Origin of the sequence: Rathayibacter rubneri, assembly GCF_023743255.1 — a bacterium.
GTDB lineage: Bacteria > Actinomycetota > Actinomycetes > Actinomycetales > Microbacteriaceae > Rathayibacter > Rathayibacter rubneri.
In genome coordinates this window covers 55291-112961 of record NZ_JAMRYM010000002.1, presented here as the reverse complement: position 1 = coordinate 112961, position 57671 = coordinate 55291, and the positions used below count along the sequence as shown (strand labels likewise).

Sequence of the window (57671 nt, the reverse complement as noted above, 5' to 3'; positions counted from 1 at the left end):
CGGCCATGATGCCCGAGACGATGGCAGCGCCCGAGGAGCCCATCCCGCGACCGTGCGGGATGATGTTCCGCGCCGTCACATCGATGCCGGGCATCTCCTGCTGCTGGTCCTTGAACGTGTAGGCGATCGCCTGCACCACGAGGTTCGTCTCGTCGGTCGGCACCTCTCCCTCGCCGACGCCGTGCACGGTCACCCGCGCGCCGGTGGCGGAGACCGCCGTCACGTCGAGCTCGTCGTACGACGAGAGCGCCAGCCCGAGCGTGTCGAAGCCCGGCCCCAGGTTCGCGGAGGTCGCCGGGACCTTGACGTGGACGGTGCGGCCGACGGGAACCGCCGAGGTCATGCGCCGGCCAGCCCCAGCACGTCCGCGATCGCGGCGGTGTCCACCGGCACGACGGTCGGAGTGATGTCGGAGCCGTCGGCCGTGCGGAGGGCCCACTGCGGGTCCTTGAGTCCGTGGCCCGTGACGGTGAGGACGACGGTCGCGTCCTTGGGGATCGCTCCGGCCTCGGCGCGCTCGAGGAGGCCCGCCACGCTGATGGCGGAGGCCGGCTCGACGAAGATCCCGACCTCGCCCGCGAGCAGGCGGTAGGCCTCGAGGATCTTCTCGTCGCTGATGGCTCCGAAGTAGCCGTCGCTGACGGTGCGCGCGTTCAGCGCGAGCTCCCACGAGGCCGGGTTGCCGATGCGGATCGCGCTGGCAATGGTCTCGGGGTGGCGCACGGGTGCCCCGTGCACGATCGGCGCGGAGCCCTCGGCCTGGAAGCCGAACATGCGGGGCAGCTTCGTCGCCTCGCCGCGCTCGAGCTCCTCGGAGTAGCCGCGGAAGTACGCGGTGTAGTTGCCGGCGTTGCCGACGGGCACGATGTGGAAGTCGGGGGCGTCGCCCAGCACCTCGACGACCTCGTACGCGGCGGTCTTCTGGCCGGCGATGCGGTCGGGGTTCACCGAGTTGACCAGGTGCACGGGGTAGTTCTTCGCGAGGTCGCGCGCGATGTCGAGGCAGTCGTCGAAGTTGCCCTGCACCTGGAGCAGCTGAGCGTTGTGCGCGATCGCCTGGCTGAGCTTGCCGAGCGCGATCTTGCCCTCGGGGACGAGCACGGCGGCGGTGATGCCGGCGTGGGTCGCGTACGCGGCTGCGGAGGCGGAGGTGTTGCCGGTCGAGGCGCAGATCACGGCCTTCGCGCCGTGCTCGACGGCCTTCGAGATCGCCATGGTCATGCCGCGGTCCTTGAAGGAGCCGGTGGGGTTCATGCCCTCGTACTTGACCCAGACCTTCGCGCCGGTGCGCGCCGAGAGAGCCGCTGCCGGGATGAGGGGCGTGCCGCCCTCGCCGAGCGTGATGACGGGGGTCGCCTCGGTCACATCGAGGCGGTCCGCGTACTCGTGCAGGACTCCGCGCCACTGCTTCGCCATCTCAGGCTCCTTCAACTCGTAGAACTGACGTCACGGCGCCGACGAACCCGTGGGACTGCAGCGCGGTGACGGTGGCCGCGAGATCGGACTCTGCCGCCGCGTGCGTGCCGATGACCAGGGTAGCGGTCGGCTCGACGCGCTCCGCACCGGCTGGCGCATCCTCGAGCGGGTCGCTCGTGGGCGGCGTCTGCACGAGGGTCTCGACCGACACTTCGTGGTCGGCGAACACGCCGGCGATCTGGGCGAGCACTCCGGGACGGTCGAGGACCTCGAGCGTCACCTGGTAGCGCGTCGTGACGTGCCCGATGGGGAGGACGGGCAGCCCCGAGCTCGCGCTCGTGACCAGTCCCGGGCCGCCGACGACGTGGCGGCGGGCGGCCGAGACGACGTCGCCGAGGACGGCCGAGGCGGTCTCGATGCCGCCGGCGCCGGCTCCGTAGAACATCAGGCTGCCCGCGGCCTCCGCCTCGACGAAGACGGCGTTGTTCGCGCCGTGGACGGCGGCGAGGGGGTGCGAGCGGTGCACCAGCGCCGGGTAGACGCGGGCCGAGACGCCCTCCTCCCCCGTCTTGGCATCGATGAGGCGCTCGCAGATGGCGAGCAGCTTGACGACGTAGCCGGAGTCGCGGGCCTGATCGACCTGCTGCTTCGTGATGCCGGTGATGCCCTCGCGGTGCACCATCGTGACCGGCACATCGGTGTGGAAGGCGAGGCGCGCGAGGATCGCGGCCTTCTGCGCGGCGTCGTAGCCCTCGATGTCCGCGGTGGGGTCGGCCTCGGCGTAGCCGAGCTCGGTGGCTCGGGCCAGGGACTCCTCGAGCGTGGCGTGCTCGGTGTCCATGCGGTCGAGGATGTAGTTCGTCGTGCCGTTGACGATGCCGAGGATGCGGTGGACGCGGTCCCCGGCCAGGCTGTCGCGCAGCGGGCGGATGATCGGGATCGCTCCGCCGACGGCCGCCTCGTAGTTGAGCTGCGCCCCCACCTGGTCGGCTGCCTCGAAGAGCTCGTTGCCGTGCGCGGCGAGCAGCGCCTTGTTGGCGGTGATGACGTCGGCACCGGACGAGATCGCCTTGAGGATGTAGCTGCGCGCGGGCTCGAGGCCGCCCATCAGCTCGACGACGATGTCGGCGCCGAGGATGAGCGCCTCGGCGTCGGTCGTCAGGTACTCGCGCGGGATGTCGGCGGTACGGGGTGCGTCGAGGTCGCGCACGGCCACTCCGGCGAGCTCCAGCGGAGCTCCCACGCGCTGGGCGAGCTCGTCGCCGTGGTCGAGGAGGAGGCGCGCGACCTGGGCACCGACGGACCCGGCACCCAGGAGGGCGACCCGCAGGCTGCGGTACTCGATCATCGGGTGGTGGCCTTTCGTTCGATGCCGGCATCGCGGCGGAGGAGGTCCTCCTCGGTCTCGCCGCGCACGATGACGCGGGCCTCCCCGTCGCGCACGGCGACGACGGGAGGGCGGCCGAGGTAGTTGTAGTTGCTCGAGAGCGACCAGCAGTAGGCGCCGGTCGCGGCGACGGCGAGGAGGTCGCCGGGGTGCACGTCGGCCGGCAGGTACTCGTCGTGCACGACGATGTCGCCCGACTCGCAGTGCTTGCCGGCCACGCGCACGAGCGCGGGCTCGGCGTCGGAGGCGCGGTTCGCGACGCGGGCCGAGTAGTCGGCGCCGTACAGCGCGGGGCGGGCGTTGTCGCTCATCCCGCCGTCGATGCTGACGTAGCGGCGGACGCTCGTGGAGTGCTCGCCGCCGACGACGACGTCCTTGATGGTGCCGACCTCGTAGAGGGTGAGGCCGGCCGGGCCGATGAGCGAGCGACCGGGCTCGATGGCGATGTGCGGCACGGGGATCCCGCGGGTCGCGCACTGCTCGGCCACGGCATCGGCGATGGCGGCGGCGATCTCCTCGATGGGGGTGGGGTCGTCGGCGCTCGTGTAGGCGATGCCGAATCCGCCGCCGAGGTTGAGGTCGGGCACGGGGCCGTCGGCGAGCAGCGCCGCGTGCACCTCGAGGAGCCGCGAGGCCGACTCCGCGAAACCGGCGGAGCCGAAGATCTGCGAGCCGATGTGGCAGTGGAGCCCCAGGAAGCGCAGGCTCGCGTGTGCGCGGATGCGGGCGACGACGGCGGGGCAGTCGGCGAGCGAGATGCCGAACTTCTGATCCTCGTGCGCAGTGGCGAGGAACTCGTGGGTGTGCGCGTGCACGCCGCTGTTCACCCGGAGGCGCACGTTCTGCACGCGGCCGTGCCGCTCGGCGGCCGCGGCGATGCGCTCGATCTCGATGAGGCTGTCGATGACGATGGTGCCGATGCCCGCCGCGACGACGCGGTCGATGTCGGCGACTGACTTGTTGTTCCCGTGGAGGCCCATGCGCGCGGGGTCGACGCCCGCGGCCTGAGCCACGGCGAACTCGCCGACGCTGCACGCGTCGATGTTCAGGCCCTCCTCGCGCATCCAGCGCGCGACCTCGGTCGAGAGGAACGCCTTGCCCGCGTAGTAGACCGTGACGCCGGTGCCGATGCGGCCGAGCTCGCGCTCGAAGGCCTCGCGCGTCCGCACCGCTCGACCGCGGGCGTCGGCTTCGTCGACGACGTAGAGGGGCGTGCCGAACTCCTCGGCGAGCCGATCGGCCGTGACTCCCGCGACCTCGAGGACGCCGTCGGAGCGGCGGCGCGCGTTGTCGGACCAGACCGACGGCGCGAGCACGTTCGCGTCGTCCGGCTGCTCCAGCCACTCGGGCGCGAGCGGATGACGCGGGGCACGGACGTGCGCGTCGTCGTTTTCCACGGGTGAGACCTCACAGGAGAGAGTGGGAGCGTCACTGCGTGGCGAGCGAGTCCGGATTGACCCCTGAAGCCAGCAAGTTCGTTGAGTGCTGTCGGTGTTCGCCCGCAGGAGACGCGGGCACCGGGCTCCGATCCTACCGGGCGGGTGCGCCCGCCCGAGTGCGACCGGGCCGCCCGCTCAGGGGCAGACGCCGTTCTCCTGCTGCTCCGGGTCGCTGAGGAAGGTCGGAGCGAGCGCGAAGTCGGCGTTCAGCGACTCCGCAGCGACCTGGACGCCCGTAAGGGTGAGCCCCTGCGGGACGGAGTCGGCGATGCAGACGGAGCGGGGACCCAGGAGTCCGTCGGCCCCTCTCCCGAAGCGCTGCTCGACGTCGGCGGCGGTCAGCGTGGTCCCCGCGACGGTCACCTCGGACGGAGTGAGCTCGATCGCCCCGTCCGCGGCGCCGAGCTCGATGCCGACTCCGGCCGCCAGCGACAGTCCGAGCACCTCGACCGAGGTGTTCACCCGCACGAGCGGCGCGTCGAGAGTCACGGAGTCGATCGGCACCTCGCTGCGCGCGGAGACGAGGGAGGTGACGGAGGCGGGATCGAGGGCGACGGTGGCGGTACCCGAGTTGAGCGCACCGGTCCCGCTCGCGGGCACGCCCTCGAGGGTCACATCGATGTCCCCGTTGAGCTCGCCGAAGGCGACGTCGTCGCTGCGGACGTCGAGGCGGTCGAGCGTCCCCGAGACGAGCTGCGGCAGCACCGCCCAGCCGGCGACGTCGACCTCGACCGGGTGGTCGGCCGGCAGCGACAGCGCATCGCGGATGCTCGCCGCGGCCGTGTCGGCGACCACGCGGCGAGCGAGCGCGTCGCCCACGACCGCCGCGACGACGAGCAGCACGAGCACGACGGCCACGACCACGACGGCGATGAGCCCCCGACGTCGTCGGCGGGGGCTCTCCGAGGCGCTCACATGCGGTCCGGAGCGGTGACGCCCAGGAGCGAGAGCCCATTGCGCAGGACCTGCCCGGTGGCCTCGTTCAGGCGCAGACGCGTGGAGTGCACAGCCTCGATCGGGTCCTCGCCCTGCGGCACCACGCGGCAGTTGTCGTACCAGCGGTGGTAGAGCCCGGCGATCTCCTCGAGGTAGCGGGCGATGCGGTGGGGCTCGCGCAGCTCGGCGGCGTGCGCGACGATCCGCGGGAACTCCTGCAGCCCGCCGAGCAGGGCCGACTCGGTCGCGTGCACCAGCGTCTCGGGTGAGAACGGCTCGCGCGGCACTCCGGACGCCTCCGCCTTGGCGGCCACCTGGCGGGTGCGCGCGTGGGCGTACTGCACGTAGTAGACGGGGTTGTCGTTGCTCCGCTTGGTCAGCAGATCGAGATCGATGTCGAGCGTCGAGTCGGCGGAGGAGCGCACGAGCGAGTAGCGCGCGGCGTCGACGCCGACCGCCTCGACCAGGTCCTCCATCGTGACGACGGTGCCGGCGCGCTTGGACATCCGCATCGCCTGACCCTCGCGCAGCAGGTTGACGAGCTGGCCGATCAGGATCTCGAGGTTGACGCCCGGAGTGTCGCCGAAGGCCGCGCACATCGCCATCATGCGGCCGATGTAGCCGTGGTGGTCGGCGCCGAGCATGATGATCGCCCGGTCGAAGCCGCGCTCGCGCTTGTCGAGGTAGTACGCGAGGTCGCCGGCGATGTACGCCGCCTCGCCGTCGCTCTTGATGATGACCCGGTCGCGGTCGTCGCCGAAGTCCGTGGTGCGCAGCCACGTCGCTCCGTCGGCCTCGTAGATGTGGCCGAGGCCGCGCAGCCGCTCGATCGCGCGCTCGACGGCACGCGACTCGTGCAGGGAGTTCTCGTGGAAGTAGACGTCGAAGTCGACGCCGAACTCGTGCAGGCTCTGCTTGATCTCGCCGAACATCAGCTCGACGCCGATGGAGCGGAACGTCTCGTGCAGCTCCTCCTCGGGCAGGACCGAGAGGTCGCCCGGGTAGGCGGCGACCACGCGGTCGGCGATGTCGGCGATGTAGGCGCCGCCGTAGCCGTCCTCGGGGGTCGGCTCTCCGTTGTGCGCGGCGAGGAGGCTGCGGGTGAAGCGGTCGATCTGCGCGCCGTGGTCGTTGAAGTAGTACTCGCGGGTCACCTCGGCGCCCTGCGCGAGCAGGACGCGGGCGAGACTGTCGCCGACCGCGGCCCAGCGGGTGCCGCCGATGTGGATCGGGCCGGTGGGGTTGGCCGAGACGAACTCGAGGTTCATCTTCACGCCGGAGTAGAGGGAGCCGGTGCCGTAGGACTCCGCGGCGTCGACGATGACACCGGCGAGGGCGCCGGCGGCAGCGGCGTCGAGCCGCACGTTGAGGAAGCCCGGTCCGGCGACCTCGACGGTCGCGACGCCGTCGACGGCTCCGAGCCCCTCGGCGAGCTCGGCCGCCAGCTCGCGCGGGTTCGCTCCGACCTTCTTCGCGAGCTTCATCGCGATGTTCGACGCCCAGTCTCCGTGGTCGCGGTTCTTCGGGCGCTCGAGGACGACGTCCGAGAGGGCGACCTCGGCGTCGCTCCCTCGTCGCTGCACGGCGTCGAGGACGAGGGCGTGCAGGGAGGCGGCGAGCTGTTCGGGAGTCACGGGGGTCGATTCTACTGGCCGGGTCCCTGGCCCACGGGGCGCCCCCGGCCCGGCCCGGCGAGCGCTTGCTAGGGTGCGACGCATGCGCCGCCCCGCCGCCCTCCTCCTCGTCGCCGCCGTCGGCGTCCTGGCGGGCTGCTCGGCAGCGCCCGAGCCCGCGCCGAGTGCCTCGACCGCGATCAGCGGCACGCCGGTCCCCCTGACCTGCGAGGAGCTCGTGCCCTCCTCCGCTCTCAGCGGTCTCTGGTCCGGATTCGCACCCGACGACTCCGTCGAGCGGACGGACGTCTCGAACGAGATCGCGGGCTACGACGGTCTGGTCTGCGGATGGTCCGACGACGCGGGGGCCGACTTCCAGCTGGCGGTGGCGCACCTCGACGCCTCCCTCGTCGAAGCGCTCAAGAACGAGTTCTTCCGCACGAGCAATGCGGTCCCGACCTACGGCAAGCCGCCCGCGGTCGAGGGCTACTACGAGGTCGTGGCAGGCCGCGGAGTGGCGGACGTGCTGCTCGACGAGCACTGGATCGAGGCCTCGAGCGCCTCCTTCATCGAGCCGGGCGATCCGGAGCCGCTCGTCCGCGCGGCGGTCACGGCGATCGCCGGCTGAGCTCAGCCCAGCCGGACGGGCGAGACGTGGTCGTCCTCGACGACCTCGTCGCACTCGGCGTCGACACTCATGCCCGTGAGGGAGAGGTCGGTCAGGTAGCTGCTGAGGAACGCGGTGTCGGCCGTGTCGCGGCCCGACGAGATCCGGAGCATCGAGCCGCGCGGAGCGAGCCGCGTCGCGTCGATCACGTGCCAGGCCCCGCCGACCCAGGCCTCGGTGACGGCGTGGAAGTCCCTCGGCTCGAGGCCGGGAGCGTAGACGGCGGTGACGCGCGCCGGGATGTCGAGAGCGCGGAGGAGTCCCGCGCAGGTGTGCGCGAAGTCGCGGCACACGCCCTGCCCGCTCTCGATCACCTGGGCCGCTCCCCCGGTTGCCACCGTCGAGCCGTAGACGTAGGAGAGGTGCCCGTTGACCCAGGCCTCGACCGCGGTGAGGGCCTCGAAGCCCTTCGCCCGCCCGAACTCGCGCCGCGCGATGCCGCCGAGCGCGTCCGCCTCGGCGTAGCGGCTGGGCCGCAGGTACTCGACCAGCTCCAGCTCACTCGGCTCATCGGGAGCGCCCCGGCCGGTCACGCTGGCGCGGTACTCGACCCGCATCCCGCCCTTGTTCGCCTCGACCCGGTGAACGCGGGCGCCGTGCCGCGCCGGGAACTCGCGGACGGGGAGCTCCTCGCCGTCGAGACGGACCGAGAAGGAGTCGTCGAACGACTCGCCCGTCGCTGTCGCGGCGACGAGGAAGATCAGGTCGGTCGGCCCGTTCAGACGCAGGTCCATCGAGGCGGAGACGGTGCGCAGCATGGCTCCATCGTGGCACGTCGCGCGGCACGCTCCGGCGTCGGATCGGCCCTCGCCCGGGTGCTAATGTGGTCAGGCACTCCTGGCCCCCATAGCTCAGGGGATAGAGCACTGCCCTCCGGAGGCAGGGGCGTAGGTTCGAATCCTACTGGGGGCACCACCTCGCGCGGGCCGGCCCGCGACGCGTCTCTCTCCGCTTCCGTCTGACCGGAACACGTACGCCAGAGGCATCTCCGGATCGCGCGGATCGCCTCGCACGCGGACACTCGGCGTCTGATGCGGGGGCCGCGTCAGGGCTTCTCATCACCCGGCGCTCCTGCACGCGCTCAGGAGTAGAGGTGGTTGGTTCTCGCACAGGCGTCGTCGCAGAAGCCGTCGCGCCGCGCCGGCCTGACGCCGCAGGCGATGCAGAGGCGGCGCGGAAGAATCCTGCGCAGAAAAGAGAACATCGTCGGTACCCCAGGGTGGCGACACCGCGACCACGGGGGTGCGGGCTTCGGGGCCCGCTGGTCGCTTGGGAGGCGTCGTCCTCGAACCCTACGAGTCGAGATCATCGAAGTACACGGTTCTGGACATGACGTCTCGGCGGACGACTACTGCAGCAGTCGTACCCGCTCAGACGTCGTAGAGGTGGAACGTCCTGGCGCAGGCGTCGGAGCAGAAGCCGGTGGACGTCTTGGGACGGAGGCCGCACGCCTCGCACAGACGGCGTCGACGGAGGCGGGAGAGCAGTCTGCTGAGCACGGTGGACGTCCCGGTCGGTCGAGGGATGAGGCGTTGTCACCGTAGGAGCGGCGACGGCGTCGTCCGAGGTCGCGGCGCAGAGCGGGTGCTTGAGTGGCGCGCCTCGCGCTCGCGCCCCCACGCGTTGCCCTCTCCGTGCGCAGTCGCCGGGGAATCGGACACATCTTTACGGCGAATTGACACCCCAACTGGTGTCGGATTGGCGCAGAAGCACGTATTCTCGTCGCACGCGCCAAGCCCGAGTGCAGACCCGAAACCTCACTCGTCCCCCGATGGAACTCCGGCGTACGCACCCCTGGACCGAGCATGCTCATCGACTTCCACCCTCGACTCACGAACGCCCGGGTCGCTCCCTTCGGCCAGAAGAAGTGCGAGGCGTGCGGCCGGAAGGCCGCGCGGCGCCACTCCCCCTTCTGCTCGCAGGAGTGCGCCGAGACCTTCCTCTACTACGACTGAGACGTGCTCCTGACGCAGCTGCCCTGAACATCCCTCGAACCGCTCTCAGGAACCGGCGTTCCTGAGAGCCGAGCCGTAGGGTGATCGGCGTGAAGATCCTTGTCGTGGAAGACGATCCGGCCATGGGCGAAGCTCTCGTGGGAGGCCTCGGCGATGCCGGCTACGAAGCCGTGCTCACCACGAACGGGGTGGACGCGCTCGTCGCGTTCACGAACGCCGAGTTCTCGGCGGCCATCGTCGACGTGATGCTGCCCGCGATGTCGGGTTTCGAGATCTGCCGCCGCATCCGCGAGCTCGGCCGGTCCACTCCGATCATGCTGCTGACCGCCCGCGATGCGATCGAGGACCGGGTGTTCGGCCTCGACGCCGGCGCCGACGACTACCTCACCAAGCCGTTCGCGTTCACGGAGCTCAACGCCCGCCTGCGCGCGCTGCTGCGCCGCAGCCCCTCGCTGATGTCGACGTCCATCGAGGTCGGCCGGATCACGGTCGACGGCTCGAGCATCAGGCGCACCGCCGACGGCAGCCGCATCCACGTCAGCCCGAAGGAGCTCGAGCTCCTGAAGCTCCTCATCACCCCGGTCGGCTCGGTCGTCACGCGCCAGCGCATCCTGTCCGAGATCTGGGGCGGCGGGGAGATCGTCGACAACAACATCGTCGACCAGTACGTCAGCTACCTCCGCAAGAAGCTGCCGACCGAGGACACCGGAGTCGGCATCGTGACGGTGCGCGGCAAGGGCTACTTCCTCCGCCCGGTCGAGTAGCCGTGACCGCACCGGCGCAGCCCGCGGGCCCCCGCCAGACCGCCCTCTCGATCCGAGCGCGCATCACGATCGGCAGCGTGGCCGTCGCCACGGTGCTCTTCGCTCTCGCAGCGCTCCTCTTCTACCAGGTCGTCTCGGGGATCGTGGAGCGCAGCGAGCGGACGATCCTGACCTCGATCGAGGACGAGATCCGCCGCGACATCTCGGCAGGGAACGTGCCACGCGCGCAGGGGTCCTCCACCGGCCAGCTCTACTTCGCTCTCGACCCCGACGGGGCGGTGAGCGCGACGACGATGCCGACCGCCCTGAGCGACGCCGTCGTCGACGATCTGCGCGAGTCGGGCGCTGACGCGACCGCCCGATACACGAGCATCACGACGGGCAGCACGAGCTACCTCGTCCGCGTGGCCGCGGTCGACGACGACGGAGGGACGTGGTCGGTCGTCACCGCGCGCGACCAGGCCGCCTCGCAGCTGGTCCTCGACGACTTCGCGCACGTGCTCGTCTACGCGGCGATCTTCCTCGTGGTGACCTTCGGCCTCGCCTCGTGGATCCTGACCGGCACCGCGCTGGCGCCGGTGCGGCGGATGCGCGCTCGGGCCGACGAGATCGCGGCCGACCCGGGTCAGGGCGATCAGCTCCCCGTCGTCGGCACGCGGGACGAGATCGACGAGCTCGCCGAGACGCTCAACGCGTTCCTGCAGAAGCAGACCGCCTCCCTCGCCCGCGAGAAGCAGATGGTGTCGGATGCGAGCCACGAGTTGCGGACGCCCCTCGCGGCGCTCTCGGCGCAGCTCGAGATCGCGCACCACCGCGTCGAGGACCCCGCCGCGGTCGATCGGGTGATCCTGGATGCGCGCAAGAGCGTCGACCGCCTCGTCCGCCTCGCCTCGGCGCTGCTCGACATCTCGCGGATCGAGAGCAGGTCGGTGCGACCGACGTCCGCCTTCGCCGAGCTCGTCGACGAGCTGGTCGGCGCGGTCGACCGCACCCGGCTGCTCGCCTCGGAGTCGGACGTCGAGATCGACTACGAGATCGACGAGCGGGAGCCCGCCCGCCTCTACGGAGTCGCGGCTCAGGACTTCGGGCGCGTGATCGACAACCTGGTCCGGAACGCCATCCAGGCGCTGCCCCGCGGCGGCATGGTCGTCGCGGCGCTCTCGCAGCAGGACGGACGGCTGCTCCTCTCGGTGTCGGACGACGGGCCGGGCATGCCGGACGAGTTCATCCCGGTGGCGTTCGACCGGTTCTCGCGGCCCGACGACTCCCGCACCCTCGCGTCGGGCGGCAGCGGCCTAGGGCTCGCCCTCGTGCACACGACGGTGCTCTCGGCGGGCGGCACGGTCGGGCTGCGGAACCGTGAGCCGCACGGGCTGGTCGTGGAGATCGTGCTGCCGCCGGTGGGGTCAGCGGCGAAGTAGGGGTGGGCGCCACTTGCTGATCGAGTAGTCCGCGGTGCGGGCGGATCGAGATCGGAGACGCGGGGTCTCGATACGCCCCTGCGGGGCTACTCGACCAGCAAGGGGGGGGGACGAAGGGCAGCATGCCCGCCCCCGCTCCCTGCTGATCGAGTAGCCCGCGCAGCGGGCGTATCGAGATCCACCGCACCCGGAGACGCGGGTCTCGATACGCCCCTGCGGGGCTACTCGACCAGCAGGAGGGGGGAAGAAGGTCAGCACGCCCGACCCTCGCTGATCGAGCAGCCCGCAGCGCGGGCGTATCGAGATCCACCGCACCCGGAGACGCGGGTCTCGATACGCCCCTGCGGGGCTACTCGACCAGCGGGAGGGGACGGGACGACGAACGCCCCCGGCCGGAGCCGGGGGCGTTCGAGGTGGATCAGCGCTGGTCGTCCTCGGGGCGGACGGGCACCGGGTCGCCCGCGTTCGCGGGCGGCGGCGCCCAGCTCGCCTGAGGGGCCTCGGCGCCGGCGCTCTGCCCGTCGAGCAGGTTGCGGGCGCGGTTCACGACCTCGGGGTCGGCGAGCACGGAGTAGCTGGTCGCGATGACCTGCATCGTCGACGTGAAGTCGCGGCGCCTGCGGTTCACGGCGTACGACGCGAGACCGAACAGCATTCCGAAGCCGGCCCCGAGCAGCACGGCCGCGATCAGGAACGAGAACTGCGTGGTCGGGGAGAAGATGATGAGGAGCAGGCCCAGGAAGATTCCGAACCAGGCGCCGGAGGCGGCTCCCGCCAGCGCCACGCGCCCCCAGGTGAGCTTGCCGGTGACGCGCTCGACGCTCTTGAGCTCGTTGCCGATGATCGCGAGCTGCTTCACCGGGAAGTCGGCGCGGGCCAGCACGTCCACGGCGGCCTGCGCCTCCTGGTACGTGTCGAAGGTCGCGAGGATCTCGCCGCGCGGGATGGTCGGGAAGACCGCCTTGCGGCCGTTGAACGGCGTCTGCTGAGTCACGCGTTCAGACTGGCACAGGGGTCTTGGAGGACTCTGGGCGGCGATGGTGAGCACCCCGAAGGTCGGCCGGGAACGCTCGGCGGACACTCCGGTGGGCGGCACTAGGTTTGTAGCCGTGAGTTCCGCCAGAGTCTTCGTCGCGCGCTTGGTCGGATGCACCGTCTTCGACCCCGCCGGCGACCGCGTCGGCAAGGTCCGCGACGTGCTCCTGGTCTACCGCCAGAACGATCCGCCCCGCGTCGTCGGGCTCGTCGTCGAGATCCCCGGACGCCGCCGCGTGTTCGTGTCGATCGGACGCGTCACGAGCATCGGCAGCGGCCAGATCATCACCACCGGTCTGATCAACGTGCGCCGCTTCGAGCAGCGCGGCGGCGAGGTCCGCGTCATCGCCGAGCTGCTCGGCCGCCGCATGACGTTCGTCGACGGATCCGGCGACGCCGTCGTCGAGGACGTCGCGATCGAGGAGGTCGGACCCGGGGAGTGGCAGCTCGCGCAGCTGTTCGTGCGCCGCCCCAAGACGAGCCCCTCCCCCTTCGCCAAGGGCGCGACCGCGTTCGCCGGCTGGCGCGAGGTCCGCGAGACCGTCTCGGGAGAGGCGCAGTCGGCCGAGCAGTACGTCGCGAGCCTCGCCGAGCTCAAGCCCGCCGACCTGGCGAGCACCCTGCTCGACCTGCCGACCCAGCGCATGCTCGAGGTCGCGGGCGAGCTCTCGGACGACCGCCTGGCGGACGTTCTCGAGGAGATGCCCGAGAGCGAGCAGGTCGAGATCCTCGGTCAGCTCGACGACGACCGCGCCGCCGACGTGCTCGACCAGATGCAGCCCGACGACGCCGCCGACCTGATCGCCCAGCTCTCGGACGAGCGCGGCGAGGCCCTGCTGGGCCTGATGGAGCCGGAGGAGGCGGACGACGTCCGCATGCTCCTCAGCTACGCACCCGAGTCGGCCGGCGGCCTGATGACGACCGAGCCGATCATCGTCTCGTCCGAGGCGACCGTGGCCGAGGGCCTCGCCCTCATCCGCCGTCACGAGCTCGCTCCCGCCCTCGGAGCCGCGGTCTGCGTCACCCTGCCGCCGTACGAGCCGCCGACCGGCCGCTTCCTGGGCATGGTGCACTTCCAGCGGATGCTCCGCTATCCGCCGCACGAGCGCCTGGGCACCCTGCTCGATCAGAGCTTCGACCCGATCACGCCGGACACGTCCGCCGCCGAGGTCGCCCGCATCCTCGCGAGCTACAACCTCGTGTCGGTGCCCGTGGTCGACGAGACGCACCGGCTGGTCGGCGTCGTCACCATCGACGACGTGCTCGACTACCTGCTCCCCGAGGACTGGCGCAGCCACGACGGCGACGACGAACCCCGCTCACCGGTGAGCACGACCACGCGGGGCATCCCGCTGGTGCCGCCGCCCGCGAAGGCGGCGAACGGCGGACGACGACGAGGATGGAGGGGCGCGCGTGGCTAAGGACGCGAAGCAGGATCGGCGGCTCGACGCCCCGAAGGGACTGCGCACGCGCGTGCTGCCCCTGCGCAACCGCCAGAGCAGCGACCGCTTCGGGCGACTGACCGAGTCGTTCGCCCGCGGAATGGGAACTCCGTGGTTCCTGTTCGGCATGACGATCTTCTGCGTGTTCTGGCTGGTCTTCAACACCTACGGACCCGAGGACGCGCGCTTCGACTCGCAGGCCCTGGGCTTCACCGTGCTGACGCTGATCCTCTCGCTGCAGGCCTCCTACGCCGCTCCCCTGCTCCTGCTCGCGCAGAACCGGCAGGACGACCGCGACCGCGTGCAGATCGAGCAGGACCGCCAGCGCGCCGAGCGCAACCTGGCCGACACCGAGTACCTCGCCCGCGAGGTCGTGGCCCTGCGGCTCGCGATCCGCGACATGGCGAGCAAGGACTTCATCCGCTCGGAGCTGCGCAGCCTCGTCGAGGAGCTCGAGAAGGACCGGACGGAGACGAGCAGGTCCGAGCGCGGCGATGTCTGACCCGACTCCCCTCGAGAGCGCGGTCCTCGCGTCGCTCGCGCGGGTCGTCGATCCCGAGATCCGCAAGCCCATCACCGAGCTCGACATGGTCGAGTCGGTGACCTCGGCCCCGGACGGCTCGGTGGACGTCGGGATCCGGCTGACCATCGTGGGCTGCCCGGCGGCGTCCGCGATCGAGAGGGACGTGACGGAGGCGGTCGCCGGCACCCCCGGCGTGACCGGTGTCCGCGTCTCGGTCGGCGTGATGACCCCGGCTCAGCGCACCGCGCTCACGGAGCGGCTCCGCGGCGCCAAGCGCAGCATGCCCTTCGGGCCGGACTCGCTCACCCGCGTCTACGCCGTCACCAGCGGCAAGGGCGGAGTGGGCAAGTCGACGGTCACCGCGAACCTCGCCGTCGCCCTGGCGCAGCAGGGACTCTCGGTCGGCCTGATCGACGCCGACGTGCACGGGTTCTCGATCCCCGGACTCCTCGGCCTGATGCACGACGGGCACGTCGATGGCCCCACCCGGGTGGGCGAGCTGATGCTCCCGCCCGTGGCGCACGGGGTCAAGGTCATCTCGATCGGGATGTTCCTCGAGGGCGACACCCGCGGAGCGGCGGTCTCGTGGCGCGGTCCGATGCTGCACCGGACGATCTCGCAGTTCCTCACCGACGTCTACTTCGGCGATCTGGACGTGCTGCTGCTCGACCTGCCCCCGGGCACGGGCGATGTCGCGATCTCGATCGGCCAGCTCCTCCCGCACGCGGAGGTGCTGATCGTCACGACGCCGCAGCCCGCGGCCGCCGATGTGGCCGAGCGCAGCGGCGCTCTGGCGCGCCAGTCGGGTCAGACGATCATCGGCGTCGTCGAGAACATGGCGGGTCTGCCGCAGCCCGACGGGTCCGTGCTCGACCTGTTCGGCACCGGTGGCGGGGCCGAGGTGGCGCGCCGTCTGAGTGCCTCGGGGAACGAGGTGCCGGTGATCGCGTCCCTGCCGATCAGCGTCGCGCTGCGCTCCGGCGGAGACATCGGCGTCCCGGTCGTCGTCGGAGCACCGGAGGATCCGGCCGCGGTGGCGATCACCGCGCTGGCGAGGACGCTCGCGGCTCGGCCGCGGGGCCTGACGGGGCGACGACTGCCGATGAGCGTCGGCTGACCCTCTGGCGGGACCGGCCGCTCACCCGTCGCCGACGGGAGCCGTTCGGGTCAGGTCGCCTCGGAGTCGATGGGCGGCGGAGCGACGGTCGAGAGCTGCCCCTCGCCGTGCGAGCGCTTCATCGTCGTGTAATAGCTGTCCTGCGTCGAGGCCCGGCTGCCGGGCCCCGTCGTGATGGGCGCGCCGACCTTCGTCGGAGGCTTCACGGTGGGCACGGGGTCGTCCTCGAGGAGGGCGTCGCGGATGATCCGACGAGGGTCGTACTGGCGCGGATCGAGCTTCCGCCAATCGACCTCGTTGAACTCCTCGCCCATCTCGTCCTTGACCCGCTCGCGCGCCTGCGTGGCGAATCCGCGCACCTTGCGCACGAGCTGACCCAGCTGCGCGGCGTAGTGCGGGAGGCGATCAGGGCCCAGCACGAAGACAGCGATCACTCCGATGATGAGGAGCTTGTCGAACGTCAAACCGAACACGGGACAAGAGTAACCCGCCGCGCCTGCGTCACCGACCCCGCGCGCCACCGTAGCCTTGCCCTGCGCGGACGCGATCCGTCCACCGCACCGACAAGAGGAGCTCGACCGTGTCCGACAAGGATGCCAACTGGAAGTACGCCGAGGACGCGGTCGTCGAGCCCGAGGCCATCGCCTCCGCCCGCCGCCTCTCGGTCGAGCTGGGCATCGACGCCGTCTCGCCGTCCATCGGGGCGCAGTCCTCGCTCATCGCGGCGGCGGCGCGCGCCTCGCAGATCATCGAGATCGGCACCGGCACCGGAGTGAGCGGCCTGTGGCTGCTCGACGGCGCCCCCGAGGCGATGCTGACCTCGATCGACTCCGAGGCGGTGCACCAGCAGCACGCGCGAGCGCAGTTCCACGAGGCCGGCGTGTCCCCCAACCGCCTCCGCCTCATCCCGGGCCGAGCGCTCGAGGTGCTGCCCCGGATGAACGAGAACTCGTACGATATCGTCTTCGTCGACGGCGATCCGCTCCAGGTCATCGAGAACGTCGAGCACGCGCTGCGGCTCGTGCGCCCGGGCGGAACCGTGCTGATCCCCCACGCCCTCTGGCGGGGACGGGTCTCGAACCCGGCTCAGCGCGACGAGATCGCGTCGGCGTTCCGCACCCTGGTCGCCGAGATCAGCGCGTCGCCCGCCGTGGTGAGCATCCTCTCCCCCATCGGAGACGGACTTCTCCAGGCCAACAAGCGCCGCGCCTGACGCGCCCGAGCCCTCCCGGAACGAGGGAACGCCCGCCGCACGGAGTGCGACGGGCGTTCTCGACGGTGCCGGTGGTGCCGCCGTCAGGCGGGGGTCACCACCGATGCGAGAGCATCGTGCAGCTCTTTCGCCTCTGCATCGTTGACCGAGACGACGAGTCGTCCGCCTCCTTCGAGCGGAACGCGCACGACGATGAGTCGACCCTCCTTAACAGCCTCCATCGGTCCGTCTCCGGTCCTGGGCTTCATGGCCGCCATAGAGTTCCCCTTTCGTGACGTATCCCCCTATTATCGTGCATCCGCGGTGTTCGAGAAATCGCGCTCTCCGGCGAGCCCGCGGGACGTCGATCACGGGGGCGTCCAGTCGTAGCCGTCGACGGCCCAGCAGGCGGAGATCCAGAGGATCTGACCGCCGATCCCGGCCAGGACCAGTGCGACCCGGAAGAGCGGCGATCGGGGCACGGCGAGTGCTCCGACCAGCGGGAACATCGGCCCGAGCAGCCGGAACGTGCTCGACTGCGGGAAGAAGAACGCGAACAGGTACACCGCGTAGCCCGCGATCCACGCGCGGCTGACGAGGTCGAGCCGGCGCACCCACGGCGAGGCCATGACGCCGACGGAGGCTGCTGCGAGCAGCACCACCAGCACGATCCCGATGGCGGGCGACTGGAACCACCACTGGCCCCACCACGCCCCGCCCTGGAACCACGAGGTGAAGGGGAACAGCTCCTGGTAGCCGATGTAGGACGAGCGCCAGGCGAGCTCGGTGTCGGTGTACGCGGTGATCGAGCCGGTGACCGCCCACGCCGCGATCGGCCAGAGGAAGCCCACGACGAGGCCCCAGACCGTCAGCGCGACGGTCGGCAGCCAGTCGCGGCGCTCGAAGGGCTCGTGCGAGCGGCGGAGGAAGCGGACGAGCACGTAGAGCCCCATCGCCGCCGCGAAGGCCAGCCCGCTCGGCCGCGTGAGGCCGAGCAGCAGCACGACCGGGAAGACCAGCGCGTACCGACGACGCACGAGCAGCAGCAGGGTGATCGCGGTCAGCATCATCGCCGCGGACTCGGCGTAGGCCAGCTGCAGCAGGGGCGAGGTGGGAGCGACGCAAAAGAGCAGCACGGCGACGAGGGACTGCGTCTCGTCGAGCGAGTGCCGGAGGAGGCGGTAGAGCACGAGGGAGGTGACCGCCCCGCAGACGACCGAGACGGTGACGGCGGCGGGCGCCCATCCGAGGCCCGTGACCAGCATGAGCAGGCGGACCACCGCGGGGTAGAGCGGCATGAACGCCCAGGCGTTCTCGCCGATCTCGCCCGCCTCGGTGACCGGGAGGGTGGAGGGGTAGCCGGAGAGGGCGATGATCTCGTACCAGCGCCCGTCCCACATCGAGGCGAAGGCGGAGTAGGAGGGGGACGGGCCGGTCCAGGAGTTGGCGGCCTGGTTCGCGGCGAACTGCAGCAGGATCACCGTGGTGACCAGGCGCGTGAGCACGAAGACGGCGAGCACCCGCGCCCACCACGGGACGAGTCGGAGGCGGGCCCGCCGACGCGACGTCGACGTCGGAGCGACGGCGGTCACGCGGGGGTGCTCAACCAGCCGCGGAGACCGTCGGCGCAGGCCGTGATCTCGTGCACCGCGACGCGCTCGTCGTCGGCGTGGGCCTTGAGGGGGTCGCCGGGGCCGTAGTTCACGGCCGGCACACCCATCGCCGAGAAGCGTGCGACATCCGTCCATCCGTACTTCGGCTTCGCCTCGGCACCGACCGAGGAGAGGAAGGCCCGCGCGAGCGGCGCGTCGAGTCCGGGGCGGGCGCCCTCGGCGAGGTCGACGACCTCGACCTCGAAGCCGTGGAAGAGCTCGCGGAGGTGCTCGACGGCCTCGGCACCGGTGCGGTTCGGGGCGAAGCGGTAGTTGACGTGGACCGTGCAGAGGTCGGGGATGACGTTGCCGGCCACTCCCCCCGAGATCCGCACCGCGTTGACGCCCTCACGGTAGACCAGGCCCTCGACCTCGACCTCGCGCGGCTCGTAGGCGGCGAGCCGCTCGAGGATCGGCGCGGCCGCGTGGATCGCGTTCTCGCCGACCCAGCTCCGGGCGGAGTGGGCGCGGAGTCCGCGGGTCACGACGTCGACGCGCAGGGTGCCGTTGCAGCCGCCCTCGACCTCGCTGCTCGTCGGCTCGCCCAGGACGGCGAAGTCGGCGGCGAAGAGGTCGGGGCGGTGGCGGGCGAGTCGTCCGAGGCCGTTGAGGTCGGAGGCGACCTCCTCGTTGTCGTACCAGATCCAGGTGACGTCGACCGCGGGCTCAGCGAGCTCGGCGGCGAGCACGAGCTGCACGGCGACCCCCGCCTTCATGTCGACGGTGCCGCGCCCGACCAGGTACTCGACTCCGTCGATGCTCTCGTCGACGACGGGCAGGTTGCCGTTGATCGGGACGGTGTCGAGGTGACCGGCGATGACGACGCGCTGCGCCCGGCCCAGCGAGGTGCGCGCGACGACCGTGTCGCCGTCGCGGATCACCTCGAGGTGATCGCAGGCGGACAGCGCCGTTTCGACCGCGTCGGCCAGCGCCGACTCCTCCCCCGAGACGGACGGGATGTCGCACAGCACCCGCGTCAGCGCGATCGGATCGGACGCGAGATCCAGCCTCACGAGGGGCGGAGCGGCGGGGGGCGGAGCGGCCATGGCACCCAGGGTAGCGGCCGCGGACCGCGCGCTACCCTGGGTGCCATGACCCCCGAGCACTCCGCCGACTCCTCCGCGCCCGCCTCCGCCTGGGGCTACGGGCTCGCCACGATCGCCTCGGACGGCACCGTCCTCGACACCTGGTTCCCGGAGCCGCGCCTGGGCACGATCCCCGCCGGTCGCGACCCGTGGATCGTCCCGGCCGAGTTCGAGTCGCTCGCGGGAGAGGACCTGCGGCGCGAGGTGCGCATCGACGTGGTCACCCTGCAGATCGAGCTCGCCTCGCCTCCGGCCTCGACCTCGGACGCCTACCTGCGCCTGCACCTGCTCTCGCACCTGCTCGTGCAGCCGAACACGGTCAACCTCGACGGGATCTTCGCGCACCTGCCGAACGTGGTCTGGACCAACGCCGGACCGGTGTCCCCCGACTCGTTCACGCGGCTCCGCCCGTCGCTGCGCCGGCACGGCATCCAGGCCGCCGGGATCGACAAGTTCCCGCGGCTGACCGACTACGTGACTCCGGCGAAGGTGCGGATCGCGGACACCTCGCGCGTGCGCCTGGGCGCGCACCTCGCCCCGGGCACGACTGTGATGCACGAGGGGTTCGTGAACTTCAACGCCGGGACGCTCGGCAGCTCGATGGTCGAGGGCCGCATCTCGCAGGGCGTCGTCGTCGGCGACGGCTCCGACATCGGCGGCGGCGCGTCGATCATGGGCACGCTGTCGGGCGGAGGCACGCAGCGGATCTCGATCGGCGCGCGCGCCCTGCTCGGGGCGAACTCGGGCATCGGGATCTCGATCGGGGACGACTCCGTCGTCGAGGCGGGGCTGTACGTGACGGCGGGCACGAAGGTCGTGGTGGTCGGAGGAGCGCCCCGGGCCGACGGGCGCCCGCAGACGGTGAAGGCCGTCGAGCTGTCGGGCGTGCCGAACCTGCTGTTCCGCCGCAACTCGCTGACGGGCGCGGTGGAGGTGCTTCCCCGCACCGGTGCGGGCATCGAGCTGAACACGGCGCTTCACGCCTGAGGCCGGGCGCGGGGGGCTCGAGACGCCCGCGAGCGGGCTGCTCGACCAGCAGAGGAGCCACCGCTGGTCGAGTAGCCGTCGCAGACGCCGGATCGAGACCCCGCCTCTGCGCGTCGGACCACTGCGCACGCCCCCCTCGCTGGTCGAGCAGCCGTCGCAGACGGCGGATCGGGACCCCGTCTCTGCCCGCCGGATCGCTGCGCACGGCCCCTTTGCTGGTCGAGTAGCCGTCGCAGACGGCGTATCGAGACCCCGCCCCCAGGAGACGCGGGTCTCGATACGCCCGCAAAGCGGGCTACTCGACCAGCAAGGAGCGGGCGAACGGGCGATGCCGCCTCCGCGGGGCGGAGACGGCATCGGGGCGGCGGGTCAGCTGCCGGTGGGCCAGTGGCGCTCGGGGGCGCCCATGTAGAGCTGCTGGGGGCGGCCGATCTTGGTCTGCTTGTCGATGTTCATCTCGCGCCAGTGGGCGATCCATCCGGGCAGGCGGCCGATCGCGAACAGCACGGTGAACATGCGGGTCGGGAAGCCCATCGCCTTGTAGATCACTCCGGTGTAGAAGTCGACGTTCGGGTAGAGGCGGCGCTCCTTGAAGTAGTCGTCCTCGAGCGCGAGGGCCTCGAGCTCCATGGCGATGTCGAGCAGCGGGTCCTTCACTCCGAGGGCCTGCAGCACCTCGGAGGCGCTCTCCTTGACGAGCTTCGCGCGAGGGTCGTAGTTCTTGTACACCCGGTGGCCGAAGCCCATCAGGCGCACACCCTCCTCCTTGTTCTTCACCCGCTCGACGAAGGTCTGGACGCTCTCGCCCGACTCGCGGATGCGGCCGAGCATCGTCAGGACGGCCTCGTTCGCCCCGCCGTGCAGGGGACCGAAGAGGGCGTTGATGCCGGCCGAGACGGACGCGTAGAGGTTGGCCTCGGTCGAGCCGACCAGGCGCACGGTCGACGTCGACGCGTTCTGCTCGTGGTCCTCGTGGAGGATCAGCAGGCGGTCGAGGGCCTTCGAGAGGACCGGGTCGACGTCGTACCGCTCGGCCATGGTGCCGAAGTTCAGCCGGAGGAAGTTGTCGACGAAGCTCAGCGAGTTGTCGGGGTAGAGGAACGCCTGGCCGATGCTCTTCTTGTGCGCGTAGGCGGCCATGACGGGCAGCTTCGCGAGCAGGCGGATCGTCGTGAGCTCGACGGCCTCGGGATCCTTGGGGTTCGAGCTGTCCTCGTAGTAGGTGGACAGCGCCGAGACTCCGGCGGAGAGCACCGACATGGGGTGCGCGCTGTGCGGGAGCGCGTCGAAGAAGCGCTTGAGGTCCTCGTGGAGGAGCGTGTGGCGGCGGATGCGCTCGTCGAAGCCCGCGAGCTCGTCGGCGGTGGGCAGCTCGCCGTAGATGAGGAGCCAGGCCACCTCGAGGTACGTCGCGTTCGTCGCGACCTCCTCGATCGGGTACCCGCGGTACCGCAGGACGCCCTTGTCGCCGTCGATGTACGTGATCTGCGACTTGGTCGCCGCCGTGTTGACGAAGCCGTAGTCGAGCGACATGAAGCCGGTCTGCTTCGTCAGGGTCGAGAAGTCGATGCTCGAGGCGCCGTCGACGCTGCGGAGGATCGGGAAGTCGGCGGTGCGGTCGCCGAACGTGAGCGTCACCTTCTCGGGCTGGGCCTCGGCCGCAGCCGGCGCGCTCTCCGTGGCGGGCTCCGGTGCCTCCACCGTCGCGGTTCCGTCGCTCTGCGTGCCGGATTCGGTCACAACGCCTCCCAGGTCGTCACGGTCGCTCCCGGGCAGCGCGCTCGCACGGAGCAGGCGGCGCCGGGTGTGTGGGCGGTGCAGCCGGCGCCGTTGTGTGGCGACATCGACCGAACCTCCTACAGCCTAAGGGCACAGCAGGGGACCTGCTGCACCGGCCAGCGCTCCGGGCCCGGCGTTGTGGGATACCGCCAGGACCGTCCCGGAGAAGGCAGCGGGACGTCCGCGGCGTGCTCTACGAGAGACCGGCGGAGAGGCGCGACGCGGCCGCGTCGATCCGCTCGTCGGTCGCGGTCAGCGACAGTCGCACGTGCTCGGTGAAGTGGTCGCCGTAGAAGACGCCGGGTCCGGCGAGCACGCCGATCCGTGCGAGGCGCCCGATCGACTCCCAGGCGGGCCGCCCCTCGGTGGCCCAGAGGTAGAGGCCGGCCTCGCTGCGGTCGATGCGGAAGCCGGCGGCCTCGAGCGCGGGGCGCAGGCGGTCGCGGCGGGAGCGGTACCGCTCCTTCTGCTCGGTCACGTGCGCGTCGTCGCCCAGGGCGGTGATCATCGCCTCCTGCAGCGGGCCGGGCACGATCATGCCGGCGTGCTTGCGCACGGTGACGAGGCGGGCGATCAGAGCGGGGTCGCCCGCGACGAACGCGGCGCGGTACCCGGCGAGGTTCGACTGCTTGCTGAGCGAGTAGACGCCCAGCACGCCCTCGCGGCTGCCGCCGACGACCCGCGGGTCGAGGATGCTCGGGATCGGCTCGTCGGCCCAGCGGCCGTCCCAGCCGAGCTCGGCGTAGCACTCGTCGCCGGCGATGACGGCGCCGAGCTCGCGGGCGCGGGCGACGGCCCTCTGCAGCGTGGGGACGTCGAGCACCGCGCCGTCCGGGTTGCCGGGAGAGTTCAGCCAGACCAGGCGGGTCCGCTCGGGCCACTCGTCGGGGTCGTCGGAGGCCAGGACGGAGGCACCCGCGATCGCGGCGCCCATCGCGTAGGTGGGGTAGGCCGCGCGGGGATGGACGACGACGTCGCCCTCGCCGAGGCCCAGCAGGAACGGCAGCCAGGCGACGAGCTCCTTGGAGCCGATGGTCGGCAGCACCTCGTCCACTCCGAGCCCGGTCACCGCGCGGCGACGCGCGAACCACGCCGAGATCGCCTCGCGCAGGGCGGGCGTTCCGACCGTCGTCGGGTAGGAGTGCGCGTCGGTCGCCCGCGCGAGGGCGTCGCGGATGAGCGGGGGCGTCGGGTCGACGGGCGAGCCGATCGAGAGATCGACGAGTCCGTCGGGGTGCGAGGACGCGAGCGCCGTCGCGGGACCCATCAGGTCCCAGGGGTAGTCGGGCAGGGCTCCGAGCGCCACCGGAGGGCCGCTCAGTGACCTTGGGGCGGGAGGACCGCGATGACCGGGTGGTCCTTCGCGATCACGCCGACCTTCGCCGCTCCGCCCGGGGAGCCGATCTCGTCGAAGAACTCGACGTTGGCCTTGTAGTAGTCGGACCACTCCTCGGGGAGGTCGTCCTCGTAGTAGATCGCCTCGACGGGGCACACCGGCTCGCAGGCACCGCAGTCGACGCATTCGTCGGGGTGGATGTAGAGCGAGCGCTCGCCTTCGTAGATGCAGTCGACCGGGCATTCGTCGATGCAGGCGCGGTCTTTGACATCGACGCACGGAAGTGCGATCACGTAGGTCACGGTCGTGGCGTCCCTTCGAACAGAGGCTTCTATCGTACGCGGAGCGACGGGGCGTCGAGTCCCGCGGCGGGGTTCCGCGGCTCCGAGGGCGCTGGGGACGCCGGTCGCAGCCGAGGCCAGGCGATCACCACGAGGGCGATGAGCGCGGGGACGAACGTCCACGCGACGCCGAGGCCGTTCGCCGGCACCAGGACGGATCCTCCGGCACTGCGCAGCGCCAGCAGCCCGATGACGCCCAGCAGCCCCATGGCCGTGCAGAAGGCGACGAAGCGGTCCACCATCACGATCCGCAGGCCCAGGAGCAGCAGCAGCACCGCGGCGAGGGAGGCGGCGAGTCCCACGGGCAGCACGGCGTCGCCGACGACGACGGTGCTCTGGTGGGCGACGGTGGTGATCGCTCCGACGACCGCGCCGACGAGCACCGAGAGGGCGCCGGACACGACGCGCGAGCGCAGATCGGGGCGCTCGTCGGCCATCGGCGCCTCGACCGCGGCGACGGACGCCGGGCGGAAGCGCTCGACGCGGGCGATGGGGAACGCGGGACCGCTCGAGAGCCTCGCCGTCCCGTCCTCGACGACGATCTGGGTGCCGTGAGCCTCGAGCGCGGCGCGCTTGCGGGCCCAGTCGTCATCGCTGAGCTCGAGGACGACGTCTCCGGGCGCGGGGGGAGCGTCCTCGGGAAGGACGGCGAGGAAGCGCAGGCCGAGCAGCTCGGCCGCCTGCCGGGCGATCGCGGCCGTGCGGACGTGGTCCGGGTGCCCGTAGCCGCCCCCCTCGTCGTACGAGAGGACGACCTCGGCGCGGGTCTGCTGCAGCACGGCGATCAGGTCGGCGATCTGCTCCTCCTGCGAGCCGGCGGTGAGAGCCGCGGGATGCACGGGCTCGAGCGGCTCAGGGACCCGGCCGGGCCCCCACTGCATGCCGGAGTCGCGGTAGATGCGCGGAGCGAGGCCGCGCGCCCGCGCACCCTCCGCGCCGAGGAAGCGGTGATCGGCGACTCCGAGCGCCGTGAGTGCGACGACCAGCTCGGTCGTGCGGTGGGAGGCGAGATCCTCGGAGCCCTCGAGCGCCGCGAGGTCCTCGGGGATCACCTCGCCGCACTCCCCGCGCGTGGCGGTGACCACCGTCACCGCGGCGCCCTGCGACGCGAGGTGCGCGAGGGTCCCGCCCATGGTGATGCTCTCGTCGTCCGGATGCGCGTGGACGGCCACGATCCGCTCGTCCGCTCCGACTGGGCTCGCGTCCACACTCCTACCTTCCGTTCGGCGCGCCGGTGCGTCCCGCGCCACTTCTGGACAGGCGATCGGGCAGAGCACTACAGTCGACTCCGGTAAGGCAAGGCTTACCGAAGGTTCGGGCCCGGGGCGGGGGTCGTCCCCGTCCCTCCCCGCGATCGACCGAGAGAAACACGCGTGCTCGCAAATTACCTCATCGGCCTCCGCGAAGGCCTCGAAGCGGGCCTCGTGGTCGGCATCCTCGTCGCCTACCTGACCAAGCTCGGGCGCCGCGACGTGCTGCCGCGCCTGTGGACCGGCATCGCCGCGGCCGTCGCGATCTCGCTCGTGACCGGGGCGATCCTCACCTGGGGTCCCTACGGACTGTCGTTCCAGGCGCAGGAGCTGCTCGGCGGCGGGCTCTCGATCCTCGCCGTCGGCCTCGTGACCTGGATGATCTTCTGGATGGGCGCGAACGCCCGCAGCCTCAAGGGCGAGCTGGAGTCGCGGCTCGACGCGGCCGTCGGCGGATCCGCGCTCGGCATCGTGGTCCTTGGCTTCGTCAGCGTGGGGCGCGAGGGCATCGAGACCGCCCTGTTCGTGTGGGCGAGCGTGTCCTCGAGCAGCGCCTCCTCCGGGGCGGACGCCTGGATCGGCACGATCGGCGCCCTCCTGGGGATCCTCTCGGCGGTCGTCATCGCCTATCTGATCTTCCGCGGCTTCGTCCGGATCGATCTCGGCCGGTTCTTCACCTGGACCGGCGGCTTCCTCATCCTGGTCGCCGCGGGCGTGCTCTCGTACGGGGTCGGCGACCTGCAGGAGGCGGCGCTCCTGCCCGGCTGGGGCGCTCCGCTCTTCAGCCTCGGCCCCGTGGTGCCCGCACCGATCGCCGCGATCCTCGGCGGGCTCTTCAACTACACGCCCGAGCCGACCGCCCTGCAGTTCGCCGCGTGGCTGGTCTACCTCGCCGTCGTGGGCCTCCTCTTCGTCCGCCAGGTCCGGCTCCGCCGACCGCGTCGGGGCAGCGCGGCCCCGGTCGCGACCCCCGCTCCCACCTCCGTCTGACTCCGGCTCCGCCGGTGCGTCCTGCCCTCTACTCCAGGAGAACCATGCCCTCGCGCGCACTCCCCCGTCGCTCCCCGCTCCCCCGCGCCCTGTCCGGCCTCGCCGGCGCCGGTGTCCTCGCGCTCGCGCTCTCGGGCTGCGTGCCGAACACCGCGGCCTCCTCGTCCGCCGCGCTCGACGTCGCGATCAGCGACGAGTCGTGCGACGTCTCTGCCGCGACCGCCGAGGCCGGGGCCGTCACCTTCGCGCTCAAGAACGACGGCACCGACGTCAACGAGTTCGAGATCCTCGCGGACGACAAGCTGCGCATCGTCGGCGAGAAGGAGAACGTCACTCCCGGCCAGACGGTGTCGTACGTCGCCCAGCTCGAGCCCGGCACCTACTACACCGCGTGCAAGTTCCAGCAGGTCGGCGCTCCCATCGGACTCGCGGAGTTCACGGTCAGCGGCGAGGCGACCGAGCAGTCCGCCGACGAGAAGGCCGCGACCGAGTCGGCCGTCACCAACTACGTCGCCTACGTGAAGTCCCAGGCCGGCGAGCTCCTCCCCGCCGTGCAGGCCTTCGCCGACGCGTACACCGCCGGCGACGACGAGACCGCCCGCAGCCTCTTCGCCCCGACCCGCGTCTTCTACGAGCGCATCGAGCCGACCGCGGAGGCCTTCGGAGATCTCGATCCGAAGATCGACTACCGCGAGGTCGACGCCGTCGCCGAGGGCCTGGACTGGACGGGCTTCCACCGCATCGAGAAGGACCTCTGGGTTCCGGCGCCGGACGCGCTCAACTCCGACGGCACGAGCGCGTACCTCGACTGGGCTCCGTCGACCCCGGAGCAGCGCGCCGAGTTCGGCCAGGGCCTCGTCGACGACGTGCAGAGCCTGTACGACCTCGTGACCGCCGACGACTTCACCGTCTCGGTGGGCGACATCTCCAACGGCGCCATCGGTCTGCTCGACGAGGTCGCCGCCGGCAAGATCACCGGCGAGGAGGACTGGTGGTCGGGCACCGACCTGATGGACTTCGCCGCGAACGTCCAGGGCGCCGAGGTCGCCTTCGGCAATGTCGAGCCCATCGCCACCGCGTCGGGCGACGAGGGCGCGGAGCTGACCGCCGACATCACGGCCCAGTTCACCGCCCTCGACACGCTGCTCGCCCAGTACGGCTCGATCGACGCCGGCTTCGTCTCCTACTCCTCGGTGACCGATGAGCAGAAGAAGGAGCTCTCGGACCAGGTGAACGCCCTGTCCGAGCCGCTCTCGCAGCTGACCCACACGGTGCTGGGCGTCGAGGAGCCCGCGGAGTAGATGGACGACCAGCAGAACGCCCCGGCCGACGTCGACTCCGACGCCGCCGCCGCCGAGCAGCCCCGCCGCCTCTCGCGGCGCGGGCTGCTCGGTCTCGTGTCCGCGGGGACGGCCGGCATCGCGGCGGGAGTGGGCGGCACCGTCGCCGTCGCCTCCGCGACGAGCGCGACCGCCTCCGGGGCGTCGAGCACCGTGCCGTTCTTCGGCGCGAACCAGGCCGGAATCACGACAGCCGCGCAGGACCGGCTCCACTTCGCGGCCTTCGACGTCGCCTCGGGCACCTCGCGCGAGGAGCTGATCGAGCTGCTGCAGGACTGGACGATCGCGGCGTCGCGCCTGACGCGCGGGCTCGACGTCAGCGAGGAGGGCGCCGTGGGCGGCCCCGACACCGCCCCTCCCGACGACACGGGCGAGGCGCTGGGGCTCGACGCCACGGCCCTGACCATCACCTTCGGCTTCGGCCCCGGACTGTTCGTGGACGCGGACGGCGCCGATCGCTTCGGCCTCGCGGATCGGCGGCCGCCCACCCTCGAGACGCTCCCCCGATTCCGGGGCGACGCGCTCGTCCCGGCGGCGAGCGGCGGCGATCTCTGCATCCAGGCCTGCGCGAACGACCCGCAGGTGGCGGTGCACGCGATCCGCAACCTCAGCCGCATCGCCTTCGGCCGGGCGTCGCTGCGCTGGTCGCAGCTCGGCTTCGGCCGCACCTCCTCGACGTCGACGGCGCAGGCCACGCCGCGGAACCTCTTCGGGTTCAAGGACGGCACGGCCAACGTGAAGTCGGAGGAGACCGACGCGGTCCAGGAGCACGTCTGGGTGCAGGAGTCGGACGGGCCGGACTGGCTCGTCGGCGGCAGCTACCTCGTCGCGCGCAAGATCCGCATGATCATCGAGACGTGGGACCACAGCCAGCTCGGCGAGCAGGAGCGCGTGATCGGCCGCAGCAAGGGCTCGGGCGCGCCCCTCTCGGGCGGAGACGAGTTCGCCGAGCCGGACTTCGCCGCGACCGGCGCCACGGGAGCGCCGCTCGTCGACACGAACTCCCACGTGCGGCTCGCACATCCGTCGGTCAACAATGGTGCGCGGCTGCTGCGTCGCGGCTACAACTTCGTCGACGGCAACGACGAGCTCGGGCGCCTGAACGCGGGGCTCTTCTTCCTGTCGTTCCAGCGGTCGCCGGAGCAGTTCGTCACGGTGCAGCGGTCGCTCTCGGAGGACGCGCTGAACGAGTACATCAAGCACGTCGGCTCGGCCATCTTCGCGGTGCCGCCCGGTGCACGGGGCGAGGGCGACTTCGTGGGGTCGGCGCTGTTCGCCTGACGCGGAGGGGGCTCCCCTCCTCGGCTCCTTGCCTTGCTGATCGAGGAGGCCGCGGAGCGGCCGTATCGAGATCCGCCACTCCGGGAGCACGTCGGTCTCGATACGCCGCTGACGCGGCTACTCGACCAGCAGAGGCGGGGGCGACTCCTCGGCTCCGTGCCCTGCTGATCGAGTAGGGCACGGAGCGGCCGTATCGAGATCCGCCACTCCGGGAGCACGTGGGTCTCGATACGCCGCTGACGCGGCTACTCGACCAGCAGAGGGCGGGGGCGACTCCTCGGCTCCCCGCCCTGCTGATCGAGTAGGCCGCGGAGCGGCCGGATCGAGATCCGCCACTCCGGGAGAACCTGGGTCTCGATACGCCGCTGCGCGGCTACTCGACCAGCATGACGGGGAGGGGGGCACGCATCCTCGGCTCCTTGCTGATCGAGTAGGGCGCGAAGTGGCCGTATCGAGATCCGCTCGCGTGGGCGGCCGGGACGCAGAAGACCGGCCGGAGGCGAACCTCCGACCGGTCTCGAGCCGAGCGGGCGCGCAGGGCGCCCGGCGGGATCAGCCCTGCTTCTTCAGACGGCTGGTCTGGCGGGCGCGCGCGTTGGCGTCGAGCTCGACCTTGCGGATGCGCACGATCTCGGGGGTGACCTCGACGCACTCGTCCTCACGGGCGAATTCGAGGCACTCCTCGAGCGTCAGCTGACGCGACGGCGTCATCGACTCGAACGTGTCGGAGGTGGACTGACGCATGTTGGTCAGCTTCTTCTCCTTGGTGATGTTCACGTCCATGTCGTCGTTGCGCGAGTTCTCGCCGATGACCATGCCCTCGTAGACCTCCTCGGTGGGGTTCACGAAGAAGGTCATGCGCTCCTGGAGCGCGATGATGGCGAACGGAGTGACGACACCCGTGCGGTCGGCCACGATCGACCCGTTGTTGCGGGTGACGATGGCGCCGGCCCACGGCTCGTAGCCGTGCAGGATCGCGTTCGCGATGCCGGTGCCGCGCGTGGTGGTGAGGAACTCGGTGCGGAAGCCGATCAGACCGCGCGAGGGCACGATGAACTCCATGCGGACCCAGCCGGTGCCGTGGTTCGCCATGTTCTCCATGCGGCCCTTGCGGGCGGCGAGGAGCTGCGTGATCGCTCCGAGGTACTCCTCCGGGGCGTCGATCGTCAGGTGCTCGAACGGCTCGTGAGTCTTGCCGTCGACCTGGCGGGTGACCACCTGGGGCTTACCGACGGTGAGCTCGAAGCCCTCGCGGCGCATCTGCTCGACGAGGATCGCCAGCGCGAGCTCGCCTCGGCCCTGGACCTCCCACGAGTCGGGGCGGCCGATGTCGAGGACCTTGAGCGACACGTTTCCGATGAGCTCGCGGTCGAGGCGGTCCTTGACCATGCGCGCGGTGAGCTTGTGGCCCTTGACCTTGCCGACGAGCGGCGAGGTGTTGGTGCCGATGGTCATCGAGATCGCCGGGTCGTCGACCGTGATGGCCGGCAGCGGACGGATGTCCTCCGGATCGGCGATGGTCTCGCCGATGGTGATCTCGGGGAAGCCCGCGATCGCGACGATGTCGCCGGGGCCGGCCGACTCCGCCGGGTAGCGGTCGAGCGCCTTCGTGATCAGCAGCTCGGTGATGCGGGCGTTGGTGTGCGTGCCGTCGTGGTGGACCCAGGCGACGGTCTGCCCCTTCTTGATGTTGCCGTTGAAGACGCGCAGCAGGGCGAGGCGGCCGAGGAACGGCGAGGCGTCGAGGTTCGTGACGTGGGCCTGGAGCGGCGCCTCGTCGTCGTAGGTCGGCGCCGGGATGTGCTTGAGGATCGCCTCGAAGAGCGGCTCGAGGTCCTCGGCGTCGGGCAGCGTGCCGTTCTCGGGCTTGTTCGAGGACGCGCGGCCCGCCTTGCCGGAGGCGTAGACGACGGGGACGTCGAGGATCGCGTCGAGGTCGAGGTCGGGGACGTCGTCCGCCATGTCGGAGGCGAGGCCGAGGAGCAGGTCCTGGCTCTCGGCGACGACCTCGTCGATGCGCGCGTCGGGGCGGTCGGTCTTGTTGACCAGCAGGATCACGGGCAGCTTGGCCTCGAGCGCCTTGCGGAGCACGAAGCGGGTCTGCGGGAGGGGGCCCTCGGACGCGTCGACGAGGAGGCAGACGCCGTCGACCATCGACAGGCCGCGCTCGACCTCGCCGCCGAAGTCGGCGTGGCCGGGGGTGTCGATCACGTTGATCGTGATGGGGCCGTCGGTCGCGTGCTTGCCGCGGTACGAGACCGCGGTGTTCTTCGCGAGGATCGTGATGCCCTTCTCGCGCTCGAGCTCGTTCGAGTCCATCGCGCGCTCGTCCACGTGGGCGTGCGCGTCGAAGGAGTTCGTCTGCTTGAGCATGGCGTCGACCAGAGTGGTCTTGCCATGGTCGACGTGGGCGACGATCGCGACGTTGCGCAGGTCGGAGCGGGTGGCACTTGCCATGTGAACGGACTCGTCTCGTGTTCTCGTGCATGAAGGGGGACCCTCCATCGTACCGCAGGCGCGCCGCGGAACGACTGAGGGCCCCGATCCGGTCCGATCACCCCGCGGAACACGGGACTCTCGGGCGCGGAACGGGGCCCTCGCGGCGGCGGATCAGACCGCGAACTCGATCCCGGCGCCGGGGATCGCCGCGAGCAGCTCGCGGGTGTACTCCTGCTGCGGGGAGTCGAACACCGTGTCGGTCGGCGCGTGCTCGACGATGCGGCCCTTCTGCATCACGCAGACGTCGTCCGCGATCACGCGGACCACGGCGAGGTCGTGCGTGATGAACAGGTAGGTCAGTCCGAGCTCGGCCTGGAGATCCGCGAGCAGGCGGAGGATCTGCGCCTGCACGAGCACGTCGAGCGCCGAGACGGCCTCGTCGAGCACGACGATCTCGGGCTTGAGCGCGAGCGCCCGGGCGATGGCGACGCGCTGGCGCTGACCACCGGAGAGCTCGTTCGGGTAGCGCCCGGCGATGACGCGCGGGAGCGAGACCTGGTCGAGCAGCTCGAAGACGCGCTCGCGCTGCGAGGCGCGATCGCCGACCTTGTGCACCCGCAGCGGCTCCGAGATGGTGTTGCCGATGTTGTGCAGCGGGTCGAGCGAGCCGTACGGGTCCTGGAACACGGGCTGCATCGAGCGGCGCAGCGCCAGCATCTCCTTGCCGCGGAGCTTCTCAGTGCGGCGTCCGTCGATCGAGATGGCACCCTTCGTGGCGGTCTCGAGACCGAGCACGAGGCGCGCGATCGTCGACTTGCCCGAGCCCGACTCGCCCACGAGGGCGGTGGTGGTGCCCTTGGGGATCGAGAACGAGACGTCGTCGACGGCCGTGAAGTCCTCGGCCTTCAGCCCGCCGCGGCGGATCTTGAAGACCTTGGTCAGGTTCTCGACCTCGATCATCGGCTTCGTCGTCGTCGGGGCGCCCGCGTGGGTGCCCGCCGCGCGGACCAGGTCGACCTCGGCGACGGCCGCGGATTCGCCGGGCACCGCCTCCGTGGCCCGACCGGCCGTGGACTGGATGCGGCGCGAGGCGAGGCTCGGCGCGGCGGCGATCAGGCGCTGCGTGTAGGGGTGCTGCGGGTTCTGCAGCACCTCGACCGAGGCGCCCGACTCGACGATGCGGCCCTTGTACATGACGATGAGCTTCTCGGCGCGCTCGGCGGCGAGGCCCAGGTCGTGCGTGATGAAGAGCAGCGCGGTGCCGTCGGTCTTCGTCAGCGTCTCGAGGTGGTCGAGGATCCTGCGCTGCACCGTCACGTCCAGGGCCGAGGTCGGCTCGTCGGCGATGAGGAGCTGGGGAGCCGCCGCCAGGCCGATGCCGATCAGGACGCGCTGGCGCATGCCTCCGGAGAACTGGTGCGGGAACTGCTTGAGCCGCTTCTCGGCGTCGGCGAGACCGGCGTTCTGCAGCACCTCGATCGCCTTGGCGCGCACCTCCTTGCGGCCGGTCGCGAGACCGTTCGCCCGGATGGTCTCCTCGACCTGGAAACCGACCGACCACACGGGGTTGAGGTTCGACATCGGGTCCTGCGGCACGTAGCCGATGCGGCGGCCGCGGATGTCCTCGAGCTCGGAGCGAGTCGCCTTCGCGAGGTCCTTCCCGTCGAAGAGCACGGAGCCGGCGGTGACCTTGCCGGAGCCCGGAAGCAGGCCGATGATCGCCGCGGCGGTCGTCGACTTGCCCGAGCCCGACTCCCCCACGATGGCGACGGTCTGGCCGTGCTCGATCGTGAGGCTGACGCCGCGCAGAGCCGGCACCAGGCCGCTGCCGGTCTGGAAGCCGACCTCGAGGTCGGTGACCTGGAGCAGGGGCCCCTTCGGAGTGGTCGAGTCGGTCATCGGAGGGCCCTCGCCTTCGGGTCGAGCGCGTCGCGCAGGGCCTCGCCCATGAGGATGAAGCTCAGCACGGTGATGGTCAGCGCGGCGGACGGGTAGATCAGCGTCTGCGGGTTGGTCCGCAGGTCGCGCTGGGCCTGGCTGATGTCGTTGCCCCACGACATCACGGAGCCGGGGAGGCCGACGCCGAGGAACGACAGGGTCGCCTCCGCGGTGATGGCCGCGCCGAGCGAGATCGTCGTGACGACGATCACGGGGGCGATGGAGTTGGGCATGACGTGGCGGAACAGGATCGCCATGCGGGACAGGCCCGTGGCGGTCGCCGCTCCGACGAAGTCCGACTGCTTGACCCGCAGGACCTCGGACCGCAGGACGCGGGCCGTGGTCGGCCACGCGAACGCGCCGATCGCCAGGGCGATGACGAACACGTTCCGGTGCGCCGAGAAGACCGACATGATGACGACGGCGGCGAGGATGTAGGGGATCGAGAAGAAGATGTCGCCCGCGCGCATGATCACGGTGTCGACCCATCCGCCGAAGAAGCCGGCGAGCGCGCCTCCGATGACACCCGTGATCGTGGTGATCAGGATGACGATCAGACCCACGGTGAGCGACGTCGACGTGCCGTGGACGATGCGCGCGTAGACGTCGCAGCCCTGCTTCGTGTAGCCGAGAAGGCTGCCGTCGCCGGGGCCCTGGTTGCTGAAGCCGAGGTCGCAGGCGCGGGGGTCGATGGAGGTGAAGAGGTTCGGGAGCAGCGCGACGGCGACGATCAGCACGATCAGGGCGCCCGAGATCCAGAACATCGGCCGGCGGCGCAGGTCCTGCCAGGCGTCGGTCCAGAGGTTGCTGGGCTTCTCGTCGAGCGAGACGGCGTCGACCGAGGCGATCGGGGTCTCCTCGAGCGGTGCCACGAAGTGATCGATGCGACGGGGGGCGTCGCGGTTCATCTCATTTGGCATAGCGGATCCTCGGGTCGAGTACGGCGTAGAGCAGGTCGACGAGGATGTTCACCGCGAGGTAGAACAGCACCATGACCGTGACGAAGGAGACGACGGTCGGCCGCTCCCCTCGGATGATCGCCTGGTAGAGCGTGTTCCCGACTCCGGGAACGTTGAAGATGCCCTCGGTGACCGTGGCGCCCACGATCAGCAGGCCGAAGTCGGCGCCGAACTGGGTCGTGACCGGGATCAGCGAGTTGCGCAGGATGTGCACGGGCACGACGCGCTTGCGCGAGAGGCCCTTGCTGTACGCGGTGCGCACGAAGTCGGAGCCGGCGGTCTCGATGACCGAGCCGCGGGTGAGGCGGATGGCCGAGGCGACGACGAACAGGGCGAGCACGATGGCCGGGAGCAGGAGCCGCTCGAACGTCGGCGAGCCGCCCACCGTCGGCGAGAACCAGCCGAGCTGCACCGCGAAGAAGGACTGCGCGATGAAACACAGGACGAAGATCGGCACCGAGACCAGCAGGAGGCTCACGACGAGCGCGCTGGCGTCGAAGAACGAGCCCTTCCGCAGACCGCTGATGAGGCCGATCGTGAGAGCGACGACGATCTCGATGATGATCGCCATCATGGCGAGGGTGAGCGTGACCGGGAACGTGCGGGCGAGGATGTCGTTCACCGACTGGCCCGAGAAGGAGATGCCGAAGTCGCCGCGGACGACGCCGCCGAGGTAGTAGAGGTACTGCACGATGAACGGCTCGTTCAGGTGGTACTGCTCCTCGAGGCGCGCGAGCAGCGCGGCGTTCGGGGTCTTGTCGCCGAAGAGGGCGAGGAGGGGGTTCCCCGGCATGGCGAAGACCATGAAGTAGATCAGGAACGTCGTCCCGATCAGGACGGGGACGGCTTGCAGGATGCGTCGGACGATGTAGGCGAGCACGTCAGCCCTGCCTGTTCCGGTGTCGCATGGTGGACCTCATTCGATCGTGACCGAACAAGGCGCTCCGCCCGCGGGAACGGTCGTGCCGTCCCCGCGGGCGAAGCGCCCGTCGTGTCTGATGTCAGCTCTTGGTGATCTGGTAGAACAGCGGAACCGAGTTCCATCCGAACTCTACGTCGGACACGGTCTCGCTGTAGCCACCGGTCACGTTGGCGTACCAGAGCGGGATCGACGGGAGGTCCTGGAGCAGGACCTCCTGAGCCTTCTGGTAGTCCTCATTCGCGGTCTCGAGGTCGGTCTCGGCCGACCCGTCGGCGAGGAGCTGGTCGAACTCGGCGCTGGAGTAGTCGCCGTCGTTCGACGAGGCGTTGGTCGCGTACAGCGGGCCCAGGAAGTTGTACAGACCCGGGTAGTCGGCCTGCCATCCGGTGCGGAACGCGGTCTCGATCGAACGGTCGACGATCTTGGTGCGCGCCTCGGCGAAGGTCGGGTAGGCCTCGCCCACGGCCTCGATGCCGAGCGTGTTCTTGACCGCGTTCGACACGGCGTCGACCCAGCCCTGGTGTCCGCCGTCGGCGTTGTAGGCGATCGAGAAGGTGCCCGTCCACGGGGAGATCGCGTCGGCCTCGGCCCACAGCTTCTTCGCCTCGTCGGGGTTGTACTCGAGCACCTCGGCGCCCTCGAGGGAGTCGCTCCAGCCGTCGATCACCGGGGAGGTGAAGTCGGAGGCGGGGGTGCGGGTGCCCTCGAAGATGACGTCGGTGATCTGCTCGCGGTCGAAGGCCATCGAGATGGCCTGGCGGCGCAGCTTGCCCTCTTCACCGCTGAAGTGCTCGAGGCGCTCCGGGATCGTGAAGGACTGGAACACGGCGGAGGCCTGGTTGACCGCACGGTCGCCGAGGTCGCTCTCGAAGGTGCCGAACGCGGAGTCCGGGATCTGGTCGATCACGTCGACGTTGCCCGCGAGCAGGTCGGCGTACGACGCGTCCTGGGTCGCGTAGAACGTGATGGTGATGCCGCCGTTGACGGGGACGCGGGGTCCGTCGTAGTCGGGGTTCACGACCAGGTCGATCTGGACGTCGTGCTGCCACGCGCCCTCGCCGTCGAGCATGTAGGGGCCGTTGCCGATCGGGTTCTCACCGAAGGCGTCCATGTCGTCGTAGGCGACGCTGGGCAGCGGGTAGTAGGCCGAGTAGCCCAGGCGCTGCGGGAAGTCCGACTTGGGAGCCGAGAGCGCGACGGTGAAGGTGGTGTCGTCGACGACCTTCAGGCCGGTGAGCTCGGTGTCCTCGTCGTAGCTGAAGCCCTCGATGTCCTCGAAGAAGTAGCTCTGGAGCTGCTCGTTCGAGTACTTCGCGCCGTAGTTCCAGGCGTCGACGAAGGACTGCGCCGTGATCTCCTCACCGTTGGTGAAGGTGCGGCCGGGCTTGATGGTGATGGTGTAGTTCTGCGCGTCGTCCGACTCGACCGACTCGGCCAGGTCGGGCTGCGCCGCGCCCTCGGCGTCGTAGTAGTAGAGACCGGCGAAGATCTCGTCGAGGATCTTGCCGCCGCCGACCTCGTTGGTGTTGGTCGGGACCAGCGGGTTCTGCGGCTCGGAGCCGTTGGTGAGGATGATCGCGGCGGAGTCTCCGGCCGCATCTCCTCCACCGTCGTCGCTCGAGCTGCTGCAGCCGGCGAGGACCAGGGTGCTCGCGGCGACGAGCGCCAGAGCTCCGAGGCCGAAACGTCTGATTTTCACTATTCCTCCAGTGGTGTGAGGGCGCACGGGAAGTGATTTCCCGGATGCTGTGGTCGCCGCGCGCGTGGCGACGGCTTCGGCGCACGGGAGACTGTTGGCCCCCGCGCAAGTGCCATCGACGAGACTATGTATCGGCTCGCTATCTGCACAAAAGCATGTGGAAACCGTTACACAGCGGTAACCGGGAGGTGGAATCCTTGCGCTCTTCCGCACGAAATCCGCGTCTCGAGCCGCTTCTGCGCAACGCATCGATCCAGAGGAGTTCCACGGAGTGTCCACCCCACTGACAGGATCCGTGCAGTCGCGGGGGCGCATCCGGGCCGAGATCCTGCTCGTCCTCGGCCTCTCGCTGGGGGCGTCCGCGATCTACTCCGTGGTGTCGATCACCAACCGGCTGACGCGGGACGTCGCTCTCTCGGAGCAGACGGCGACGCTGAACGGAGCACTCAGCGACCGGCCGGTGTTCGACCTGATCTACCAGCTCCTCGCGCTGTTCTTCGATCTCGTCCCCGTGGCGCTGTGCGCCTTCCTGCTCTGGCAGAGCTCCGGACGGCCGCTGGGCCGGCTCGGGCTCGACCTGCGGCATCCGCTGCGCGATCTCGGCTCGGGCACCGTTCTCGCGATCGCCATCGGCGCCCCCGGCATCGGGCTCTACGCGCTCGGCCGGGCGCTCGGCGTGACGGTGGCGGTGGTCGCCTCGCCGCTCGACGCCTACTGGTGGACCGTGCCCGTTCTCGTGCTCTCGGCGATCCGCGCCGGGATCCAGGAGGAGGTGATCGTCGTCGGCTACCTCTTCGCGCGCCTCGGCGACCTGGGCTGGAGTCGGTGGCGGATCCTCTTCGCGAGCGCGCTGCTCCGAGGCAGCTACCACCTGTACCAGGGCATCGGGCCGTTCATCGGCAACGTGATCATGGGCGTCGTGTTCGGGCTGTTCTACCAGCGCTTCGGCCGCACGCTGCCGCTCGTGATCGCGCACTCGATCATCGACATCGTGTCGTTCGTCGGGTACCCGCTGGCGGTGGCGCTCTGGCCGGAGCTGTTCGCGGCTCCGGAGCCGCGGGAGTAAGGCTGACCCAACCGATCCGCGCAGTCTCACTCGTAATCCGTCGGCCACCCTTCTCTCTGCAGTCGGGCGCGCTGAGATGGAGTCCACACGTGCTGTCGGCGTCCGACGAGAAGGGCGAGCGCGGTCTCGGTCTCGGTCCACTGGTGCAGCACCTGACGGGACGACAGCCGCACGACGACGAAGCCCCTCGCCTGCAGAGCGAGGGTGCGTCGGTAGTCCTCCTCGAGCTGCGCCGAGCCGCTGTGGAACGCGCGGCCGTCCGTCTCGACGGCGAGGCAGTCGCCGAAGACGTTGTCGACCAGGCCGACACCGGCGACGGACACCTGCGCGCGGACTCGGACTCTGAGTCGGACTCCTGCCAGACGCGCCCTCGTCTCGAGACCCGACTGGCATCCCGGCACGACGAGATCGAACACCCGCCGCCGACCGGCAGGTGCATGTGCGCGGAGATCCATGAGCTCTCCGTAGGGCAGGAGCCTCCTCTCGACGACGGAGTCGAGAGCCATCACGGCCTCCTCCTCCGGCAAGCAGGAGACCACGTGCAGGACGCTCGAACGGACGCCGTCCCGAGAGGACGTCTCCGGACCGCATCCGGGCCACTCCCGCCAGTGGAGGCGCACGCCGCGCGAAGGCGAACGCACCGCATTCGGACGAACGGCGACGTGCAGCGCGTCCTCAGCCAGAACCCACACCCGTCGAGTCGCGAGCGCTGAGACGCAGGTGAGGAGACCGCCTGCGGCGACGGCGGCGATCTCGGCCGGTTCGACGCCCCGGAGAGCGAACCACCCGCGTCGGACGCGGAGCACAGAGCCCTCGCATACCGCCGTCTCGAGATGGTGCCGTGTGCAGCCGGCAGCGGCGAGCTGCGCTGCGGAGCCGATCCCGCCGAGGCCGGTGAGAACGAGGTGCACAAGGTCCATGCAGCGAGGATGCGCCGCGGGCGATCTCGAAGGGTGAGGCCGCGGTCGAACTGTGGAGGATGTGAGGGATCAGGAAGGAGGTGAGGGAGTGAGGAGCCGCACAAGTAAGGCTGAGAGGTCGCGATTCCCGAGATGTCGGGATGTCGCGCCTCTCAGCCTCAGTTGCGCCGGGCAGATCAGGCGAAGGCCTCGATGGGCGGGCAGGCGCAGACCAGGTTGCGGTCGCCGAAGGCCTGGTCGACGCGGCGGACCGGCGGCCAGTACTTGCCCCGCACGAGAGAGCGGACGGGGTAGACCGCCTCCTCGCGCGAGTACGGGTGCGTCCACTCCCCCGTGACGAGGCACTCCGCAGTGTGCGGGGCGTTGCGCAGCGGGTTGTCGTCCACCGGCCACTCCCCCGCGCCGACGCGGTCGGCCTCGGCCTTGATGCCGATCATCGCGTCGATGAAGCGGTCGATCTCGGCGAGGTCCTCGCTCTCGGTCGGCTCGACCATCAGCGTTCCCGCGACGGGGAAGCTCATGGTGGGCGCGTGGAAGCCGTAGTCGACGAGGCGCTTCGCGACGTCGTCCACCGTGACTCCGGTCGCCGCGGTGAGCGGGCGGATGTCGAGGATGCACTCGTGCGCCACGAGGCCGTTCTCGCCCGTGTAGAGCACCGGGAAGTGCTCGCGCAGACGTGCGGCGACATAGTTGGCCGAGAGCACGGCGGCACCGGTGGCGGCCCGCAGTCCGTCCTCGCCCATCATGCGGGCGTAGGCCCACGAGATGGGGAGGATGCCCGGGCTGCCGTAGGGGGCGGCCGAAACCGGGACTCCGCCGTGCACGACCGTCTCGCCGTTCTGGCCGAGAGCGTGCTCGAGACGCTGGGCGAGCGGGTGCCCGGGCAGGAACGGCGCGAGGTGCGCCTTGGCCGCGACGGGTCCCACTCCGGGGCCGCCCCCGCCGTGCGGGATGCAGAACGTCTTGTGCAGGTTGAGATGCGAGACGTCGCCGCCGAAGTCGCCGAAGCGCGCGAAGCCGAGCAGCGCGTTGAGGTTCGCGCCGTCGACGTACACCTGACCGCCGGCCTCGTGCACCAGGCGGCAGATCTCGGAGACCTCGTGCTCGTAGACGCCGTGCGTCGACGGGTAGGTGATCATGAGCGCCGCGAGGGACGGGGCGTGCTCGCCGATCTTGGCGCGCAGGTCGTCCAGATCGACGTTGCCGAGCTCGTCGCAGGCGACGACGACGACCCGCATGCCCGCGAGCACCGCGCTGGCGGCGTTGGTGCCGTGCGCGCTCGAGGGGATGAGGCAGACGGTGCGCTCCAGGTCGCCGTTCGCGCGGTGGTAGCCGCGGATCGCGAGCAGTCCCGCGAGCTCTCCCTGCGAGCCCGCGTTGGGCTGCAGCGAGACGGAGTCGTAGCCGGTGAGGTGCGCGAGCCAGCGCTCGAGCTGGTCGATGAGGGCGAGCGAGCCCTGCACGTCGGCCTCGGGCGCGAACGGGTGCAGGTTCGCGAACTCGGGCCAGCTGACCGCCTCCATCTCGGCAGCGGCGTTGAGCTTCATGGTGCAGGAGCCCAGGGGGATCATGCCGCGGTCCAGCGCGTAGTCGGCGTCGGCCAGGCGCTTGAGGTAGCGCATCATCGACGTCTCGCTGCGGTGCGTGTTGAAGACGGGGTGCACGAGGAACGGCGTCGCGCGCTCGAGCGCGACGGGGATCGAGCGCGAGGAGGCGGCGAGGAAGCCGTGCGCCGAGTCGAGATCGCCGATCGCGACGGCGAGTGCGACGACCTCGGCGGTCGTCACGGTCTCGTCGAGCGACACCGCCACGGTGTCGGCGTCGACGAGTCGCACGTCGAAGCCGGCCTCGCGGGCGCGGGCGACCGCCGCCTCCGCCCCGTGCGGCACGACGACCGCGACGGTGTCGAAGAAGTCGGCGTGGCGGAGGGAGTGGCCGCGGTCGAGCAGGAGGCGCGCGAGCAGCGAGGCCCGCGAGTGCACCTGCTCCGCGATCCGCGCCAGGCCGTCGGGACCGTGGTAGACGGCGTACATGGCCGCCATGACGGCGAGGAGGACCTGCGCCGTGCAGATGTTCGACGTGGCCTTCTCGCGGCGGATGTGCTGCTCGCGGGCCTGGAGGGACAGGCGGTAGGCGGGGTGGCCGTCCGCGTCCTGGCTGACGCCGACGAGGCGGCCGGGCAGCTGGCGCTCGAGCCCCTTGCGGACGGCCAGGTAGCCGGCGTGCGGTCCGCCGAAGCCCATCGGGACGCCGAAGCGCTGCGACGTGCCGACGGCGACGTCGGCGCCGAGCTCGCCGGGAGAGCGGACGAGGGTGAGGGCGAGGAGGTCAGCGGCGACGACTCCGAGGCCGCCGTGGGCCTTCACCGCGGCGAGCACGGCGGAGGGGTCCCAGAGGTGCCCGGAGGCGCCGGGGTACTGCACGAGCGCGCCGAAGCACTCGGGCACGTCGTCGGCGTCGGTGCGCGAGAGCGGCAGCTCGACGACGCGGATGCCGACCGCCTCCGCCCGGCCGCGCAGCAGTGCCAGGGTCTGCGGCAGCGCGTCGGAGTCGACGAGAAAGACGTCGGTGCGCGTCTTGGAGGCCCGCCGGGCCAGCAGCATCGCCTCGACGATGGCGGTGCCCTCGTCGAGCATCGACGCACCGGCGGTGTCGAGACCGGTGAGGTCCGACACCATCGTCTGGAAGTTGATCAGCGCCTCGAGGCGGCCCTGCGAGATCTCGGGCTGGTAGGGCGTGTAAGCCGTGTACCAGCTCGGGTTCTCGAGGACGTTGCGCTTGATCACCGCGGGCGTCAGCGTGCCGTGGTAGCCGAGGCCGATCAGCGGGCGGCGCACCGTGTTGCGGGAGGCGAGGGCGCGCAGCTCGGCCAGCGCCTCGGTCTCGGTCGCGGGAGCGGGCAGCACGGGGGCGAGGTCGCGGACGCGGATCGACTCGGGGACCGCGGCGGTGACCAGCGCGTCGACGGAGTCGTAGCCCAGGGCGGCCAGCATCGTGCGCTGGGCATCGGCGTCGGTCCCGACGTGGCGGGACTCGAACTCGGAGGGGTTGCGGAGGGTCGACATCTACTCTCCGACCAGCTCGCCGTAGGCCGCGGCGTCGAGCAGGCCGTCGGGAAGCGTCTCGAAGCGCACCTTGATGAGCCAGCCCTCGCCGAACGGGTCGGAGTTGACGAGCTCGGGGCTGTCGACGACGCCGGAGTTGGTCTCGAGGACCTCGCCGTCGACCGGGGCGAAGAGCTCGCCCACGGACTTCGTCGACTCGATCTCGCCGACGACGCTGCCGCCCTCGACGCGGGAGCCCGCCTCGGGCAGCTCGACGAAGACGACGTCGCCGAGCTTGTCCGCGGCGTAGGCGGTGATGCCCACCGTCGCGACGTCGCCGTCGACGGAGAGCCACTCGTGATCGGAGGTGTACTGCAGGTCGGATGGGACGGCCATGTCAGATCTTCTTTCTGGAGTAGAAGGGGAGGGCGGTGACGGTCATGGGGAGGCGGCTGCCGCGGATGTCGACGGAGACGGCGGTGCCGGGCTGCGCCTGGGCGGGGGCGACGTAGGCCATCGCGATGGGGACGCCGAGCGTGGGCGAGAGGACGCCGCTGGTGACGACTCCGATCTCGTCGCCGCTGTCGGAGAAGACGGTGTAGTCGGCGCGGGCGGCGCGGCGGCCCTCGCCGACGAGGCCGACGAGCACGGGGGCGTCCCCGGCGGGGCCCTCCTCGCTGGCGGCGCGGCCGACGAAGTCGATCGGCTTGCCGAGGGCGACGACGCGGCCGAGGCCGGCCTGCGCCGGGAAGATCTCGCGCGAGAGCTCGTGGCCGTAGAGCGGCATGCCCGCCTCGAGGCGGAGGGTGTCGCGGGCGGCGAGACCGGCCGCGACGAGACCCGCTCCGGCTCCGGTCTCGGCCAGCGCCTCCCAGAGGGCGGGGGCTGTGTCGGGGGCGACGTAGATCTCGAAGCCGTCCTCGCCGGTGTAGCCGGTGCGGGCGATCAGGATCGGGTGCGCCTCGAAGGTCGCCGGCACTGCGCGGTAGTAGCGCAGCTCCTCGAGCAGGCGCGCGGCGTCATCGGTGTCGAGCACCGACTCCGCCCCCCGCTCCGTCTCGACGGCGAGGCCCTGCACGTTCTGCAGGATCTCGAGCGACTTCGGGCCCTGGATCGCGATCAGTGCGACGTCGTCGCTCTCGTCGAAGAGCTCGCAGTCGAACATCGCCGTGCGGTCGCGCAGCTGCTCCGCGACCACGTGCCGGTTGGAGGCGTTCGCGACGACCATGAAGCGGTCCTCGCCCGTGCGGTAGACGACGAGGTCGTCGATCACGCCTCCTGTGCGGTCCAGCAGCAGGGTGTACTTCGCCCGGCCGACGGCGACGGCGCTCAGATCGCTCGCGAGGGCGTAGTCGAGGGCGTCGACCGCCTCGGGGCCGACGACCAGGATCTCGCCCATGTGGGAGAGGTCGAAGAGGCCGGCGGCGGTGCGCACCGCGTGGTGCTCGGCCAGATCGCCGGAGTAGCGCACCGGCATCCACCAGCCGGCGAAATCGGTGAAGGAGGCGCCTGCCGCCACGTGCACGTCGTGCAGCGGGGAGTAGCGCGGTTCGGGTCTCGACGACTCCGCGGGGAGGGTCGACTGGTTCTCGGACATGAGTTCTCCAATTCGTCGCAGTGCTGCGCACGCGCTCGCACAGGTCGATGGTGCGAGGCACAGCAGTGCCGTGGGAACTCCCCCTCTGTCGGGATGCCTGAGAGGTTCACGTCGCTCGAAGCAACGCTTTCACCGTGGGCTGCCTCGTCGGAGTGTTCGGACCGCGCAGGCGGCTCGTCGCTCCGCGACGCATTTCCAGAGTGGCCAGTTCGACGCGGTACAAGACCTGAGAGATTGGCGGGGAGGCTTGCTCCTTCGGTGCCGACGGAGTCGGCTCTCCCGCGTCGCGTATGCGGCCCGGTATTCGGTTGTGGGATCACCCTAGCGCGGTGCTGCACGCCGGCGGGGGATCTCGATACGCCGCTGCGCGGCTACTCGATCAGCACGAGGGCGACGCCGCGCGGCCACTCGATCAGCACGAGGGCGCCGCTGCGCGCCTACGCGGTCCGCAGAGGCGCAGCGTCCGCCCTCCTTGCTGGTCGAGCAGCCGCGGGACGCGGCGTATCGAGACCCGCCGTCGCCCGGGTTTGGTGTTCGGGTCGGAGTGACACTAAGCTCGGCGCAGCACTTACAGTCAGTGCGACTCTTAGTAGGGATCCCCCATGGATGCAGCCGTACCGCAGCTCGCGGTCTCGACCGTCATCTTCGCGCTGCGCCCACATCCCGAGACCGGGGCGAGCACCGTCTGGATCCCGGTCGTCCGCCGGATCCGCGAGCCGTTCGAGGGCCTGTGGGCCCTGCCGGGCGGGCCGCTGGGCCCGGACGAGGACCTCGCCGAGGCCGCGCGTCGGACGCTCCGCGAGACCACCGGTCTCGCTCCGCGCTACCTCGAGCAGCTCTACGCCGTGGGCGGGCCCGACCGCTCCCCCGGCGAGCGCCGGGTCGTCTCGATCGTCTACTGGGCGCTCGTGCGCACCTCCGAGGCCGACGAGGCGATCGTGGGCGAGAACGTCACCTGGCTCTGCACCGATCTGCCGCTCGAGCTCGCCTTCGATCACGGGCTGATCGTCGACTACGCCCTGTGGCGCCTGCGCAACAAGATGGAGTACTCCCGCATCGCGCAGGCCTTCCTCGGCGGGACCTTCACCCTCGCCCAGCTGCGCGAGGTGCACGAGGCCGTCCTGCAGAAGCCCCTCGATCCGGCGAACTTCCGCCGCTCGATCGAGGCGTCCAAGACCGTGGTACCCACCGAGCAGCGTCTGGCGGGCACCCGCCACCGCCCTCCGCGGCTGTACCGCTACGACGAGTCCGTGGCACTCGTCGACAACGGGCCGCTGCCGGTCTGAGCACCGACCGGCACCGCCCGTCCGTCCGCACCATCCGAGGAGAGACACGTGACATCCGTCGACAGCACCATCCAGCTCATCGAGCGCGGAGCCCCGGGCGAGACCTGCGCCCCCGAGCTCGCGGACGCGCCCTGGTCGTTCGACCTCGGGTTCCCCGCCTACGGCCCCGGCGCGTCCCAGGCCGATCCGATCCCCGCCGAGGCGCCCGTCCAGGGCCGTCTCCCGGAGGAGTACACCGCGGCGAGCGCCGACGAGCTGCACCACCGCATCCTCGCCGCCAAGCGGACGCTCGGCGACCGCGTCGTCGTGCTCGGCCACTTCTACCAGCGCGACGAGGTGGTGCAGTACGCCGACTTCGTGGGCGACTCCTTCCAGCTCGCGAAGGCGGCGACCAGCCGTCCCGACGCCGAGGCGATCGTGTTCTGCGGCGTCCACTTCATGGCCGAGACCGCCGACATCCTGTCGCGGCCGGAGCAGGCCGTGATCCTGCCCAACCTCGCCGCCGGCTGCTCGATGGCCGACATGGCCGACATCGACTCCGTCGAGGACGCGTGGGCGGAGCTCACCGAGCTCTACGGCACCGAGCCGGACGCCGACGGGCGCGTGCCGCTCGTCCCCGTGACGTACATGAACTCGTCCGCCGCGCTGAAGGCCTTCTGCGGGCGCAACGGCGGAGTCGTCTGCACCTCCTCGAACGCCGCGACCGTCCTCGAGGACGCGTTCGCGCGCGGTCAGCGGGTGCTCTTCTTCCCCGACCAGCACCTGGGCCGCAACACGGCGAAGGCGATGGGCGTGCCGCTGGAGCGCATGCCGATGTGGAACCCGCGGAAGGCGCAGGGCGGCTCGGACGTGCAGACGCTCCTGGACGCGCAGGTGATCCTCTGGCACGGCTTCTGCTCGGTGCACAAGCGCTTCACCGTCGGGCAGATCGAGAAGGCGCGCGCCGAGCACCCCGGGGTCCGTGTGATCGTGCACCCCGAGTGCCCGATGGCGGTCGTCGACGCCGCCGACGAGTACGGCTCCACCGACTACATCGTGAAGGCGATCCAGGCCGCCCCCGCGGGCACGACCTTCGCGATCGGCACCGAGATCAACCTCGTGCAGCGCCTCGCCGCGCAGTACCCGCAGCACACGATCTTCTGCCTCGACGACGTCGTCTGCCCGTGCTCGACCATGTACCGCATCCACCCCGGCTACCTCGCCTGGGTGCTCGAGGGGCTCGTGGCCGGCACGGTCCTCAACCGCATCTCCGTCGACGAGTCGGTGCAGGCCGAGGCGAGGGTCGCGCTCGAGCGGATGCTCGCGGCCGTCCCGCCCGCCGGCCCGACGGCTCCGACGGCGGTCTGACGTGTCGCGCGTCGTCGTCGTGGGCAGCGGCATCGCGGGGCTCGTGACCGCCCTGCTCGCCTCCCGCCGGCACGAGGTGGTGCTGGTCACCAAGGGCGCGATCGAGGAGTCGAGCACGCGCTGGGCGCAGGGCGGGATCGCCGCGGTCACCGCGGCGGACGACTCCGTCGCCCTGCACGTCGAGGACACCCTCACCGCCGGAGCCGGGCTCTGCTCCCGCTCGGCCGTCGAGGTGCTCTGCTCCGAGGGTCCGGCCGCCGTGGCCGCCCTGCTGGCGTGGGGGGTCGCGTTCGACCGCGACGGCGAGGACCTCGCCCGCGGACTCGAGGCGGCGCACTCGCGCTCGCGGATCCTGCACGCGGGCGGCGACGCGACCGGCTCGGCGATCGAAGAGGCGCTGGTGCGCGCCGTGCGGGCCGCTCCCGTGACCGTGCTCGAGCGCACCGCGCTGGTCGATCTCGTCCGCCCGGGGCTCGCGGTGGTGGGCGTCGACGTGCTGCGCGGCGGAGCCGTCGAGCGGATCGACGCCGACGCGGTCGTCCTGGCGACCGGCGGCGCGGGCCGGCTGTTCAGCCACACCACGAACCCCGAGGTCGCCACCGGCGACGGTCTGGCCGCCGCCCTGCGCGCGGGAGCCGAGGCGGCGGACCTGGAGTTCTACCAGTTCCACCCCACCGCCCTCGCGCTGACCGGCGGCTTCCTCGTCTCGGAGGCCGTCCGCGGCGAGGGCGCGGTGCTGCGCGACGCGACCGGTGAGCGCTTCATGACCGCCGTGCACCCCGACGCCGAGCTCGCACCCCGCGACGTCGTCGCCCGGGCGATCGCCGAGCGGATGCGGCAGCAGGGCGGGCTCCCCGTGCACCTCGACGCCCGCCACCTCGACCCCGCGGTGCTCGCGAAGCGGTTCCCGAGCATTTCGGCCGCGTGCCGGGCGAACGGCCTCTCGCTCGCCGAGGACCTCGTGCCCGTGACGCCCGCCGCGCACTACTGGATGGGCGGCATCGCGACCGACCTCGACGGGCGGACGAGCCTCCCGGGCCTCTTCGCCGTCGGCGAGGTCGCCTGCACCGGAGTCCACGGTGCGAACCGGCTGGCGTCGAACAGCCTGCTCGAGGGCGTGGTGTTCGCCCGGCGGGTGGCGGAGGCCCTGGACGCGCCCGCCCCCGCGGCGTCGCCCTCGGCGGAACCCCGCCCCGTCACTCCGCTCTCCCTCGACCGCTCGGCGCTGCAGGCGGCGATGTGGGCGGGGGCCGGGGTGTCCCGCGACGCGCCGGGGCTCCTGGCGGCCCGGTCCGCGCTCGTCGGAGCCGCCGCTCCGCTCTCGCTCCGCACCCTCGAGGACGCGGACCTCGTCGAGTGCGGCCTGGCCCTGATCGACGCGGCCCTCGCGCGCTCCGAGTCCCGCGGCGCCCACCACCGCACCGACCACCCCCGAACCGAGGCGACCGCCTACCGCGTCGCCGGAAGAAGAAAGGTCGCCGTCCCGTGCTGACCCGTCAGAGCATCGAACGCCTCGTCACCCTCGCGCTGGAGGAGGACGCCCCCTGGGGCGACATCACGACCGAGACGCTGATCCCGGCCGACGCCACCGCCTCGGCGCGCCTGGTCGCGCGCGAGCCCGGCGTCTTCAGCGGCGGCGCGGTCCTCGTCGGCACGATGCTGCAGGCCGACTCCCGCATCCGCACGAGCGTCCTCGTCGAGGACGGGGCCCCGTTCGCCGCGGGCGCCCTCCTCGCCGAGATCTCCGGCCCCGCGGCCGGCGTGCTGCGCGGCGAGCGGGTCGCGCTCAACCTGGTGCAGCGGATGAGCGGCATCGCCACCCTGACCGCCCACTACGTGAAGGCGGTCGAGGGCACGCGGGCCCGGATCGTCGACACCCGCAAGACCACCCCCGGGCTCCGGGCGCTCGAGCGGCACGCGGTCCGCAGCGGCGGCGGACGCAACCACCGCTTCTCCCTGTCGGACGCGATCCTCGCGAAGGACAACCACCTCGCGATCCTCGCGCAGCGCGGGATCGACCTCACCGCCGCCCTCCGCTCCGCCCGCGCGGCCGTGCCGCACACCACGCACATCGAGGTCGAGGTCGACCGCTTCGACCAGATCGAGCCGGCGCTCGCGGGCGGGGCCGACACGATCATGCTCGACAACTTCACCCCGGAGCAGCTCGCCCAGGGCGTCGCGCTGATCGGCGGCCGCGCGGTGGTCGAGGCCAGCGGCGGCGTGAACCTCGACACGGTGCGCGCCATCGCCGAGTCCGGCGTCGACGTGATCTCGGTCGGTGCGCTGACCCACAGCGTCCGCTCGCTCGACCTGGGGCTCGACATCGAGGTCGAGGCTCCGCGTCCGTGATCTACCTCGATCACGCCGCCACATCGCCGGTGCGCCGCGAGGTGCTCGAGGCGATGTGGCCGTTCCTGACCGGCGAGTTCGGCAACCCGTCCAGCAGCCACTCGCTGGGCGACGCAGCGGCGCGCGCGCTCGAGCAGGCGCGCGGCCGCGTCGCCCGGTTCCTCGGCGGGCGCGCCTCCGAGACGCTCTTCACCTCGGGCGGCACGGAGTCGATCAACACCGCGGTGAAGGGCATCGCCCTCGGCGACCCGCGCGGGCGGAGGGTCGTGATCTCGGCGATCGAGCACGAGGCCACGGTGGAGTCGGCCGACTTCCTGCGCCGCGTGCACGGCTTCGAGGTCGCCGTCGCGCCGGTGGACTCCGGCGGACGCCTCGACCTGGAGGGGCTCGCCGGGCTCCTGACCCCGGAGACGGCACTGGTGTCGGTCATGGCGGCGAGCAACGAGATCGGCACGGTGCAGGACGTGCCGGCGATCGCCGCGCTCTGCCGGGGGCTGCGCATCCCGCTCCACGTCGATGCGGTGCAGGCGGCGGGCTGGATCGACCTGCCCTCGATGGGGGCCGACGCGGTGTCGATCTCCGGGCACAAGCTCGGCGCTCCGAAGGGCGTCGGCGCGCTGATGCTGCGCAGCCGCCTCCCGTTCGAGCCGCTGGTGCACGGCGGCGGGCAGGAGCGCTCGCGGCGCTCCGGGACCGAGAACGTGGCGTCCGCCGTCGCACTCGGCACGGCGGTCACGCTGCTCGATCCGACCCGGTCCGAGCGCGTCGCCGCCGTACGCGACGCGTTCGCCGAGCGCGTCGCCTCCCTCGTGCCGCGGGCGGTGCCGACGGGCTCCGCCGAGCACCGGCTGCCGTCGATCGCGTCCTACGTGGTGCCCGGACGCAGCGGCGAGTCGATCCTGCTGGCGCTGGAGGAGCGCGGAGTGGTCGTGTCGAGCGGCTCGGCCTGCGCGGCGGGCCGGGACGAGCCGTCCGAGGTGCTGCTGGCACTGGGGATTCCGCCCGCTGCCGCCCAGACCGCCGTGCGGTTCAGCTTCGGCGCGGAGTCGTCCGTCGAGGACGCCGAGCTGGCCGCCTCGGCGTTCGCCGAGGTCGCCGAGCGGCCCTGATCCGGGCGGATCCGCGACGGATGTCGCCGCATCGGGAATGTCGGGGGCACCTGAGAGAGTTCTGACACCTCGAGCCTCCGCATCCGGTTCCGACGGCGCCGCCGTGATGCGCACCCGCTCCCGAGCCCTTCGGGAGCCTTCACGACACGACGCACGACCGGAGAACCGCCTGTGACCGAGCGCACCCTTCCCGAGACGCGGGAGTCCGCCGCACCCCGAGACCGCACGCCGGCGCCGTCGGCCGTGCTCGACCCGCGCAGCCGCCTCGTCATCAGCCTGCTGCTGGTGTCGGCGTTCGTCGTGATCCTCAACGAGACGATCATGAGCGTGGCCCTGCCCGATCTCATGGCCGACTTCGGCGTCGAGGCGCACATCGGCCAGTGGCTGTCGACGGCGTTCATGCTGACGATGGCCGTCGTGATCCCGATCACCGGCTACCTGATCCAGCGCCTGCACACCCGCACCCTCTTCGCGGCCGCGATGTCGCTCTTCAGCCTCGGCACGCTCAGCGCCGCACTCGCCCCCACCTTCGAGGTGCTGCTGGCCGCCCGCGTCGTGCAGGCGAGCGGCACGGCGATCATGATGCCGCTGCTCATGACCACGGTGATGACCCTCGTCCCGCCGTCCATCCGGGGCCGGATGATGGGCAACATCTCGATCGTCATCTCCGTCGCGCCCGCCGTGGGCCCGACCATCTCCGGCGTCATCCTCAACTTCCTCAGCTGGCGCTGGATGTTCTGGATCGTCCTCCCCATCGCCGTCGGCGCGCTGCTCCTGGGCCTCCGCAAGGTCGAGAACGTGACGGAGCCGCGGAAGATCCCGATCGACGGTCTCTCGATCGTGCTCTCCGTGTTCGGCTTCGGCGGTCTCGTCTACGGTCTGAGCTCGCTCGGCGAGGGCGGCGAGGCCGTCGTCGCTCCGTGGGTCCCGTTCGTCGTCGCCGCGATCGGCCTCGCGGGCTTCATCGCGCGCCAGCTCTCGCTGCAGAAGACCGATCGCGCGCTCCTCGATCTCCGCACCTTCACCTCCGGCGGCTTCACGATCGCGATCGTGATGATGGCCGTGAGCATGTCGGCGCTCTTCGGCACCCTGATCCTCCTGCCGCTCTACACGCAGAACGTCCTGGGCCTGACCCCGCTCGAGACCGGCCTGCTGCTGCTCCCGGGCGGCCTCCTGATGGGTCTGCTCGCGCCGTTCGTCGGCCGCGGCTACGACCGCTTCGGCCCGCGCGTGCTCCTGGTGCCCGGCTCCGTCATCGTCGCCGGCGCGCTCTGGGGCTTCACCGCCCTCGACGAGAACTCGTCGACGTGGTTCATCCTCGCGCTGCACGTGGTCCTCAGCCTCGGACTCGCCTTCGTCTTCACTCCGCTGTTCACGGCGGGCCTGGGCTCCGTGAAGCCCCGGTTCTACTCGCACGGCAGCGCCATCATCGGCACCGTGCAGCAGCTCGGAGGCGCGGCGGGCACGGCGCTGTTCGTCACCGTGCTCTCGATCCAGTCGGCCGCACTCGCCCGCGAGGGCGCCGACCAGATCGCCGCGTCGGCGGGCGGCATCCACGCGGCGTTCGTCTGCGGTGCGTCCATCGCCACCCTCGCGATCGTCGCGGCGTTCTTCGTCCGTCGTCCGACGGAGTCCGACGCACCGATGCCCGTCGGTCACTGATCCGCCTCCCCCGCCGTGCCCGGCGGCCGCCCGCTCGCCGGGTCGGCTGCCGGGCACGACGTGTTCACCCGCCGGACACCCGGTGGTCCTACCGTGACGCCCCGGCCGTGGCGATCACTCCGCTCGGCCGGAACGGAGACCGGACGTGGAGACGACCCTCGAGCAGGACCACCTCGACGCCGGCGCCCTCGTGGCGCCGCCTCGGACGCTCATCGACGTCCTCCGGGAGACGGCACGACTGCACCCCGACGCGTCCGCGCTCGAGGACGCGGCCGGAGCACTCAGCTACCGGGAGCTCCTGGCCCGCGTCGTCGGGGCGGCCGGGGAGCTGACCGCGGCGGGCGTCCAGCGCGGCGACCGCGTCGGCGTCCGCATGCCGAGCGGATCGCGCGAGCTCTACCTGGCGATCCTGGCGATCCTCGCCGCCGGCGCGGCCTACGTGCCCGTCGACGCCGACGATCCCGAGGAGCGCGCGCAGCTGGTGTTCGGCGAGGCGCGCGTGCGGGGCGTCGTGACCGGATCCGGTCGCTTCGAGCGGATCGACGACGGTGTCGACGCACCGGCCCGCCTCTTCGCCCCCACGGCTCCGCACCCCAGCACCGCCTCGATCCCGCTGCTCCAGCCCCCCGCGCTCGAGGACGACGCGTGGATCATCTTCACCTCCGGCTCCACGGGCACCCCCAAGGGCGTCGCCGTCAGCCACCGCTCCGCCGCCGCCTTCGTCGACGCCGAGGCGCGCGTGTTCCTGCAGAAGGAGCCGCTGGGCCCCGGGGACCGCGTGCTCGCGGGGCTCTCGGTGGCGTTCGACGCCTCCTGCGAGGAGATGTGGCTGGCCTGGGGCCACGGAGCCTGCCTCGTGCCGGCTCCCCGGTCGCTCGTGCGCAGCGGCATGGACCTCGGCCCGTGGCTGACGACCCACGGCATCACCGTGGTCTCGACCGTGCCGACGCTCGCCGCGCTCTGGCCCGCCGAGTCGCTCGAGAACGTGCGCCTGCTCATCTTCGGCGGCGAGGCCTGCCCGCCGGAGCTCGCCGAGCGCCTGGCCGTCGACGGCCGCGAGGTGTGGAACACGTACGGGCCCACCGAGGCCACCGTCGTCGCGTGCGCGGCCCCGCTCGGCGGCCCGGGACCGGTGCGCATCGGCCTCCCGCTCGACGGCTGGCGGCTCGCGGTCGTCGACCCCGACGGCCACCGGGTCCAGGAGGGGGGCGTAGGCGAGCTCGTCATCGGCGGAGTCGGCCTCGCGCGCTATCTCGACGCCGCGAAGGACGCCGAGAAGTACGCCCCCGCGCCGCTGCTCGGCTGGGAGCGCGCCTACCGCTCCGGCGACCTCGTCCGCTACGAGGCCGAGGGCCTCGTCTTCCAGGGACGCGCCGACGACCAGGTCAAGCTCGGCGGCCGCCGCATCGAGCTCGGCGAGGTCGAGGCGGCGCTGCAGGGGCTCCCGGGCGTCTCCGGAGCGGCGGCGGCCGTCCGCACCACATCGGCCGGCAATCAGGTCCTGGTCGGCTACCTCGCCCTCGCCGCGGGACGACCACTCGACCGCGACGCCGCCCTGGCCCGCCTGCGCGAGGAGCTCCCGGCGGCGCTGGTGCCCCTTTTGGCCGTCGTCGACGAGCTGCCCACCCGCACGTCCGGCAAGGTCGACCGGGCGGCGCTGCCCTGGCCGCTCGAGGACGCCGGGCCGGCCGACGACGCGCTCGACCCCGAGACGGCGTGGCTCGCCGCACGCTGGCGCGAGGTGCTGGGCGTCCCCGTCGACGAGAGCGCCAACTTCTTCGACCTCGGCGGCGGCTCGCTGGCGGCCGCGCAGCTCGTCGCCCGGATCCGCGAGCGCGACCCGGAGTTCACCGTCGCCGACGTCTACGCCCACCCCCGTCTCGCCGCGATGGCGGCGGAGATCGCGAGCCGGGCGACCACCCTGGGCCCCGTGTCCGATCACCGCATCGCGCCCGTCCCCCGGCGGATGCAGGTGCTGCAGACCGTGCTCGGCGCGCCCCTCCTGATCCTCGGAGGAACGCGCTGGCTCGTCGCGCTGCTCACCGTCTGCTCCCTCCTCGACCTGCTCCCGGGCTTCGGGTTCCTGCCGACCGTCGAACTGCCGGTGCTCGTCGCTGCGTTCGTGCTGTTCTGCACGCCGTTCGGGCGGATGGGCCTCACGGTCGTCGCGGCCCGCCTGCTCCTGCGCGGCGTCCGCGCGGGCAACCACCCGCGCGGCGGAGGCGTCCACCTGCGGCTGTGGCTCGCCGAGCAGGTCGCGCACCAGCTCGGCGCCGTCAGCCTCGCCGGCGCGCCCTGGGTGTCCTACTACGCCCGCGCGCTGGGCGCCCGCATCGCCGACGACGTCGACCTGCACTCCCTGCCGCCGCTCACCGGCATGCTCACGCTGGGCCGGGGCGCGGCGATCGAGCCCGAGGTCGACCTCTCGGGCTACTGGATCGACGGCGACGTGGTGCGCATCGGCGCGGTGCGCGTCGGAGCCGGCAGCACCGTCGGCGCCCGCAGCACGCTCCTCCCCGGCGCGCGGATCGGCAAGAACGCGCAGATCGAGCCGGGCTCCGCCGTCTTCGGACGCGTGCCCGCCGGTCAGCGCTGGGGCGGCTCCCCCGCCCAGCGCCTGGGCAAGGCGAACACCGGCTTCCCCTCCGAGCGCCCGCCGAAGGCGACCGGGTGGGTCTGGGCCTACGGACTGGCGGCGGTGGGGCTCGCGGCCGTTCCGATCCTCTCCTTCGGCGCGGGGGTCGGCGTGATCGCCGTCGCCGTGCAGGGCTCCCCCACCCTGGGCGACGCCGTCGGGCGCGCGCTCGCCGCGCTGGTCCCCGCCGTCGCCGTCACGGGAGCCGCCCTCGCGGGTCTCGTGGTGCTCCTCGTCCGCCTGCTCGGCCGGGGCGTGGTGCCGGGCACCCACGCGGTCCGCGGTCGGATCGGCTGGCAGGTCTGGTCGACGGAGCGCCTGCTCGACCAGGCCCGGACGCTGCTCTTCCCCCTCTACTCCGGTCTCTTCACCCCGGTCTGGCTCCGGATGCTCGGTGCGCGCGTCGGCCGCGACGTGGAGGCGTCGACCGTGCTCCTCCTGCCCGCGATGACGACGATCCGCGACGGGGCGTTCCTCGCCGACGACACCCTCGTCGCCTCCTACACCCTCGGCCGCGGCTGGATGCGGCTCGCCCGCGCCGAGATCGGCGAGCGCGCGTTCCTCGGCAACTCCGGCATGGCCGCACCGGGGCACACGGTGCCGGCGGGCGGTCTCGTCGCGGTGCTCTCCTCCGCCCCGCGCAAGTCCAAGCCGGGGTCCTCCTGGCTCGGCTCGCCGCCCGTGCGACTGCGGCGCACCGTCATCGAGGCGGAGTCGGCGCGCACCTTCCGCCCGCCGGCGCGGCTGCGGGTCGCGCGCATCGTCTGGGAGCTGTTCCGCTTCGTCCCCGTCGTCGTCTCGGTCGCGCTCGGCTTCGGCGTCGTCGTCGCTCTCCTCGCGCTGGTCGAGTCCTTCGGTGCACTCGTGACGGCGCTGCTCAGCGGAGTCGTCCTGCTGATCGCCGGTGCGGTCGCCGCCGCCGTCTCCACCGCGGCGAAGTGGCTCCTGATCCGACGCGTGCGCGCGGGCGATCATCCGCTCTGGTCGTCCTTCATCTGGCGCAGCGAGCTCGCCGACACGTTCACCGAGATGGTCGCGGCCCCCTGGTTCGCCCACGCGGCGGCGGGGACCCCTGCGCTGGTCTGGTGGCTCCGGAGCCTCGGCGCCCGCATCGGGCGGGGCGTCTGGTGCGAGAGCTACTGGCTCCCCGAGGCGGATCTGGTGGATCTGGGCGACGGAGCGGCCGTCAACCGCGGGTGCGTCGTGCAGACCCACCTGTTCCATGATCGAATCATGAGCATGGATGCCGTGAGCCTGGACACCGGAGCGACCCTAGGACCGCACAGCGTGATCCTGCCGGCCGCCCGCATCGCCGCACACGGCACCGTCGGCCCCTCCTCGCTCGTCATGCGCGGCGAGCTCGTGCCGGCGGGGAGCCGCTGGAGCGGCAATCCGATCGGCCCGTGGCGCGAGGTGCGCGTCGCCGACTACCACGCGCCCGTCGCGTGAGCCCGGCCCAGCTCGGACTCGAGACCGCCGGCGACACCTATGTCCCCGGGATCGGCAACGGCGGCTACCGGGTCGAGTCCTACGAGCTCGAGCTCGACTACCGCGTGTCGAGCAACCGCCTCGCCGCGCGCGCCCTGATCCGCGCGGTCGCCCTCCAGCCGCTGCGCCGCTTCAGCCTCGACCTCAGCCGGCTCAGGGTCGGCCGGGTCCGGGTCGACGGACGCCGCGCTCAGCACGCGCAGACGCCGCACAAGCTCCGCGTCACCCCCGAGACCCTGCTGCGCCCCGGCGAGCCGTTCGTCGTCGAGGTCGAGTACAGCGGGCATCCCGGACCGCGCGGGAGCCACTGGGGCGAGCTCGGCTGGGAGGAGCTCACCGACGGCGTGCTCGTGGCCTCGCAGCCGACCGGTGCGTCCACCTGGTTCCCCTGCAACGACGACCCGGCCGACAAGGCCGCGTATCTCGTCCGCGTCACGGCCGAGGAGGGCTACACGGTCGTGGCGAACGGCGTCCTGGTGGAATCGAGCGCCCGGTCGGGCAGGCGGACCTGGGTCTACGAGCAGCGCGAGCCGACGGCGACCTACCTCGCGTCGGTGCAGATCGGGCGCTACGCCCTCGAGGATCTCGTGCTCGCCGGAGTGCCCGTGACGATCGCCCGTCCGGCCGCGCTCGCCACGCGCACCCGCCACGACTTCGCCCGGCTCGGCGCGATGCTCGAGCTCTTCGTGCGCCTCTTCGGCCCCTACCCGTTCGCGCGCTACTCCGTGGTCGTCACCGCCGATGTGCTCGAGATCCCGCTCGAGGCGCAGGCCATGGCGGTGTTCGGCGCGAACCACGTCGACGGCCGCGGCGGCTCGGAGCGGCTGATCGCCCACGAGCTCGCGCACCAGTGGTTCGGCAACAGCGTCGGCGTCGCCCGCTGGCGGCACATCTGGCTCAACGAGGGCTTCGCCTGCTACGCCGAGTGGCTCTGGTCGGAGCACGCGAGGGGGCCCTCCGCCGACTCCCTCGCCCGGCGCCACCACGCTCTGCTGCGGGCGCAGCCGGAGGACCTCGTCCTCGCCGATCCCGGTCCCGTGTCGCTCTTCGACGACCGGGTCTACAAGCGCGGTGCGCTCACACTGCACGCTCTGCGGCTGAGGGTCGGCGACGACGCGTTCTTCGCCCTCGTGCGCGAGTGGACCCGGCGCTTCGCCTCCGCCGCTGTCACCGACGAGGACTTCCGCGAGCTCTGCACCGAGCTGCTCGGCGACCCGGTCGACGAGCTGCTCGACGCGTGGCTGCTGGACGAGGAGCTGCCGGAGCTACCGGCCCGGTGAGACGAGAGAGTCGGCGAGCGCGTCGGAGTGCTCCCGGCGCCAGCCGATGATGGGGCCGGTGCCGCGGCCGAGCACCGGACCGAGTGCGACGCTGACGCGGAACGCCGGGTCGAGCCGCGGCTCGGCGAGGCGGAACCGGACGCCGTCGAGGCGCGCCTCGGCGGCGATCCGCGACTCGTGGATGAGGACGCGGTGCGGATCGACCTCGAGGCCGCGCCCGTCGGCCTTCAGCACCGCCTCGATCCGGGTCCAGTGCAGGATCGGATCGGCGGGCCGCGCCGCGCCGACCCAGAACGGCGCCCCGGCGACCTGCGTGATCTGCGCGCTGCGCTCCGCCGACCCGGCCGCCGGCTCGATGTCGACCCCGACCGTCCCCGCGGTGCTGGCCGCGACGACGACAGCTCCCGCGCAGTGCGCGATGCTGACCGACAGTGCCGCGAGGAGCGGATCCGCTCCCTCCAGCCGCGGACGCCCGTGCGGACCGGAGCAGCCGGCGCAGGTCGCGACCACGTCGATCGCGGCCGCGTCGCCGCCGGTGAGCTCGGCCGCGAGCATCCGCAGCAGCACGCGCCCGAAGACGAAGCGCTCGGCGACGGACGCGGCCGGAGTGCCGGCGTAGCGCTCGCGCTCCGCTGCGGTCAGCAGCGGGAGCAGCCGCTCCGCGTCCAGGCTCTGCTCGTCGAGTGAGAGCCAGCGCAGATGCACTCCGGGCAGGTCGTGCCCGGAGTCCCTCGTGGCCGCCCCCGGCGTCGTCCCCCGCATGCCCGTCCCCCTCAGAACCGTCTCGGGGCGGTGATGTGCTCGCCCCGCTCGGAGACCTCGCTCGCCGGACCCACGATCAGCGGGTCCGGACCGTGAGCGCCGACGACCTCGTCGTCGCGGCCGTCGTACTCGTACAGGCTCAGCACGTGGCGCATCGCCTCGAGTCGGGCGCGCTTCTTGTCGTTGCTCTTCACGACCGTCCACGGAGCGTCGTCGGTGTC

The 57671-nt window shown here is 71.6% G+C and carries 48 protein-coding genes, 1 tRNA gene and 1 riboswitch (2 of these 50 only partly in view); of the genes, 22 read left to right on the top strand and 27 right to left on the bottom strand.

Going from position 1 to position 57671, the window contains the following annotated elements; translation table 11 throughout:
* The 6 genes from thrB to argS all read right to left on the bottom strand — a co-directional run.
* Positions 1-343, bottom strand: partial view of a homoserine kinase gene (thrB, locus tag NB037_RS01440; protein ID WP_207402991.1) — the 5' end (the start) only. 620 nt of this gene lie to the left of the window's left edge; the window shows 343 of its 963 coding nt (coding positions 1-343); its start codon is at positions 341-343; its stop codon lies off the left edge, out of view.
* Positions 340-1416, bottom strand: coding sequence for a threonine synthase (gene thrC, locus NB037_RS01435; protein ID WP_251942945.1), 1077 nt, complete (start codon positions 1414-1416; stop codon positions 340-342). Before thrC ends, thrB begins: the two co-directional genes overlap by 4 nt.
* 1 nt (position 1417) lies before the next feature.
* Positions 1418-2764 carry a homoserine dehydrogenase gene (locus NB037_RS01430; RefSeq protein WP_251942943.1) on the bottom strand — a complete coding sequence of 449 codons (1347 nt, stop codon included), beginning with the start codon at positions 2762-2764 and terminating at the stop codon, positions 1418-1420.
* The gene (gene lysA / locus NB037_RS01425; RefSeq protein ID WP_251942931.1) at positions 2761-4200 is read right to left on the bottom strand and encodes a diaminopimelate decarboxylase; all 1440 of its coding nucleotides are present in this window, start codon (positions 4198-4200) and stop codon (positions 2761-2763) included. The genes NB037_RS01430 and lysA overlap by 4 nt, the downstream gene beginning before the upstream one ends.
* Before the next feature lie 177 nt (positions 4201-4377).
* Complete coding sequence (locus tag NB037_RS01420) at positions 4378-5157, bottom strand: LmeA family phospholipid-binding protein (protein ID WP_251942929.1); 780 nt, start codon at positions 5155-5157, stop codon at positions 4378-4380.
* A complete protein-coding gene (gene argS / locus NB037_RS01415) occupies positions 5154-6812 on the bottom strand; it encodes an arginine--tRNA ligase (protein WP_251942927.1) in 1659 nt (552 codons plus the stop codon). The genes NB037_RS01420 and argS overlap by 4 nt, the downstream gene beginning before the upstream one ends.
* Before the next feature lie 82 nt (positions 6813-6894).
* On the opposite strand from argS, the gene NB037_RS01410 reads away from it, so the two are divergent.
* The gene (locus NB037_RS01410; RefSeq protein WP_251942925.1) at positions 6895-7419 is read left to right on the top strand and encodes a YajG family lipoprotein; all 525 of its coding nucleotides are present in this window, start codon (positions 6895-6897) and stop codon (positions 7417-7419) included.
* Between the two features lie 2 nt (positions 7420-7421).
* On the opposite strand, the gene NB037_RS01405 is transcribed toward NB037_RS01410, so the two are convergent.
* Positions 7422-8216 (bottom strand): transglutaminase-like domain-containing protein, encoded by a 795-nt coding sequence (locus NB037_RS01405; protein ID WP_251942922.1) that lies wholly within the window; start codon positions 8214-8216, stop codon positions 7422-7424.
* Between the two features lie 82 nt (positions 8217-8298).
* Between NB037_RS01405 and NB037_RS01400 the strand changes: the two genes are divergently transcribed.
* The 4 genes from NB037_RS01400 (at position 8299) to NB037_RS01385 (ending at position 11598) form a co-directional block, all read left to right on the top strand.
* Positions 8299-8373: transfer RNA gene (locus NB037_RS01400), tRNA-Arg, on the top strand.
* An 890-nt stretch (positions 8374-9263) separates the two neighbouring features.
* Complete coding sequence (locus tag NB037_RS01395) at positions 9264-9413, top strand: DNA gyrase inhibitor YacG (RefSeq protein WP_251942920.1); 150 nt, start codon at positions 9264-9266, stop codon at positions 9411-9413.
* A gap of 80 nt (positions 9414-9493) precedes the next feature.
* Complete coding sequence (locus NB037_RS19760; RefSeq protein WP_308202031.1) at positions 9494-10177, top strand: response regulator transcription factor; 684 nt, start codon at positions 9494-9496, stop codon at positions 10175-10177.
* Between the two features lie 2 nt (positions 10178-10179).
* Positions 10180-11598, top strand: coding sequence for a sensor histidine kinase (locus NB037_RS01385; RefSeq protein WP_251942916.1), 1419 nt, complete (start codon positions 10180-10182; stop codon positions 11596-11598).
* 418 nt (positions 11599-12016) lie between these two features.
* Here the strand turns inward: NB037_RS01385 and NB037_RS01380 are convergent, their stop codons facing one another.
* Positions 12017-12592: a YflT domain-containing protein gene (locus NB037_RS01380; RefSeq protein WP_251942914.1), complete on the bottom strand. Its 576-nt coding sequence runs from the start codon at positions 12590-12592 to the stop codon at positions 12017-12019.
* Between the two features lie 115 nt (positions 12593-12707).
* Between NB037_RS01380 and NB037_RS01375 the strand changes: the two genes are divergently transcribed.
* The 3 genes from NB037_RS01375 to NB037_RS01365 are packed head-to-tail and all read left to right on the top strand — an operon-like array spanning position 12708 to position 15715.
* On the top strand, positions 12708-14054 hold the full coding sequence (locus tag NB037_RS01375) for a magnesium transporter MgtE N-terminal domain-containing protein (RefSeq protein WP_207403003.1): 1347 nt from the start codon (positions 12708-12710) through the stop codon (positions 14052-14054).
* Positions 14047-14577, top strand: coding sequence for a DUF1003 domain-containing protein (locus tag NB037_RS01370; protein ID WP_251942912.1), 531 nt, complete (start codon positions 14047-14049; stop codon positions 14575-14577). Before NB037_RS01375 ends, NB037_RS01370 begins: the two co-directional genes overlap by 8 nt.
* Complete coding sequence (locus NB037_RS01365) at positions 14570-15715, top strand: P-loop NTPase (protein WP_251942910.1); 1146 nt, start codon at positions 14570-14572, stop codon at positions 15713-15715. The genes NB037_RS01370 and NB037_RS01365 overlap by 8 nt, the downstream gene beginning before the upstream one ends.
* A gap of 50 nt (positions 15716-15765) precedes the next feature.
* Here NB037_RS01365 and NB037_RS01360 read toward each other — a convergent pair whose 3' ends face one another.
* Positions 15766-16188: a twin-arginine translocase TatA/TatE family subunit gene (locus tag NB037_RS01360; RefSeq protein WP_251942908.1), complete on the bottom strand. Its 423-nt coding sequence runs from the start codon at positions 16186-16188 to the stop codon at positions 15766-15768.
* Positions 16189-16295: 107 nt separating this feature from the next.
* Between NB037_RS01360 and NB037_RS01355 the strand changes: the two genes are divergently transcribed.
* Positions 16296-16928, top strand: a complete 633-nt coding sequence (locus NB037_RS01355; protein WP_207403007.1) for an O-methyltransferase — start codon at positions 16296-16298, stop codon at positions 16926-16928.
* 83 nt (positions 16929-17011) lie between these two features.
* Here NB037_RS01355 and NB037_RS01350 read toward each other — a convergent pair whose 3' ends face one another.
* The 3 genes from NB037_RS01350 to dapE all read right to left on the bottom strand — a co-directional run bounded on the left by NB037_RS01350 (position 17012) and on the right by dapE (position 19605).
* Positions 17012-17185, bottom strand: coding sequence for a DUF3117 domain-containing protein (locus tag NB037_RS01350; protein WP_077221916.1), 174 nt, complete (start codon positions 17183-17185; stop codon positions 17012-17014).
* 90 nt (positions 17186-17275) lie between these two features.
* Complete coding sequence (locus NB037_RS01345; RefSeq protein WP_251942907.1) at positions 17276-18499, bottom strand: putative hexosyltransferase; 1224 nt, start codon at positions 18497-18499, stop codon at positions 17276-17278.
* Positions 18496-19605 carry a succinyl-diaminopimelate desuccinylase gene (dapE, locus tag NB037_RS01340; RefSeq protein ID WP_251942904.1) on the bottom strand — a complete coding sequence of 370 codons (1110 nt, stop codon included), beginning with the start codon at positions 19603-19605 and terminating at the stop codon, positions 18496-18498. The genes NB037_RS01345 and dapE overlap by 4 nt, the downstream gene beginning before the upstream one ends.
* Positions 19606-19650: 45 nt before the next feature.
* Between dapE and dapD the strand changes: the two genes are divergently transcribed.
* Positions 19651-20631 (top strand): 2,3,4,5-tetrahydropyridine-2,6-dicarboxylate N-succinyltransferase, encoded by a 981-nt coding sequence (gene dapD / locus NB037_RS01335; protein WP_251942902.1) that lies wholly within the window; start codon positions 19651-19653, stop codon positions 20629-20631.
* Between the two features lie 369 nt (positions 20632-21000).
* Here dapD and NB037_RS01330 read toward each other — a convergent pair whose 3' ends face one another.
* The 4 genes from NB037_RS01330 to NB037_RS01315 all read right to left on the bottom strand — a co-directional run bounded on the left by NB037_RS01330 (position 21001) and on the right by NB037_RS01315 (position 25295).
* Entirely contained in the window at positions 21001-22269 is a 1269-nt protein-coding gene (locus tag NB037_RS01330) for a citrate synthase (protein WP_251943062.1), read from the bottom strand.
* Between the two features lie 334 nt (positions 22270-22603).
* Positions 22604-23716 carry a succinyldiaminopimelate transaminase gene (dapC, locus tag NB037_RS01325; protein ID WP_308202030.1) on the bottom strand — a complete coding sequence of 371 codons (1113 nt, stop codon included), beginning with the start codon at positions 23714-23716 and terminating at the stop codon, positions 22604-22606.
* 11 nt (positions 23717-23727) lie between these two features.
* A complete protein-coding gene (gene fdxA, locus NB037_RS01320) occupies positions 23728-24048 on the bottom strand; it encodes a ferredoxin (protein WP_056866806.1) in 321 nt (106 codons plus the stop codon).
* 29 nt (positions 24049-24077) lie between these two features.
* On the bottom strand, positions 24078-25295 hold the full coding sequence (locus NB037_RS01315; protein WP_251942901.1) for a PIG-L family deacetylase: 1218 nt from the start codon (positions 25293-25295) through the stop codon (positions 24078-24080).
* A 165-nt stretch (positions 25296-25460) separates the two neighbouring features.
* On the opposite strand from NB037_RS01315, the gene efeU reads away from it, so the two are divergent.
* The 3 genes from efeU to efeB are packed head-to-tail and all read left to right on the top strand — an operon-like array spanning position 25461 to position 28948.
* A complete protein-coding gene (efeU, locus tag NB037_RS01310; RefSeq protein WP_251942900.1) occupies positions 25461-26327 on the top strand; it encodes an iron uptake transporter permease EfeU in 867 nt (288 codons plus the stop codon).
* 44 nt (positions 26328-26371) lie between these two features.
* Positions 26372-27628, top strand: coding sequence for an iron uptake system protein EfeO (gene efeO, locus NB037_RS01305; RefSeq protein ID WP_251942898.1), 1257 nt, complete (start codon positions 26372-26374; stop codon positions 27626-27628).
* Positions 27629-28948 (top strand): iron uptake transporter deferrochelatase/peroxidase subunit, encoded by a 1320-nt coding sequence (gene efeB, locus NB037_RS01300; protein WP_251942896.1) that lies wholly within the window; start codon positions 27629-27631, stop codon positions 28946-28948. It abuts the gene before it with no gap.
* Between the two features lie 552 nt (positions 28949-29500).
* Here efeB and typA read toward each other — a convergent pair.
* The 5 genes from typA to NB037_RS01275 all read right to left on the bottom strand — a co-directional run bounded on the left by typA (position 29501) and on the right by NB037_RS01275 (position 36905).
* Positions 29501-31405 carry a translational GTPase TypA gene (gene typA, locus NB037_RS01295; RefSeq protein WP_251942894.1) on the bottom strand — a complete coding sequence of 635 codons (1905 nt, stop codon included), beginning with the start codon at positions 31403-31405 and terminating at the stop codon, positions 29501-29503.
* A gap of 153 nt (positions 31406-31558) precedes the next feature.
* On the bottom strand, positions 31559-33286 hold the full coding sequence (locus tag NB037_RS01290; RefSeq protein WP_251942892.1) for a dipeptide ABC transporter ATP-binding protein: 1728 nt from the start codon (positions 33284-33286) through the stop codon (positions 31559-31561).
* Positions 33283-34245 carry an ABC transporter permease gene (locus tag NB037_RS01285; RefSeq protein ID WP_242682847.1) on the bottom strand — a complete coding sequence of 321 codons (963 nt, stop codon included), beginning with the start codon at positions 34243-34245 and terminating at the stop codon, positions 33283-33285. Before NB037_RS01285 ends, NB037_RS01290 begins: the two co-directional genes overlap by 4 nt.
* A complete protein-coding gene (locus NB037_RS01280) occupies positions 34235-35164 on the bottom strand; it encodes an ABC transporter permease (protein ID WP_251942890.1) in 930 nt (309 codons plus the stop codon). The genes NB037_RS01285 and NB037_RS01280 overlap by 11 nt, the downstream gene beginning before the upstream one ends.
* Before the next feature lie 121 nt (positions 35165-35285).
* The gene (locus NB037_RS01275; protein WP_251942888.1) at positions 35286-36905 is read right to left on the bottom strand and encodes a peptide ABC transporter substrate-binding protein; all 1620 of its coding nucleotides are present in this window, start codon (positions 36903-36905) and stop codon (positions 35286-35288) included.
* 271 nt (positions 36906-37176) lie between these two features.
* On the opposite strand from NB037_RS01275, the gene NB037_RS01270 reads away from it, so the two are divergent.
* Positions 37177-37971, top strand: coding sequence for a CPBP family intramembrane glutamic endopeptidase (locus NB037_RS01270; RefSeq protein WP_251942886.1), 795 nt, complete (start codon positions 37177-37179; stop codon positions 37969-37971).
* A 26-nt stretch (positions 37972-37997) separates the two neighbouring features.
* Here the strand turns inward: NB037_RS01270 and NB037_RS01265 are convergent, their stop codons facing one another.
* The 4 genes from NB037_RS01265 to gcvT all read right to left on the bottom strand — a co-directional run bounded on the left by NB037_RS01265 (position 37998) and on the right by gcvT (position 43532).
* Positions 37998-38294: a DUF559 domain-containing protein gene (locus NB037_RS01265; RefSeq protein WP_251942884.1), complete on the bottom strand. Its 297-nt coding sequence runs from the start codon at positions 38292-38294 to the stop codon at positions 37998-38000.
* A gap of 773 nt (positions 38295-39067) precedes the next feature.
* Complete coding sequence (gene gcvP / locus NB037_RS01260; protein WP_251942882.1) at positions 39068-41956, bottom strand: aminomethyl-transferring glycine dehydrogenase; 2889 nt, start codon at positions 41954-41956, stop codon at positions 39068-39070.
* Positions 41957-42331 (bottom strand): glycine cleavage system protein GcvH, encoded by a 375-nt coding sequence (gene gcvH, locus NB037_RS01255; RefSeq protein ID WP_251942880.1) that lies wholly within the window; start codon positions 42329-42331, stop codon positions 41957-41959.
* 1 nt (position 42332) lies between these two features.
* Positions 42333-43532, bottom strand: a complete 1200-nt coding sequence (gene gcvT / locus NB037_RS01250; RefSeq protein ID WP_251942879.1) for a glycine cleavage system aminomethyltransferase GcvT — start codon at positions 43530-43532, stop codon at positions 42333-42335.
* A 205-nt stretch (positions 43533-43737) separates the two neighbouring features.
* A riboswitch (glycine riboswitch) is annotated at positions 43738-43824 on the bottom strand.
* Between the two features lie 310 nt (positions 43825-44134).
* Between gcvT and NB037_RS01245 the strand changes: the two genes are divergently transcribed.
* From NB037_RS01245 to NB037_RS01210, 8 genes are all read left to right on the top strand, one after another.
* Positions 44135-44818 (top strand): NUDIX hydrolase, encoded by a 684-nt coding sequence (locus tag NB037_RS01245; RefSeq protein ID WP_251942877.1) that lies wholly within the window; start codon positions 44135-44137, stop codon positions 44816-44818.
* A 48-nt stretch (positions 44819-44866) separates the two neighbouring features.
* A complete protein-coding gene (gene nadA / locus NB037_RS01240; protein WP_251942874.1) occupies positions 44867-46165 on the top strand; it encodes a quinolinate synthase NadA in 1299 nt (432 codons plus the stop codon).
* A gap of 1 nt (position 46166) precedes the next feature.
* The gene (gene nadB / locus NB037_RS01235; protein WP_251942873.1) at positions 46167-47657 is read left to right on the top strand and encodes an L-aspartate oxidase; all 1491 of its coding nucleotides are present in this window, start codon (positions 46167-46169) and stop codon (positions 47655-47657) included.
* A complete protein-coding gene (gene nadC / locus NB037_RS01230) occupies positions 47651-48514 on the top strand; it encodes a carboxylating nicotinate-nucleotide diphosphorylase (protein WP_251942871.1) in 864 nt (287 codons plus the stop codon). The genes nadB and nadC overlap by 7 nt, the downstream gene beginning before the upstream one ends.
* On the top strand, positions 48511-49623 hold the full coding sequence (locus NB037_RS01225) for a cysteine desulfurase family protein (protein ID WP_251942869.1): 1113 nt from the start codon (positions 48511-48513) through the stop codon (positions 49621-49623). The genes nadC and NB037_RS01225 overlap by 4 nt, the downstream gene beginning before the upstream one ends.
* A 171-nt stretch (positions 49624-49794) precedes the next feature.
* Positions 49795-51285 carry a DHA2 family efflux MFS transporter permease subunit gene (locus NB037_RS01220; protein WP_372490668.1) on the top strand — a complete coding sequence of 497 codons (1491 nt, stop codon included), beginning with the start codon at positions 49795-49797 and terminating at the stop codon, positions 51283-51285.
* A 145-nt stretch (positions 51286-51430) separates the two neighbouring features.
* Positions 51431-55369 carry a Pls/PosA family non-ribosomal peptide synthetase gene (locus tag NB037_RS01215; RefSeq protein ID WP_251942867.1) on the top strand — a complete coding sequence of 1313 codons (3939 nt, stop codon included), beginning with the start codon at positions 51431-51433 and terminating at the stop codon, positions 55367-55369.
* Positions 55366-56688 (top strand): M1 family metallopeptidase, encoded by a 1323-nt coding sequence (locus tag NB037_RS01210; RefSeq protein ID WP_251942865.1) that lies wholly within the window; start codon positions 55366-55368, stop codon positions 56686-56688. The genes NB037_RS01215 and NB037_RS01210 overlap by 4 nt, the downstream gene beginning before the upstream one ends.
* Here the strand turns inward: NB037_RS01210 and NB037_RS01205 are convergent.
* Together NB037_RS01205 and ppk2 are read right to left on the bottom strand one after the other, a co-directional pair.
* Positions 56674-57450 carry a 4'-phosphopantetheinyl transferase family protein gene (locus tag NB037_RS01205; protein WP_251942863.1) on the bottom strand — a complete coding sequence of 259 codons (777 nt, stop codon included), beginning with the start codon at positions 57448-57450 and terminating at the stop codon, positions 56674-56676. The two genes, NB037_RS01210 and NB037_RS01205, sit on opposite strands and share 15 nt — an antisense overlap.
* An 11-nt stretch (positions 57451-57461) precedes the next feature.
* Positions 57462-57671: the final stretch of a polyphosphate kinase 2 gene (gene ppk2 / locus NB037_RS01200; RefSeq protein ID WP_372490666.1), read on the bottom strand. The gene runs 744 nt beyond the window's last position; the window shows 210 of its 954 coding nt (coding positions 745-954); its start codon lies beyond the right edge, outside the window; its stop codon occupies positions 57462-57464.

Bases quoted from the DNA above. Each gene is read 5' to 3' on its own strand.
- dapE (WP_251942904.1), bottom strand. From the start codon at position 19,605: ATGGCCGCTCCGCCCCCCGCCGCTCCGCCCCTCGTGAGGCTGGATCTC.
- NB037_RS01350 (WP_077221916.1), bottom strand. From the start codon at position 17,185: ATGGCGGCCATGAAGCCCAGGACCGGAGACGGACCGATGGAGGCTGTT.
- efeO (WP_251942898.1), top strand. From the start codon at position 26,372: ATGCCCTCGCGCGCACTCCCCCGTCGCTCCCCGCTCCCCCGCGCCCTG.
- NB037_RS01410 (WP_251942925.1), top strand. From the start codon at position 6,895: ATGCGCCGCCCCGCCGCCCTCCTCCTCGTCGCCGCCGTCGGCGTCCTG.
- NB037_RS01365 (WP_251942910.1), top strand. From the start codon at position 14,570: ATGTCTGACCCGACTCCCCTCGAGAGCGCGGTCCTCGCGTCGCTCGCG.
- gcvH (WP_251942880.1), bottom strand. From the start codon at position 42,331: ATGGCCGTCCCATCCGACCTGCAGTACACCTCCGATCACGAGTGGCTC.
- NB037_RS01395 (WP_251942920.1), top strand. From the start codon at position 9,264: ATGCTCATCGACTTCCACCCTCGACTCACGAACGCCCGGGTCGCTCCC.
- thrC (WP_251942945.1), bottom strand. From the start codon at position 1,416: ATGGCGAAGCAGTGGCGCGGAGTCCTGCACGAGTACGCGGACCGCCTC.
- NB037_RS01430 (WP_251942943.1), bottom strand. From the start codon at position 2,764: ATGATCGAGTACCGCAGCCTGCGGGTCGCCCTCCTGGGTGCCGGGTCC.
- dapD (WP_251942902.1), top strand. From the start codon at position 19,651: ATGACCCCCGAGCACTCCGCCGACTCCTCCGCGCCCGCCTCCGCCTGG.
- NB037_RS01245 (WP_251942877.1), top strand. From the start codon at position 44,135: ATGGATGCAGCCGTACCGCAGCTCGCGGTCTCGACCGTCATCTTCGCG.
- typA (WP_251942894.1), bottom strand. From the start codon at position 31,405: ATGGCAAGTGCCACCCGCTCCGACCTGCGCAACGTCGCGATCGTCGCC.
- NB037_RS01405 (WP_251942922.1), bottom strand. From the start codon at position 8,216: ATGCTGCGCACCGTCTCCGCCTCGATGGACCTGCGTCTGAACGGGCCG.
- NB037_RS01205 (WP_251942863.1), bottom strand. From the start codon at position 57,450: ATGCGGGGGACGACGCCGGGGGCGGCCACGAGGGACTCCGGGCACGAC.
- efeB (WP_251942896.1), top strand. From the start codon at position 27,629: ATGGACGACCAGCAGAACGCCCCGGCCGACGTCGACTCCGACGCCGCC.
- NB037_RS01290 (WP_251942892.1), bottom strand. From the start codon at position 33,286: ATGACCGACTCGACCACTCCGAAGGGGCCCCTGCTCCAGGTCACCGAC.
- NB037_RS01285 (WP_242682847.1), bottom strand. From the start codon at position 34,245: ATGCCAAATGAGATGAACCGCGACGCCCCCCGTCGCATCGATCACTTC.
- gcvP (WP_251942882.1), bottom strand. From the start codon at position 41,956: ATGTCGACCCTCCGCAACCCCTCCGAGTTCGAGTCCCGCCACGTCGGG.
- gcvT (WP_251942879.1), bottom strand. From the start codon at position 43,532: ATGTCCGAGAACCAGTCGACCCTCCCCGCGGAGTCGTCGAGACCCGAA.